Annotated in this window: 55 protein-coding genes, 1 other RNA gene and 1 pseudogene; 28 read left to right on the top strand and 29 right to left on the bottom strand. The window is 60.1% G+C overall.

The features are described 5' to 3' along the window. Positions 1 to 97: 97 nt before the first annotated feature. The gene (fnrL, locus tag ACTCHC_RS01525; protein WP_463020683.1) at positions 98 to 841 is read right to left on the bottom strand and encodes a transcriptional regulator FnrL; all 744 of its coding nucleotides are present in this window, start codon (positions 839 to 841) and stop codon (positions 98 to 100) included. A gap of 63 nt (positions 842 to 904) precedes the next feature. On the opposite strand from fnrL, the gene hemN reads away from it, so the two are divergent. After that, positions 905 to 2260 (top strand): oxygen-independent coproporphyrinogen III oxidase, encoded by a 1356-nt coding sequence (hemN, locus tag ACTCHC_RS01520; RefSeq protein WP_463020682.1) that lies wholly within the window; start codon positions 905 to 907, stop codon positions 2258 to 2260. Between the two features lie 82 nt (positions 2261 to 2342). Here the strand turns inward: hemN and ACTCHC_RS01515 are convergent. The 5 genes and pseudogenes from ACTCHC_RS01515 to ACTCHC_RS01495 form a co-directional block, all read right to left on the bottom strand. Next, positions 2343 to 3936: pseudogene (locus ACTCHC_RS01515) on the bottom strand (ABC transporter ATP-binding protein). Further along, complete coding sequence (locus ACTCHC_RS01510) at positions 3933 to 5048, bottom strand: ABC transporter permease (protein ID WP_463020681.1); 1116 nt, start codon at positions 5046 to 5048, stop codon at positions 3933 to 3935. Before ACTCHC_RS01510 ends, ACTCHC_RS01515 begins: the two are co-directional and overlap by 4 nt. Beyond that, positions 5045 to 6133: a microcin C ABC transporter permease YejB gene (locus ACTCHC_RS01505; protein WP_463020680.1), complete on the bottom strand. Its 1089-nt coding sequence runs from the start codon at positions 6131 to 6133 to the stop codon at positions 5045 to 5047. The genes ACTCHC_RS01510 and ACTCHC_RS01505 overlap by 4 nt, the downstream gene beginning before the upstream one ends. A 19-nt stretch (positions 6134 to 6152) precedes the next feature. Next, complete coding sequence (locus tag ACTCHC_RS01500) at positions 6153 to 8057, bottom strand: extracellular solute-binding protein (protein ID WP_463020679.1); 1905 nt, start codon at positions 8055 to 8057, stop codon at positions 6153 to 6155. Positions 8058 to 8198: 141 nt separating this feature from the next. Next, on the bottom strand, positions 8199 to 8714 hold the full coding sequence (locus ACTCHC_RS01495) for a c-type cytochrome (protein ID WP_463020678.1): 516 nt from the start codon (positions 8712 to 8714) through the stop codon (positions 8199 to 8201). A 120-nt stretch (positions 8715 to 8834) separates the two neighbouring features. Here ACTCHC_RS01495 and ACTCHC_RS01490 point away from each other — a divergent pair, with 120 nt between their 5' ends. After that, positions 8835 to 9668 (top strand): prephenate dehydratase, encoded by an 834-nt coding sequence (locus tag ACTCHC_RS01490; protein WP_463020677.1) that lies wholly within the window; start codon positions 8835 to 8837, stop codon positions 9666 to 9668. A gap of 17 nt (positions 9669 to 9685) precedes the next feature. Here ACTCHC_RS01490 and ACTCHC_RS01485 read toward each other — a convergent pair whose 3' ends face one another. Next, complete coding sequence (locus ACTCHC_RS01485; protein ID WP_463020676.1) at positions 9686 to 10162, bottom strand: SRPBCC family protein; 477 nt, start codon at positions 10160 to 10162, stop codon at positions 9686 to 9688. Between the two features lie 36 nt (positions 10163 to 10198). Beyond that, positions 10199 to 11161, bottom strand: coding sequence for an NAD(+) diphosphatase (gene nudC / locus ACTCHC_RS01480; RefSeq protein WP_463020675.1), 963 nt, complete (start codon positions 11159 to 11161; stop codon positions 10199 to 10201). Positions 11162 to 11355: 194 nt separating this feature from the next. Here nudC and ACTCHC_RS01475 point away from each other — a divergent pair, with 194 nt between their 5' ends. The 10 genes from ACTCHC_RS01475 to ACTCHC_RS01430 all read left to right on the top strand — a co-directional run bounded on the left by ACTCHC_RS01475 (position 11356) and on the right by ACTCHC_RS01430 (position 20263). Continuing rightward, on the top strand, positions 11356 to 13272 hold the full coding sequence (locus tag ACTCHC_RS01475) for a bifunctional 2',3'-cyclic-nucleotide 2'-phosphodiesterase/3'-nucleotidase (protein ID WP_463020674.1): 1917 nt from the start codon (positions 11356 to 11358) through the stop codon (positions 13270 to 13272). A gap of 188 nt (positions 13273 to 13460) precedes the next feature. After that, positions 13461 to 14465: an ABC transporter substrate-binding protein gene (locus ACTCHC_RS01470; protein WP_463020673.1), complete on the top strand. Its 1005-nt coding sequence runs from the start codon at positions 13461 to 13463 to the stop codon at positions 14463 to 14465. Between the two features lie 79 nt (positions 14466 to 14544). Then, positions 14545 to 15342 carry an ABC transporter ATP-binding protein gene (locus tag ACTCHC_RS01465; RefSeq protein ID WP_463020672.1) on the top strand — a complete coding sequence of 266 codons (798 nt, stop codon included), beginning with the start codon at positions 14545 to 14547 and terminating at the stop codon, positions 15340 to 15342. Then, positions 15339 to 16106, top strand: a complete 768-nt coding sequence (locus ACTCHC_RS01460) for an ABC transporter permease (protein ID WP_463020671.1) — start codon at positions 15339 to 15341, stop codon at positions 16104 to 16106. Before ACTCHC_RS01465 ends, ACTCHC_RS01460 begins: the two co-directional genes overlap by 4 nt. 45 nt (positions 16107 to 16151) lie before the next feature. Next, an RNA gene (ffs, locus tag ACTCHC_RS01455) (signal recognition particle sRNA small type) lies at positions 16152 to 16248 on the top strand. Between the two features lie 84 nt (positions 16249 to 16332). Beyond that, a complete protein-coding gene (locus ACTCHC_RS01450) occupies positions 16333 to 18081 on the top strand; it encodes a DNA polymerase III subunit gamma/tau (RefSeq protein WP_463020670.1) in 1749 nt (582 codons plus the stop codon). Between the two features lie 10 nt (positions 18082 to 18091). Beyond that, positions 18092 to 18436, top strand: a complete 345-nt coding sequence (locus ACTCHC_RS01445; RefSeq protein ID WP_463020669.1) for a YbaB/EbfC family nucleoid-associated protein — start codon at positions 18092 to 18094, stop codon at positions 18434 to 18436. A gap of 80 nt (positions 18437 to 18516) precedes the next feature. Beyond that, positions 18517 to 19116 carry a recombination mediator RecR gene (gene recR, locus ACTCHC_RS01440; RefSeq protein ID WP_463020668.1) on the top strand — a complete coding sequence of 200 codons (600 nt, stop codon included), beginning with the start codon at positions 18517 to 18519 and terminating at the stop codon, positions 19114 to 19116. A gap of 54 nt (positions 19117 to 19170) precedes the next feature. Beyond that, positions 19171 to 19623 (top strand): Rrf2 family transcriptional regulator, encoded by a 453-nt coding sequence (locus tag ACTCHC_RS01435; protein ID WP_463020667.1) that lies wholly within the window; start codon positions 19171 to 19173, stop codon positions 19621 to 19623. Between the two features lie 52 nt (positions 19624 to 19675). Beyond that, positions 19676 to 20263 (top strand): flavodoxin family protein, encoded by a 588-nt coding sequence (locus tag ACTCHC_RS01430; protein ID WP_463020666.1) that lies wholly within the window; start codon positions 19676 to 19678, stop codon positions 20261 to 20263. A gap of 72 nt (positions 20264 to 20335) precedes the next feature. Here the strand turns inward: ACTCHC_RS01430 and ACTCHC_RS01425 are convergent, their stop codons facing one another. Further along, complete coding sequence (locus ACTCHC_RS01425; RefSeq protein ID WP_463020665.1) at positions 20336 to 21070, bottom strand: DUF1013 domain-containing protein; 735 nt, start codon at positions 21068 to 21070, stop codon at positions 20336 to 20338. A gap of 126 nt (positions 21071 to 21196) precedes the next feature. Here ACTCHC_RS01425 and ACTCHC_RS01420 point away from each other — a divergent pair, with 126 nt between their 5' ends. The 3 genes from ACTCHC_RS01420 to ACTCHC_RS01410 all read left to right on the top strand — a co-directional run bounded on the left by ACTCHC_RS01420 (position 21197) and on the right by ACTCHC_RS01410 (position 22552). Beyond that, the gene (locus ACTCHC_RS01420; protein ID WP_463020664.1) at positions 21197 to 21826 is read left to right on the top strand and encodes a ribonuclease T2 family protein; all 630 of its coding nucleotides are present in this window, start codon (positions 21197 to 21199) and stop codon (positions 21824 to 21826) included. Between the two features lie 222 nt (positions 21827 to 22048). Then, positions 22049 to 22267, top strand: a complete 219-nt coding sequence (locus ACTCHC_RS01415) for a hypothetical protein (RefSeq protein ID WP_463020663.1) — start codon at positions 22049 to 22051, stop codon at positions 22265 to 22267. Between the two features lie 42 nt (positions 22268 to 22309). Beyond that, positions 22310 to 22552, top strand: coding sequence for a hypothetical protein (locus tag ACTCHC_RS01410; RefSeq protein ID WP_463020662.1), 243 nt, complete (start codon positions 22310 to 22312; stop codon positions 22550 to 22552). An 18-nt stretch (positions 22553 to 22570) separates the two neighbouring features. Here ACTCHC_RS01410 and ACTCHC_RS01405 read toward each other — a convergent pair whose 3' ends face one another. Both ACTCHC_RS01405 and ACTCHC_RS01400 read right to left on the bottom strand, forming a co-directional pair. Then, the gene (locus ACTCHC_RS01405; protein WP_463020661.1) at positions 22571 to 23560 is read right to left on the bottom strand and encodes an NAD(P)H-quinone oxidoreductase; all 990 of its coding nucleotides are present in this window, start codon (positions 23558 to 23560) and stop codon (positions 22571 to 22573) included. Beyond that, the gene (locus ACTCHC_RS01400; protein WP_463020660.1) at positions 23557 to 24270 is read right to left on the bottom strand and encodes a COQ9 family protein; all 714 of its coding nucleotides are present in this window, start codon (positions 24268 to 24270) and stop codon (positions 23557 to 23559) included. Before ACTCHC_RS01400 ends, ACTCHC_RS01405 begins: the two co-directional genes overlap by 4 nt. A 114-nt stretch (positions 24271 to 24384) precedes the next feature. On the opposite strand from ACTCHC_RS01400, the gene rpsU reads away from it, so the two are divergent. The 7 genes from rpsU (at position 24385) to ACTCHC_RS01365 (ending at position 29931) form a co-directional block, all read left to right on the top strand. Continuing rightward, on the top strand, positions 24385 to 24591 hold the full coding sequence (rpsU, locus tag ACTCHC_RS01395; RefSeq protein WP_230799561.1) for a 30S ribosomal protein S21: 207 nt from the start codon (positions 24385 to 24387) through the stop codon (positions 24589 to 24591). A gap of 165 nt (positions 24592 to 24756) precedes the next feature. Beyond that, a complete protein-coding gene (locus ACTCHC_RS01390) occupies positions 24757 to 25482 on the top strand; it encodes a FadR/GntR family transcriptional regulator (RefSeq protein WP_463020659.1) in 726 nt (241 codons plus the stop codon). Between the two features lie 94 nt (positions 25483 to 25576). Then, a complete protein-coding gene (locus ACTCHC_RS01385) occupies positions 25577 to 25906 on the top strand; it encodes a hypothetical protein (protein WP_463020658.1) in 330 nt (109 codons plus the stop codon). Positions 25907 to 25956: 50 nt separating this feature from the next. Further along, positions 25957 to 27279 carry a Rieske 2Fe-2S domain-containing protein gene (locus ACTCHC_RS01380; RefSeq protein ID WP_463020657.1) on the top strand — a complete coding sequence of 441 codons (1323 nt, stop codon included), beginning with the start codon at positions 25957 to 25959 and terminating at the stop codon, positions 27277 to 27279. A gap of 60 nt (positions 27280 to 27339) precedes the next feature. Further along, the gene (locus ACTCHC_RS01375) at positions 27340 to 28296 is read left to right on the top strand and encodes a PDR/VanB family oxidoreductase (protein ID WP_463020656.1); all 957 of its coding nucleotides are present in this window, start codon (positions 27340 to 27342) and stop codon (positions 28294 to 28296) included. Positions 28297 to 28410: 114 nt separating this feature from the next. Next, positions 28411 to 29082: a nitroreductase gene (locus ACTCHC_RS01370; RefSeq protein WP_463020655.1), complete on the top strand. Its 672-nt coding sequence runs from the start codon at positions 28411 to 28413 to the stop codon at positions 29080 to 29082. Between the two features lie 12 nt (positions 29083 to 29094). After that, a complete protein-coding gene (locus ACTCHC_RS01365; RefSeq protein ID WP_463020654.1) occupies positions 29095 to 29931 on the top strand; it encodes an HTD2 family dehydratase in 837 nt (278 codons plus the stop codon). A gap of 4 nt (positions 29932 to 29935) precedes the next feature. Here the strand turns inward: ACTCHC_RS01365 and ACTCHC_RS01360 are convergent, their stop codons facing one another. From ACTCHC_RS01360 to ACTCHC_RS01295, 14 genes are all read right to left on the bottom strand, one after another. Continuing rightward, complete coding sequence (locus ACTCHC_RS01360; protein WP_463020653.1) at positions 29936 to 30754, bottom strand: MBL fold metallo-hydrolase; 819 nt, start codon at positions 30752 to 30754, stop codon at positions 29936 to 29938. Between the two features lie 35 nt (positions 30755 to 30789). Continuing rightward, positions 30790 to 31617 (bottom strand): IclR family transcriptional regulator, encoded by an 828-nt coding sequence (locus ACTCHC_RS01355; RefSeq protein ID WP_463020652.1) that lies wholly within the window; start codon positions 31615 to 31617, stop codon positions 30790 to 30792. A 74-nt stretch (positions 31618 to 31691) separates the two neighbouring features. Beyond that, positions 31692 to 33239, bottom strand: a complete 1548-nt coding sequence (locus ACTCHC_RS01350; protein WP_463020651.1) for a hypothetical protein — start codon at positions 33237 to 33239, stop codon at positions 31692 to 31694. A 20-nt stretch (positions 33240 to 33259) separates the two neighbouring features. Beyond that, the gene (locus ACTCHC_RS01345) at positions 33260 to 34438 is read right to left on the bottom strand and encodes an acyl-CoA dehydrogenase family protein (RefSeq protein ID WP_463020650.1); all 1179 of its coding nucleotides are present in this window, start codon (positions 34436 to 34438) and stop codon (positions 33260 to 33262) included. After that, entirely contained in the window at positions 34435 to 35547 is a 1113-nt protein-coding gene (locus ACTCHC_RS01340; protein WP_463020649.1) for an acyl-CoA dehydrogenase family protein, read from the bottom strand. The genes ACTCHC_RS01345 and ACTCHC_RS01340 overlap by 4 nt, the downstream gene beginning before the upstream one ends. 24 nt (positions 35548 to 35571) lie before the next feature. Beyond that, positions 35572 to 36360, bottom strand: coding sequence for an enoyl-CoA hydratase-related protein (locus ACTCHC_RS01335; protein ID WP_463020648.1), 789 nt, complete (start codon positions 36358 to 36360; stop codon positions 35572 to 35574). 36 nt (positions 36361 to 36396) lie between these two features. Beyond that, complete coding sequence (locus tag ACTCHC_RS01330; protein ID WP_463020647.1) at positions 36397 to 38502, bottom strand: acetate--CoA ligase family protein; 2106 nt, start codon at positions 38500 to 38502, stop codon at positions 36397 to 36399. Between the two features lie 33 nt (positions 38503 to 38535). Beyond that, the gene (locus tag ACTCHC_RS01325) at positions 38536 to 39660 is read right to left on the bottom strand and encodes a nitronate monooxygenase (protein WP_463020646.1); all 1125 of its coding nucleotides are present in this window, start codon (positions 39658 to 39660) and stop codon (positions 38536 to 38538) included. A 164-nt stretch (positions 39661 to 39824) separates the two neighbouring features. Beyond that, complete coding sequence (locus ACTCHC_RS01320) at positions 39825 to 40817, bottom strand: branched-chain amino acid ABC transporter permease (protein ID WP_463020645.1); 993 nt, start codon at positions 40815 to 40817, stop codon at positions 39825 to 39827. A gap of 1 nt (position 40818) precedes the next feature. Continuing rightward, positions 40819 to 41697 carry a branched-chain amino acid ABC transporter permease gene (locus ACTCHC_RS01315; RefSeq protein ID WP_463020644.1) on the bottom strand — a complete coding sequence of 293 codons (879 nt, stop codon included), beginning with the start codon at positions 41695 to 41697 and terminating at the stop codon, positions 40819 to 40821. A gap of 9 nt (positions 41698 to 41706) precedes the next feature. Beyond that, a complete protein-coding gene (locus ACTCHC_RS01310) occupies positions 41707 to 42399 on the bottom strand; it encodes an ABC transporter ATP-binding protein (RefSeq protein ID WP_463020643.1) in 693 nt (230 codons plus the stop codon). Further along, positions 42392 to 43144 (bottom strand): ABC transporter ATP-binding protein, encoded by a 753-nt coding sequence (locus ACTCHC_RS01305; protein WP_463020642.1) that lies wholly within the window; start codon positions 43142 to 43144, stop codon positions 42392 to 42394. The genes ACTCHC_RS01310 and ACTCHC_RS01305 overlap by 8 nt, the downstream gene beginning before the upstream one ends. Before the next feature lie 111 nt (positions 43145 to 43255). Further along, positions 43256 to 44455, bottom strand: a complete 1200-nt coding sequence (locus tag ACTCHC_RS01300) for an ABC transporter substrate-binding protein (protein WP_463020641.1) — start codon at positions 44453 to 44455, stop codon at positions 43256 to 43258. Positions 44456 to 44579: 124 nt separating this feature from the next. Continuing rightward, positions 44580 to 45662 (bottom strand): NAD-dependent epimerase/dehydratase family protein, encoded by a 1083-nt coding sequence (locus ACTCHC_RS01295; protein WP_463020640.1) that lies wholly within the window; start codon positions 45660 to 45662, stop codon positions 44580 to 44582. Positions 45663 to 45823: 161 nt separating this feature from the next. On the opposite strand from ACTCHC_RS01295, the gene ACTCHC_RS01290 reads away from it, so the two are divergent. Beyond that, positions 45824 to 46801 carry a phosphotriesterase family protein gene (locus ACTCHC_RS01290; RefSeq protein WP_463020639.1) on the top strand — a complete coding sequence of 326 codons (978 nt, stop codon included), beginning with the start codon at positions 45824 to 45826 and terminating at the stop codon, positions 46799 to 46801. A 28-nt stretch (positions 46802 to 46829) separates the two neighbouring features. Here ACTCHC_RS01290 and ACTCHC_RS01285 read toward each other — a convergent pair whose 3' ends face one another. Next, positions 46830 to 48236, bottom strand: coding sequence for a hypothetical protein (locus ACTCHC_RS01285; RefSeq protein ID WP_463020638.1), 1407 nt, complete (start codon positions 48234 to 48236; stop codon positions 46830 to 46832). A 441-nt stretch (positions 48237 to 48677) separates the two neighbouring features. Between ACTCHC_RS01285 and ACTCHC_RS01280 the strand changes: the two genes are divergently transcribed. From ACTCHC_RS01280 to ACTCHC_RS01260, 5 genes are all read left to right on the top strand, one after another. Further along, complete coding sequence (locus tag ACTCHC_RS01280; protein WP_463020637.1) at positions 48678 to 49820, top strand: acyl-CoA dehydrogenase family protein; 1143 nt, start codon at positions 48678 to 48680, stop codon at positions 49818 to 49820. Between the two features lie 93 nt (positions 49821 to 49913). After that, entirely contained in the window at positions 49914 to 50663 is a 750-nt protein-coding gene (locus ACTCHC_RS01275) for an SDR family NAD(P)-dependent oxidoreductase (RefSeq protein ID WP_463020636.1), read from the top strand. Positions 50664 to 50741: 78 nt separating this feature from the next. Then, positions 50742 to 51884: a CaiB/BaiF CoA transferase family protein gene (locus tag ACTCHC_RS01270; RefSeq protein WP_463020635.1), complete on the top strand. Its 1143-nt coding sequence runs from the start codon at positions 50742 to 50744 to the stop codon at positions 51882 to 51884. 28 nt (positions 51885 to 51912) lie between these two features. Then, entirely contained in the window at positions 51913 to 53052 is a 1140-nt protein-coding gene (locus tag ACTCHC_RS01265) for a CaiB/BaiF CoA transferase family protein (protein ID WP_463020634.1), read from the top strand. Positions 53053 to 53054: 2 nt separating this feature from the next. Then, the gene (locus ACTCHC_RS01260; protein ID WP_463020633.1) at positions 53055 to 54221 is read left to right on the top strand and encodes a PrpF domain-containing protein; all 1167 of its coding nucleotides are present in this window, start codon (positions 53055 to 53057) and stop codon (positions 54219 to 54221) included. A gap of 15 nt (positions 54222 to 54236) precedes the next feature. Here ACTCHC_RS01260 and ACTCHC_RS01255 read toward each other — a convergent pair whose 3' ends face one another. From ACTCHC_RS01255 to ACTCHC_RS01245, 3 genes are all read right to left on the bottom strand, one after another. Further along, positions 54237 to 55124, bottom strand: coding sequence for a fumarylacetoacetate hydrolase family protein (locus ACTCHC_RS01255; protein WP_463020632.1), 888 nt, complete (start codon positions 55122 to 55124; stop codon positions 54237 to 54239). 15 nt (positions 55125 to 55139) lie between these two features. Next, positions 55140 to 56186: a cupin domain-containing protein gene (locus ACTCHC_RS01250; RefSeq protein ID WP_463020631.1), complete on the bottom strand. Its 1047-nt coding sequence runs from the start codon at positions 56184 to 56186 to the stop codon at positions 55140 to 55142. Between the two features lie 44 nt (positions 56187 to 56230). Further along, positions 56231 to 56732, bottom strand: a 502-nt coding sequence (locus tag ACTCHC_RS01245) for an isocitrate lyase/phosphoenolpyruvate mutase family protein (protein ID WP_463020630.1), incomplete at its 5' end; no start/stop codon positions are given.

Below are 56732 nucleotides of genomic sequence, written 5' to 3'. Positions count from 1 at the left end.
TGTTGGTTACGGAAGATATCACGCGATGGGGTGCAGAACACGAAAACTGCGCCCCGCCCAGGGAATCAGGGGGGCGTTTCCGCCTGCCCGTTGCCCGCTAATAGACACCGCCATCGGTGTCGTCCCCGGTTTCGTCCATCAGGCGTTCCATATCCGGAACGACGATGCGGCGCTTGCCTTCAAGGATGATGACCCCTTCACGCTTCAGCACGGATATCTGGCGGCTGACGGTTTCCAGCGTCAGCCCCAGATAATCGGCCATCGCCTCACGCGTCAGCGGCAGATCGAAGGCAACCGAAGTTCCCCCTCCCGATGTCATCAACTCGGCATCCCTGCGGGCAAAGATCGCCAGCAGGCTGGCAATCTTTTCACGCGCTGTCTTGCGGCCCAGCAACAGCATCCATTCGCGCGCTGAATCCAGTTCATCCAAGGTCATTTCAAGCAGGCGCTGCGCGATATGCGGTGTCCGCGCCATCAGGGCCTCGAACGGCTTTTTGCGAAAACAGCACATCGTCAATGGCGTGGCCGCCACCAAACTGTAAACCGCGCGATCGCGCCCCGGCCGGCCCACGAAATCAGACGGCAGCAACAGCCCCACCATTTGCGTGCGGCCATCCTCCATCGTCTGCGACAAGGTGGCGATGCCTGTCACCACCGACGCCACGAAATCCATCTTGTCACCCGACCAGATCAAGGTCTGCCCGGCGGCATAGCTGCGATAATATTTGATGTCTTCCAGCTGCTGCAATTCGTCCCCGTCGCAACGCGCGCAAACGGCGCGGTGGCGAATAGGGCAATCTGCACAATCCAGATGCATCAAAGCAGGTTCCATGATCGCCATGTTGCACCTCATTCTTGACTTCGATCAAAGCGCCTACGGACACGATCATACAAATCTAACCCGATGAGCATGGAATCACAACTTTCGCGCTTAGGTTTATTTGACGCGCGGGTGCCACGGTATACCAGTTATCCCACGGCACCACATTTTTCTGCGTCAACGGACCAGCGGCATTTTATCCGGTGGGTCGAGGCGATCCCGCCCCGCTCACGTATTTCGCTGTATATTCATATACCTTTTTGCCGACGGTTGTGCTGGTTTTGTGCCTGTCGCACCCAGGGCACCCGAACCGATGCGCCGCTGCGCGGCTATCTTGACCGGCTGAAACAGGAACTCGCGCTGCTCGCCAGCCATCTGCCCGATGGAATCACCCTGTCACGGCTGCATTGGGGCGGGGGCACCCCGACCCTGCTGCCACCCGACATGATGCAGGAATTGTCAGACGCGATCTATCGCGTCGCCCCGCTGGATAGATTCGGCGAATTTTCGGTCGAAATCGACCCCAATCAGATCGACGCGGCACGGCTTGATGTTCTCAAATCCGCCGGAATGAATCGCGCCTCGATCGGGATACAGGATTTCGACCCCGAAATTCAGTCTGCCATTGGCCGCATCCAAAGCTATGACATCACGCGCGCCGCCGTCGACATGCTGCGTGCGCGAGGCATTTCCAGCCTGAACGCCGATATCCTGTTCGGCCTGCCATACCAGTCGCGCGAACGCATTGCCGAAAGTGTGCAGAAACTGCTGTCGCTGGCCCCCGACCGGGTCGCGCTTTATGGCTATGCCCATGTGCCGTGGATGGCCAAACGTCAGCAGCTTATCGCCTCCGATGCCCTGCCCACCCCCGAAGAGCGGCTGGCCCTGTTTGAAACCGCGCGCCGCCTGTTCCTGTGGGATGATTACCGCGAGATCGGCATCGACCATTTCGCTCGGCCCGGCGACGGGCTGGAACTGGCCCGCCGCAACAAAAAGCTGCATCGCAATTTCCAGGGCTATACAGATGACACCGCGCCGGTTCTGATCGGACTGGGGGCTTCGGCGATTTCACGCTTTCCGCAGGGTTATGCGCAAAACGCCTCATCCACCTCGGATTATGCCCGCCGCATCGAAAGTGGCCAGTTCGCAACCGCACGCGGCCATATCTTCAGCGCCGATGATCTGCTGCGCGGCCGGATGATCGAAGCGTTGATGTGCGACTTTCGCATCGACGCCGCCGAGATGATCCAGACATTCGGCATCAGCCCGGACAGCTTGCAGGCCATGTTCGCGCAAGTCGCCGCCGCATTTCCCGGAACGGTCACGCTGGGCCAGGCCGGGTTCGACATCAACAAGGACGCCCGCCCCCTGACCCGCCTGATCGCCCGCGGTTTCGACACCTATGATCTGTCAAAAGCCGGTCACAGCCCGGCTATCTGATAGCCATACCCGATCTTCCTGGCCTGAATACTCATCTTCCAAGCCGCGCAAATGGCCCGACGCCGCAGGCGTTCTATCTGAATCAGGCAGGCTTCAGATCAAAGGCTGCCTGCATCAGCGCCCGGGTATAGTCGGTTTGCGGCGCGTTGAAGACTGCATAACTGTCGCCGGATTCGACGACATCGCCCTGTTTCATCACGATCACCTTGTGGGCCATCGCACGCACCACCTTCAGGTCATGGCTGATAAACAGATAGGCCAACTGATATTTCTGCTGCAACCGGCGCAGCAGATCGACAATCTGCACCTGCACCGTCATATCCAGCGCCGAGGTGGGTTCGTCCAGCACCAACAGGCGCGGGCGCAGGATCATCGCGCGGGCAATGGCGATGCGCTGGCGCTGTCCGCCGGAAAATTCATGCGGATAGCGCTGCATCATTCCGGCATTCAGCCCGACCTCGTTCAGGGTTTCGGCGACCAGATCGCGCCGCGCGCGGCCTGTCTCGTGCCCGTGAACGCCCAAACCTTCGGCCACGATCTGCTCAACGGTCATACGTGGTGACAGCGACCCAAAGGGATCCTGAAACACGATCTGCATGTCACGCCGCAGCGGGCGCATCTGCGCGGATTTCAACCCGCTTATGTCGCGCCCATCGAACTGGATAGACCCTTGCGACGAAATCAGCCGCAATATGGCCAGCGCCAGCGTGGTCTTGCCCGATCCGCTTTCGCCGACCACGCCCAGCGTTTCCCCCGCCCGCACCGATATCGTGGCGTCATTCACAGCCTTGACATGCCCCACAGTGCGCCGCATCAACCCGCGTTGAATCGGGAACCACACCCGCAAGCCATCGGTGCGCAGCACCTCGGCGGCGGCGGGCGGCACCGGCACCGGCAGGCCTTTCGCCTCGGCCGCCAGCAATTTGCGGGTATAGGGATGTTGCGGGTCGGCGAATATCTGGCCTGTGGGACCGGTTTCAACGATCTGACCGTCCTTCATCACGCAAACCCGGTCGGCAATGCGGCGCACGATGCCCAGATCATGGGTGATGAACAGCAGGCTCATGTCTTCCGTGCGTTTCAGATCGGCCAGCAATTCAAGAATTTGCGCCTGTATGGTCACATCCAGCGCCGTCGTGGGTTCATCCGATCAGCAGATCGGGGCCGTTGGCCAGCGCCATCGCGATCATCACCCGCTGACGCTGCCCGCCCGACAGTTGATGCGGATAGGCACCCAGGCGCGTTTCAGGGTCGCGAATGCCAACCTTGTTCAGCAATTCGATGATCCGCGCCCGCACAGCGCCGCCCGTCAGCCCCTGATGCAGCCGGATGCTTTCGGCCAGTTGCTTTTCCAGCGTGTGCAGCGGGTTCAGCGATGTCATGGGTTCCTGAAAGATGAAACTGATGTCATTGCCGCGCACCTTGTGCAGGCGGGCCGCGCTGGCCCCGACCATCTGATCGCCATTATAGGTGATCGACCCCGTGACCGTCGCACTTTCAGGCAGCAACGATACCGTTGAAAGCGCTGTGACCGATTTTCCCGAACCGCTTTCGCCCACCAGCGCCACGGTTTCACCGCGCCCGACCTCGAACGACACGTTGCGCACTGCGGGGTGGTCCTGCCCGTCCTGCCGGAAGCTGACCGACAGGTTATTGACCGTCAGAACGCCGCTCATTGAAAGGTCTTTCTGGGATCGAAGGCATCGCGCACGCCTTCAAAGATGAAAACCAGCAGCGACAACATCACCGCGAAGGTGAAAAACGACGTAAAGGCCAGCCATGGCGCCTGAAGGTTCTGCTTGGCCTGCAAGGTCAATTCCCCCAGCGACGGGGCCGAAGACGGCAGCCCGAAACCCAGGAAATCAAGGCTGGCCAGCGTGCCGATCGTGCCGGTGATGATAAAGGGCAGCAGGGTCAGCGTCGCGACCATCGCATTTGGCAGCATATGACGGAACATGATCGTGCGGTTGCCCACCCCCAGCGCCCGGGCCGCCCGCACATATTCGAAATTGCGCGCTCGCAGGAATTCGGCCCGCACCACCCCCACCAGCGCAGGCCAGCCGAACAGCGCCGTCAGCGCCACCAGCAGCCAGAAACTCCGCCCCAATATCGCGAAAAGAATGATGATGATGTACAGTTGCGGGGTAGAGGTCCATATCTCGATGACCCGCTGAAAGATCAGATCGGTCCAGCCACCAAAGAACCCCTGAACCGCCCCGGCCGTGATCCCGATCACCGCCGCAATACCGGTGACGATCAGGGTGAACAGGATCGACAACCGAAAGCCATAGATCACCCGCGCCAGAACATCGCGCGCCGTGTCATCCGTGCCCAGAAGATGGGTCCAGTCCGGCGCCGAGGGCGCCTGACCGCCCACGTCATTCACCGTATCGTAACTGAACGGGATCGGTGGCCACAGGATGAACCCCTGGCGTATCGGTTCGCCGTCCATTATCCCGTCGCGCGCATCCTCGATCAGGGTTTCCGGCTCATCCCAGCAATCGACGCGCCCACCGGTGATGATCAGGCATTGAACCTCGATATCGCGATAAATCGCCTCGGTGCGCAGATCGCCGCCAAAGGTGGTTTCGGGATAGAAGTTATAGACCGGGAAATAGGTCTGTCCCTGGTAACGCACGAAAATCGGTTTGTCGTTCGCGATGACCTCGGCGAACAGCGACAGGCCGAACAGAACCGAAAAGATCAGCAACGACCAATAGGCGCGCCGGTTGCGCCGGAAATTCCGCCAGCGCCGCTGGTTCAATGCAGAAATCGCAGGCAACATCATGTTTCACGGCTTTCGAAGTCAATACGCGGATCGACCAGAACATAAGTCATGTCCGACAACAGGTTGACCAGCAGCCCGATCAGGCCAAAGGCATACAGGGTGCCAAACACGATGGGATAATCGCGCGCCACGGCGGCCTCGAACCCAAGACGGCCCAGGCCATCCAGCGAAAAGATTGTCTCGATGATGATCGACGCGCCAAAGAACACGCTGATGAACAGCCCCGGAAACCCCGCGATCACGATCAGCATCGCGTTGCGGAACACGTGGCCATACAATACCCGTCGGTCGGTCAGCCCCTTGGCGCGGGCGGTGATCACATATTGCTTCTTTATTTCATCCAGAAAGGAATTCTTTGTCAGCAGCGTCAGTGTCGCAAAGCTGGAAATGGTCGATGCGATAACAGGCAAGGTGATGTGCCAGAAATAATCGGCGATCTTGTGGCCCAGCGTAAAGTTCTCCCAGCCGTCCGATGTCAGCCCGCGCAACGGGAACCAGCTGAAATATGACCCGCCCGCGAAGACGACCAACAACAGAACCGCAAAAAGAAAGCCTGGAATGGCATAGCCCAGAATGATCGCGCCCGATGTCCAGGTGTCGAACGCACTGCCATCCTTGACCGCCTTGCGGATACCCAGCGGGATTGAGATCACATAAGCCAGCAATGTGGACCACAGCCCCAGCGTGATCGACACCGGCAGCTTTTCGATGATCAGGTCCACAACCGATATCGACCTGAAATAGCTTTCGCCGAAATCGAAGGTCAGATAACCGCCCATCATTTTCAGGAACCGCTCCAACGGCGGTTTGTCGAACCCGAATTCCTTTTCAAGCTGTTCAATGAATTCCGGCGGCAGCCCGCGCGAGCCCAGATATTTTTCATCCCCCGACGCGATCGAAGAGGTTCCGGCATCATTTCCACCGCCGGCAAACCCGCCGAAAACATCGCCGCGCCCTTCGATCTGGGCGATGATCTGTTCGATGGGGCCACCCGGCACGAACTGGGTCAGCGCGAAATTCACGATCATGATGCCCAGCAAGGTGGGAATGATCAGCAGCAACCGCCGAAGAATATAGGCGCCCATGTGGTGCGTTCTGCCCTTGTTATCGGAAGGCCCCGGCGGCCTTCAGCTTTTCGCCCTTTTCGGCGTTATACCACCAGACATCCAGATAGCCCAAGTCATAAGGCGGCAACACGTCGGGATGTTCATACTGGTCGAAATAGGCAACCCATGAATTGGATTTATACCATGTCGGGATCACGAACAGTTTCGCCCGCATCAGCCGATCCAGCGCGCGCGTCGCCACCTTGAATTCATCGCGCGACCTGGCCGCCACCAGCTTGTCGATCAGAATATCTGCGGCCGGATCGGCAAAACTGGCTGGGTTGAAATGGCTGGCCACGGCATCGGCCGATCCGAACCGCTGTTGCATGCCCAGGCCTGGCACCAGATTGGTGTAATAGCTGGCGGCGATCATGTCGTAATCCTTGCCGCGGATCAGATTGGTGTATTGCGACGGATCGACCCGGTTCAGCACCGCCTTGATGCCAAGCACTCTCAGATTGTCGATGAACGGGCTGACAATGCGCTCGATATCGGTGTCATCGGTCAGAAACTCCAGGGACAGAACCGTGCCACTGTCGTTGACCCGAACGCCATCCGAACCCGCCCGCCAACCGGCCTCGTTCAGCAATGCGTCGGCCTTGGCCAGATTTCCCCGGTCCAACTGGCGCTTGCCAGATGTCGGGGCCATCACCACCGGATCGGTCAGCAAAGCCGGATCTATCAGATCACCCAAGGATTTCAGCAGTTCCAGTTCGGCGCCCTCGGGCACGCCCGTCGCCCCCAGATCGCTATTTTCCCAGAACGAATTACGATGCTCGAACAGACCGTATTGCAGGGTCTCATTGGTCCATTCGAAATTATACATCAATGCGATGGCCTGACGGACGCGAATATCCTGAAACTTGTCGCGCAGCAGGTTGAAGACGAATCCGGATGCCTCGGGCAGATTGCCATCGGGCAATTCGGCCTTCTTGACGAAACCCTTGGAGACCTGCGGAAAATCATACCCCGTGGCCCATATTTTGGAACTACCCTCTTCGCGGAACGTATATTCCCCGCGCTGAAAGCCCAGCAGGGCGGGGGTGTTGTCGGAATAATACTGCACCCGGATGGTATCGAAATTGAACCGGCCCTTGTTGATCGGCAGATCCTTTCCCCAATAATCGGGGTTGCGTCGATAAACGATCTGCCGGTTGATGTCATAGCTGTCCAGCAGATACGGGCCGGTGCCCATGATCGGCGTCAGACTGGCCTCATCCAGCCGCGCGCCGGTCTTTTCGAACCACGCCTTTGACATCACCGGGTTCGATCCCATCTGCGAAATCAGCCCGTCGCGCGGCACGTCAGGGCGAAATGTGAACTTTACCCGGTGCGGACCCAGCACCTCGGCGGATTCGACCAGTTTGCTGATCGCAACGCGGTAATCGATATAGGCCTGCTCCATCAACAGATCGAAGGTGAATTTCACGTCTTCGGCTGTTACCGGGGTGCCGTCGGAAAACCGCGCCTCGGGGCGCAGGTTGAATATGACCCAATCCTGACTTTCTGGATATTCCAGCGATTCAGCGATCAGCCCGTAATCGGCGCCGGCCTCGTCCGAGGTGCTGGTCATCAGCCGTTCGACCATCAAGGTCAGCGCCAATGCGCCCGAGCGCCCCTTGCGCGAAATCGGGGTGAAATTGTCAAAAGTGCCTTCGGCCCAGATCGACATGTCACCGCCTTTGGGCGCATCGGGATTGACGTAATCAAGATGCTTGAAATCCGCAGGGTATTTCAGCTCTCCAAAGGTGGAATACCCGTGCGATTTGATGATCTTTTCATCCGATTGCTGGGCGTGGCCCGGCATGGCCAGCAACAGCATGGCCACCAGCACCAGAAAAAGCCCCGTCAGCGGGGCGCTGTGGTCTACTCTGCGGGAAATCATGCATACCTTGGGCTTCATCAGCGTCCTCCGTCATTCTGACCCAAGCTATGACCCGGCGGACGTCAAGTTCAAGTTGAGTTTCCGTGAGCCGGAGCAATCAGACATGAAAAAGGGCCGCTCCGCCAGGAACAGCCCCCAATTCAAGCGCGGCAAAGCCGATTACTGCGCAACCGATGCCAGATAGGCGATCACATCGGCGCGGTCTTCGACCTTGGGCAGACCGGCGAATGTCATCGTGGTTCCCGGCGCAAAGCCCTTGGGATTGGTCAGAAAATGGTTCAGGTTCTCAGGCGTCCAGACATCAGCGACTTTTTCAAGCGCCCCGGAATAGGAATATCCCTCGGCTGTATCAACGGCACGACCGACGACACCATACAGATACGGACCCGTGGAATTGGCGCCCTGCTCCAGCTTGTGACAGGCCTTGCACTTGCCAAAAACCCTTTCACCCTTGCCGATATCTGCGGATGCCAGAACCTCGGCGAAAGGCACTTCGACCTCGTTGCTTTCGCTTTCGGTAGCGCCAGTGTCGATCACATAGGCCTGCGCTGTTTCATCGCCATGCCCGCCGCCCATATGATACAGGCTTTCTGCTGCCCAGTTGCCCAGCAGGAAGATCAGCAGGGCGCCGCAGAAACCACCGACGATTTTGGTAAGGGTCATTGTGTCGAACATGTCGCTTTCCTGTTCACTCCCGATTTGGGGCGTATCTATCCGCTTCCCTAGCTGCGATGCAAGGTGTAGTTACCGCGACCAATCGCCCGAGGGCAGGTAAAATTCACGAAACGGGGTCACATGACAGGACGTATCGCCTTTCAGGGAGAGCCAGGCGCCTATTCACATCAGGCCTGCGCCGAAGCGCGGCCCAGGCTGGAGGCCCTGCCCTGCAAGACATTCGAAGACACGATCGACGCGGTGCGCCGGGGCGATGCCGATCTGGCGATGCTACCGGTTGAAAACTCGACCTATGGCCGGGTCGCCGATATCCACCGCATCTTGCCAGAATCGGGATTGCATATCGTGGACGAGGCCTTTGTGCGCGTTCATATCAATCTGCTGGGGGTGCCGGGCGCAAAATTGACCGATGTGCGCCACGCCATGAGCCATACCGTCTTGCTGGGCCAGTGCCGCGATTTCCTGCGCCAGAACCAGATTGATCCGATGACCGGTGCCGATACGGCCGGATCGGCACGGATCGTGGCGCGCGATGGCGACAGGTCGATCGGTGCGCTGGCCTCTGAACTTGCAGGCGAAATATATGGGCTCGATGTCCTGGCGCGTCATATCGAAGATCACGATACCAACACGACGCGGTTTCTGCTGATGGCGCGCGACCCCGACCTGCGGCGGCGCGGACCGGCGGGCATGATGACCAGCTTCGTGTTTCGCGTGCGAAATATCCCGGCGGCGCTCTACAAGGCGCTGGGGGGCTTTGCCACCAATGGCGTGAACATGACCAAGCTGGAAAGCTATATGGTCGGCGCAGAATTCACCGCAACGCAATTCTATGCCGATATCGAAGGCCATCCCGACGACCGCAACGTGCAGCTTGCGATGGAAGAGCTGGATTACTTCACCACGCACATGACATTGCTGGGTGTCTATCCCGCCGACCCCAAGCGACGCTGACGCCGCGCGGCCTGCGATCAGGCCCGTGGCGCGGTTTCGTTCAGGCGCATTTCAACGCGCCGCGCAAAGCCGTGGATTTCCTGTTTGAACCGCCGCGTCAGATTTGCCTTGGCCAGACGCAGCGATTGCAGGAACAGGCGGGCGGCCATCGTGCGCGGCTTGATGTCCAGCTCGATCATAAGCCGGGTCTGACGCGGCGACAGCTGCAACAGCTCGACATGCAGCGTTCCGTCAAAGCCGCTGCTTTGCGAAAGCACGCTCAACAGCTCCGGGCGCTCATAGCGCACCATTTCGGCAGTCAGTTCACGCATCTTGCCGCGATAACGCATCCGCGTCTTCCAGGACATCCCAACACCAGGTCTGGTCAACCTGTCGGTGCGTGAGACCTCGGCGCCGCGCCGCAGAATTGCGCGCTCGAACAGATCGAAATCCGTCACAGCGGCAAAGACCTGATCCACCGATCCTGCGATATCTTCACGTGTCGAAAATTTCATGCCACCTGCCAACCGTTCCCTGCATCAGTCTTTGCGTTAATCCAGCCTGTCCGCAAGCCAGTTCGACAGCAGGAATTCAGCAATGGCCCCCTTGCGGGGTGCGCGGATCATGGGGTGTTCGCCTGCGAAAACCGTCAGCATGTCTTCGCGACTGACCCATATCGCATCTTCAAGCTCGACCGGATCCACCGATATCTTGTCGTCCAGCGCGATGCCACGACACCCGAACATCAGCGATGACGGAAACGGCCAGGGCTGCGAAGACAAGTAATCCACCGCGCCCACACGAATACCGGCCTCTTCAAACACTTCGCGCCGCACCGCGGCCTCGATCGTTTCACCGGGCTCGATAAAGCCCGCCAGCAACGAATACATGCCCTGCGCCCAACCGGGAGAACGGCCCATCAGAACCGAATTACCTTTCAGGATCAGCATGATAACAACAGGATCGGTTCGCGGGAAATGCAGTGCCTTGCAGGCCGTGCAACCGCTTTGCCAGCCGGCCATTGACAGGGCATTGCGCCCGCCACAGCGCGCACAAAACCCATGGGTCTGGTGCCAGCCCAATATCGCCTTTGCCGTCGCCGACAATTCTGCATCTCGCGGTGTCAGCGCCCCCATCACCTGGCGCAGATCGGCAAATACGACCGTTTCGGGCAACCCCGGATAGTGCTGCTGCGAGTTGTCATGGAAACTGTCCAGTGCCTCGGGCAGCACCGGCGGTTGCCAACTGGATACATCCAGCGCAAAGCATCCCTCACCCTGCTGCAGCCCCAGGAATACCGCGTCGGCCTCTCGCTCGGCGCAAAGCTCGTGCCTTGTGGTCAGAAAGGCCAATCCGTTCGTCGCCATGTTCATCAGGATCTTGCCACGCCAGACCATCAGAACATGGGCGCCCGGTTCCGACCAAAGCCGTTTCAGCGCGCCCGCGTCGCCACGCAGATGCGCGGCCCTGTCCAGGCCCGATCCACCGAATGTCACTTCCTCTGCATGCCGCATCCGCCCCACCTCCGCTTTCCTGTTGACTGCCACGACTGCAAGGCGAGAGCAATCTTGATTAAATTCCCGTTAAACGGGAAAATGACATGTCCCTATGCGAATCAATGTTTTCATAAGGGGCTGGTGGCGTTGCGATTGCACTGGGTGAGATTCGGAAAGCCGGGCGTTATACCGGCGCAATCGCAGGGGTGGACGTGATCAAGACATTGCAGTCATCAGACGCCAGCACGTTGCCCGGCCAGGTGCATCTGCGGATCATGGCCACAACCGACCTGCACATGCATATCTATCCCTACGACTACTATGCAGACCGCCCCATAGACACGGCCGGCCTTGCGCGTGTTGCCAGCCACATCGCCACGATCCGCGCGCAAACCCCCAATACGCTGCTGGTCGACAATGGGGACTTTCTGCAGGGCAATCCGATGGGTGATTACATCGCCTTTGAACGCGGCATGAAGGAAGGCGACCTGCATCCGATCATCGCCGCCATGAATCTGCTGGAATTTGACGCCGCGACACTTGGCAACCACGATTTCAATTTCGGCCTTGGTTTTCTGATGAAAACCCTGGCTTGCGCCCGGTTTCCGGTGGTCTCGGCCAACGTAATCACCCGGCTTGGCGCAGCCCCGCGCGGCGACAAGACCCTGTTGCCCCCCTATACGATTTTGAACCGCTGCCTGAGGGATGGCACAGGCGCCGAATATCCGATCAAGATCGGGCTGATCGGCTTTGTCCCGCCACAGATCACCGGCTGGGATCACGAACATCTGCACGGCAGGGTCTGGTCGCGCGATATCATTGAAACCGCCCGCGCGTATATTCCCCGGATGCAGGAACAGGGGGCAGATATAATCGTTGCCCTGTCTCATTCCGGCATAGGCGCCATCCGGCATATCGACGGGATGGAAAATGCCTCTGTCCCTCTGGCGGCGATTGACGGCGTCGATGCCATTGTCGCGGGGCACAGCCATCTTGTTTTTCCCGCACCTCTTTATCCCGAAAACGATGTCGTGGATCCATCGCGCGGCACCCTGCATGGCAAGCCGGCGACAGTGGGCGGCTTCTGGGGATCGCATCTTGGCCTGATCGACATGATATTGCACCGCGACGCCAATCGCTGGCAGATCGTGACCACGGCATCGCAGGTTCGACCGATTGCGCGGCAAATCCGTGGGGGCCTTGTGCGCCCGCTGGTCGGCAACAATCTTGATGTGGCCGCGACGGCCAGGGCCGATCATATCGGCACGCTGACCTATATCCGCCGCCGCGTCGGCAAGACCTCGGCCCCGATCCACTCTTATTTCGCGCTGCTGGGTGAAGATCCATCAGTTCAGATCGTCGCGCAGGCCCAGGCCGATTTCATTGCTGACGCGATCAGGGGCACCGCGGATGAGGGCCTGCCCATCCTGTCCGTTGCGGCACCCTTCAAGGCGGGCGGCCGGGGCGGGCCGGAAAACTATACCCATATCCCTCCCGGCGATCTGAGCCTCAAGAATGTCGCCGACCTTTACCCCTATCCAAATGCCATACGGGCGCTACGCCTGACGGGGGCGCAGATCAAAAACTGGCTGGAGCACAGCGCGGGCATATTCAATCGCATCCTGCCCGGGAAGCTGGATCAACCCCTGCTGAATCCGGAGTTTCCCGGCTATAATTTCGACGTTTTCAGCGGCGTGACTTATCAGATCGACCTGTCGCGGCCTTGCCACGACGATCCCGATGTCGAAACGCCGCAAAGGTCGGCGGCTGGTCGTATCGTCAATCTGTCTTTTCGCGGCGCGCCGCTGGACCCGCTGGCGGAATTCATCGTTGCAACCAACAGCTATCGCGCCGCAGGCGGAGGCAACTTTCCCGGTGCGGATGGCAGCACGATCATTGCCCAGCCCCCTGATCTGATCCGCGATCTGATCATACGTCACATCGCGGATTGCGAAACATTGGCCCCCACGTCCGGTCGCAACTGGTCCTTCGTGGCGATGCCCGGCACCAGCGTTCTGTTCGATACAGGGCCAGGTGCCGCGCGCCATGCCGATGGCGTTTGCAACGGTGCCATTTCCCCCATTGGGCGCACCCCCGAAGGTTTCATGCGATTCCGCATCTTGCTTTGATCGAAATACAGTCAACTGTGCTAAGAAATGGGCATGCTCTACGCCAGAATCGCCCTAAAGAAAGCGCAAAGGACGGACGAGCGCCCATAATTTGTGCAAGTGCTGATCCGCAGAAGGCCGCGGCATCTCTGCACTCGCACTTGGCGCAGGCGGCGGGCAGGGTCGTAACACAAGAATGGGAGCCAAGCATGTTCACAAAAGTTCTGAGTACATTTGCCGCGCTGGCTGTATCGGCCAGTGCCGCCATCGCCGAAACGAATATCTCTTTCGCGCTGGACTGGAAATTCGAAGGCCCCGCCGCAGCCTATTTCGCCGCGATTGACAACGGTCATTTTGCAAAGGCGGGTCTGGATGTTGAAATCTCGGCCGGTCAGGGATCGCTGGACGCAATCCCCAAGGTCGCCACGGGGGCCTTTCCGGTTGGCTTCGCCGATATAAATTCGCTGATCAAGTTTCTGGATCAAAACCCCGGCGCCCCCGTGATCGCCGCCATGATGATCTATGACAAACCGCCTTTTGCCGTGGTGGGGCGCAAATCGCTGGGCATTACCGAGCCAAAGGATCTGGAAGGCAAGGTTCTGGGCGCGCCGCCGCCCGATGGGGCATGGGCACAGTTCAAACCCTTTGCCACCGCCAACGGGCTGGACATGGCCAAGATCACGGTTGAACCGGTCGGATTCCCGACACGCGAACCGATGCTGGCCGAAGGCAAGGTTGCCGCCATCACCGGATTTTCGTTTTCATCCTATCTGAACCTTGTCCGCCTTGGCGTGCCCGAGGATGACATCACCACCCTGCTGATGGCCGATCACGGACTGGCGCTGTATGGCAATGCGATCATCGTGAACACCGATTTCGCAACCGAGAACCCCGATGTGATAAAGGGTTTCCTGGCCGCCGTTGCCCAAGGCTGGGTTGATGTCATCGCCGACCCGGCCGCCGGTGCGGAAATGGTCATCAAGCGCAATCCGGCCGCCGATCTGGCGCTGGAAACACGCAGGCTTGAAATGTCGATCCGCGATAATGTGGCAACCGATTACACGATGGCCAACGGCATGGGCGGAATAGACCCTGCCCGCATGGCCAAGGCGCTGGAACAGCTTGGCGAAACCTTCACCTTTGCCACGACGCCCGACGCGACGCTTTATTTTACCGATGCCTATCTTCCGGACGGAAACTTTCCGCTCGAATAAGGCATCACACGCGCGGGCGGTGATTTCCTCCTCCTCCGCCCGCGCGCCGAACAACCCTCCACAGCCAAAGGGTGCGATCATGTCTGCCAGCCCGCTGATTGACCTGAAATCCGTCACCCATGCCTATCGCACGGCAAGCGGGCCATTGCCGGTTCTGAACAACCTGAACATCAGCGTGGCCGAGGGCGCGTTTTGCGCTGTGGTTGGCCCGTCGGGTTGCGGAAAATCCACCCTGACGCGGCTGATCGCCGGGCTGATGCGCCCCGATCAGGGCGAGGTGTGGCTGCATGGTGAGCGCGTGAAATCCCCGCGCAAGACGGTGGGCATGGCATTTCAGAACCCGGTTCTGCTGGAATGGCGCACAATATTGCAAAATGTCATTCTGCCGCTGGAAATCGTCGCGCCCAGCATGCCACGCGCCAGGCGTGTGGCCCGCGCCGAAGAATTGCTGGCGCTGGTCGGCCTGTCTGGCTTTGAAGACAAGCGCCCGTCCGAACTGTCCGGCGGCATGCGCCAGCGGGCATCCATGTGCCGGGCCATCGTGCATAAACCCGACGTGCTGATCATGGACGAACCCTTTGGTGCGCTGGATGCCTTTACCCGCGAAGACCTGTGGCAAACGATGCATGCCCTGCGCCGGCAAGAACCGTTCACATCGCTGCTGATCACCCACGACCTGCGCGAAAGCGTGTTTCTGGCCGACGAGGTGGTGGTGCTGTCGGGCCGGCCAGCCACAACGCAACACGTTCTGACGATCGATCTGCCGGGCGAGCGCAAGCTGGAAGATCTGTATCAACCGCGCGCCGTGGAATATCTGGCCACCCTGCGCCACCAGATCCAGATCGCACAGGGCCGTGTCGAAGGGGCCGCAGCATGAACAGCACCTGGGGCAAGATCGCGGTGCCACTGATCGCCATCGCGATCTTTTTGGGGCTTTGGGAATGGATCGTCTGGCTGAAAGGCTGGCCGAATTACAAAATGGCCAGCCCGTCCGATCTGGTCCCGGCATTCTGGAAATTCCGCTGGCTGTTTCTGGAATACGGCTGGCAGACGCTGTGGCGCACCATCGTGGGGCTGATGCTGGCCATCATCGTGGGCACGGGTCTGGGCATGGTGATGGGCTTTTCGCGACTGATGCGCGATGCGCTGTATCCCTTGCTGGTCGGGTTCAACGCGATCCCCAAGGCAACCGTGGTGCCGATTCTGGCGCTGATGCTGATCGGCCAGCACGACCTGAACACGGTGCTGATGGCTTTCATGATCTCGTTCTTTCCCATCGCCGTATCGGTCAGCATCGGGCTTTCGACGTTGGAGCCGGAATATCGCGACATCCTGCGCAGCCTTGGCGCATCGCGCCTGACGATCTTCTGGAAAATCGCCCTGCCCAAGACCCTGCCGGAATTTTTCGGCGCGCTGAAGGTTGCGGTCACATTGGCCTTTATCGGCACCAACCTTATGGAGATTGTCAGTCCTCATGGCCGGGGTCTCGGCGCGCTGTTCGATTCGGGAAAGATCAGCGCCGATTACCCGCTGATGTTCGCGGTGCTGCTGTCTTTGGCGTTTCTGGGGATCGTGCTGTATTACATCGTGGTGGCGCTGGAAAAAATATTCGCAGGTTGGGCCGAACGCCCACAGGGCTGATGCCGATGCTTGCCAAGCCGTTCCCCGGCACCTATGTATCACCCCGAGAGGTTGGCGCGGGCAGGCACCTCGCCAACCCGGTCAGGTCCGGAAGGAAGCAGCCGTAACGAGCCCCGCTTGGGTCGTTGTCCAGCCTCTCACCCTAGCCCCGACGCTGTTACCGGTGCTGGACGCGCGCCGCACCAGCGCATAACCTGCGCCCTGTTCCAGAATCCCATGGGGGCCCATGACCGACACGCCCGACACCGGCTATCAGGTGCTTGCCCGTAAATACCGCCCCGCGACCTTTGCCGATCTGATTGGCCAGGATGCAATGGTGCGCACGCTGAAAAACGCCTTTGCCGCCGATCGGATCGCGCAGGCCTTCATCATGACGGGTATTCGCGGCACCGGCAAAACCACCACCGCGCGGATCATCGCCAAGGGGCTGAACTGCGAAGGGCCGGACGGCACCGGCGGACCAACCACCGATCCGTGCGGGGTATGCGAACCGTGCCAGCGCATCGCCGAAGGCCGGTTCATCGACGTGCTGGAGATTGACGCGGCATCATCCACCGGCGTGGATTCCATCCGTGAAATCAACCGTATGGCGGCAGGCAAACCTACGGCCGGCCGGTTCAAGATCTTTATCATCGACGAAGTGCACATGCTGTCGACCAGTGCCTTCAACGCGATGCTGAAAACGCTGGAAGAACCCCAACCGCACACCAAATTCATTCTGGCCACGACCGAGATTCGCAAGGTTCCGGTCACGGTGCTGTCGCGGTGTCAGCGGTTCGATCTGCGCCGCATCGAACCCGAGGTGATGATCGCCCATCTGCGCGGCATCGCCACGCTTGAAAACGCTGCCATCGCCGATGATGCGCTGGCGCTGATCACCCGCGCCGCCGAAGGTTCGGTGCGCGACGCGATGAGCCTGCTGGATCAGGCGATCAGCCACGGCGCAGGCGAAACCACCGCCGATCAGGTGCGCGCGATGCTGGGGCTGGCCGATCGCGGCCGGGTGCTGGATCTGTTCAACATGATCATGCTGGGCGATGCGGCAGGCGCGCTGAACGAATTGTCGGCGCAATATGCCGATGGCGCCGATCCGATGGCCGTGCTGCGCGATCTGGCCGAGATCACCCACTGGATCAGCGTCATTCAGATCACGCCCGATGCCGCCGATGACCCCACAATCGGCCCCGATGAACGGGCGCGCGGCCAGCATATGGCCGAAAAACTGCCGATGCGGGTGCTGACGCGCACATGGCAGATGCTGCTCAAAGCCCTGGAAGAGGTCGCTGCCGCACCCAATGCGATGATGGCAGCCGAGATGGCGATCATCCGCCTGACCCATGTTTCGACCCTGCCCGCCCCCGAAGACCTGGTGCGCCTGTTGCAGGACACCCCGCCACCGACGGCACCCGGCCCCGGCACATCCGGTGGCCCCGCATCGGCCCCTTCAGGTGTGACCGCCTATAGCAGTCCGCGCGCGTCGGGCCCCACGGGCGGTGGCGGCGGCCCGGTCGCGGCCTTGGCGCAAGCCCCCGAATCCGCGCTGTCACAGTTCACGACCTTCCCTGCCGTCATTGCGCTGATCCGCACCAATCGCGATGTAAAACTGCTGGTCGAGGTCGAAACCTGCCTGCGGCTGGTCAGCTATGTGCCAGGCCGGATCGAATTTGAGCCCACCCCCGACGCGCCCGCCGATCTGGCCGCCCGGCTGGGCAGCCGGTTACAGGCTTGGACGGGCGCGCGCTGGGCGGTTTCTGTCACCGGCAAGGGCGGCGGCGCGACAATTGCCGAAACGCGCGACGCAGAACGCCTGAAACTGGAAGCCGAAGCCAAACAGCACCCCCTGGTTCAGGCTGTCATGACCGCCTTCCCCGGTGCGAGGATAACCGGGATCAAAACCCCCGAAGACCTGGCCCGGGACGCCGCCCAGGCGGCCCTGCCCGAGGTCGAAGATGAATGGGATCCGTTCGAGGAATAAGGAGAGAACTATGTTCAAAGGATTGGGCGGGCTTGGCGATATGGCCAAGATGATGAAGGCCGCACAAGACATGCAGGCCAAGATGCAAACCGTGCAGGAAGATCTGCACGCTATCCATGTAACCGGCGAAAGCGGGGCCGGTCTGGTGCGGGCTGTCTCTACGGCCAAGGGTGAATTGCTTAGCCTGGATATCGACCCGTCAATCTTTTCGGGCGATGACAAGGAAGTGGTCGAAGATCTTATTCTTGCCGCCATCAAGGACGCACAGACCAAGGCCAGCGACCGCGCCAAGGAAGAAATGATGAAAATAACCCAGGCCATGGGCCTGCCCGCCGATATGAAACTGCCGTTCTGACCACGCCGGACGGGGCACGCGTCACCCTCGGCGCGTTGCCCCATCCCTGCCAATCGTGCAGGATTTGCCATAGGCCTCCAATGTCCGATACCGATACAGATATTCAGACCCTGATCGACATGATGGCCCGCCTGCCCGGCCTTGGTCCGCGTTCGGCCCGGCGGGCGGTGTTGCACCTGATAAAAAAACGTGCGCCGCTGATGGCGCCGCTGGGCGCCGCGATGCAATCGGTGGCGGCGTCGGTGCGCGAATGCGCCAATTGCGGCAATATCTGCAGCAGCAATCTGTGCGAGATCTGCACCAGCAACAAACGTGCCAATGGCGAGATTTGCGTGGTTCAGGATGTGGCCGATCTGTGGGCAATGGAGCGCGGAAAGGCATTCAAGGGGCGCTATCACGTGCTGGGCGGCACTTTGTCGGCGCTGGATGCGATCGGCCCCGACGAATTGCGCATCCCCCGCCTGCTGGATCGCATTGGCGCGGAAGGTGTGACCGAGGTGATCCTGGCCCTGAATGCCACGGTCGAAGGCCAGACCACCGCCCATTACATCGCCGACCAGTTGGAAACTGCCGGGGTCAGGGTCACATCGCTGGCCCAAGGCGTGCCGATCGGCGGAGAGCTGGACTATCTGGACGACGGCACGATCAGCGCCGCTCTGAAGGCGCGCAAGTCTGTATGATGCAACCACAGATTAAGTGTTGCCATTACGAGCACACACAATTATACACGCGGTATGAAAACCAGCAGCCGCTTTCCCGTCGCCGTGCATATCCTGACTGCAATTGCCGTTCAGAACGGAACTCCTGTACCGTCTGACATGATTGCCGACAGCGTCAACAGCCACCCCACGGTCGTGCGCCGGTTGTTGACCTCGTTGAACAATGCCCGGATCACGCACGCCCGCATGGGCAGCGGAGGAGGTGCAGTTTTGGCGCGCGCCGCGAATAAGATAAGCCTTCTTGATATATATTCAGCAGTAGAAGAGCCTGGATTGTTCGAGTTTCATCGCAACGGCCCAAATCCGAACTGCATGATCGGGCGAAGCATCCTGCCGGTGCTCAACTGTCATCTGGATGCGGCCAAACAGGCATTCGAAAGCACGCTGCGCGCTACGACGCTGGATACGGTCGTCGCCGATGTCATGGCGCAGGGAAAGATATCCGGCGGGCATTTCATTCAACTGTGAGTTTTTTTAACCAGAACTGTGCTTGTCACAGCCACACAAAAGGAAAGTATCAATGCAGACCCCTAAAATCGCCATTGCCTATCACAGCGGGTATGGACATACCGCAAAACAGGCTCAGGCCGTCGCCGAGGGCGCCAGAACCACCGGGGCAGAGGTGACATTGTTCAGCGTCGATGCGGATTTCGCGGATTGGGATGCGCTGTCAGCCTGTGACGCCATCATCTTTGGCACGCCGACCTATATGGGCGGCCCGTCCGCACAGTTCAAAGCATTTATGGATGCCACATCCAACACAGTCTTCGCCGCGGGCGCATTGTGGAAAGACAAAATCGCTGCCGGGTTCACAAACTCGGCGTCGCGCGCGGGCGATAAATCCGCGACGTTTTCGCAGTTGCGGATATTTTCGGCGCAGCATGGCATGATCTGGGTCGGGCTGGGCTTACCGCCAGCCAATAACTCCACCACCGGGTCCGAGGACGACCTGAACCGTCTTGGCTTTTTCGAAGGGGCCGCTGCGCAATCAAATGCCGATCAGGGACCGGATGTTGCCCCGACCGCGGCCGATCTGCGCACCGCCACCTATCTGGGGACGCGCGTGGCCACAATGACCGCGACATTCCTGAACGGCAAAGCGGCCTGATCCTCGGCTGCAAAAAATAACCCGGCCGTCTGGGCCGGGTTATGCATCAATCAGGCCGCGCGATGCTCTGCATTATTCGTCGTCGTCCTCATCCGCATCGGGCAGGTTGAAAAAGCTGTCGGCATCCGGCAGTGCCTTTTCTTTTTCATCGTCACGCGAGTCTGACAGCGTGAAGGTTTCCAGCCCCGAAATCGCCGACGGCATCTTGGTCTCGCTGACGCCGAGCGACTGTTCGGTCGAGACCAGCTTGCGCCGCTCGTCATCTGTCATCACGGTGCCGCCTTCAGTTTTCTTCGCTGCTTTCTGCACCATCGCATCCAGTTCGAACTGCTTGCACAGGCCCAGCGCGACCGGGTCGATCGGCTGAATATTCGCGATGTTCCAATGCGTGCGTTCACGGATGGCCTGAATGGTCGGCTTGGTGGTTCCGACCAGTTTGGAGATCTGACCATCCGACAACTCGGGATGAAACTTGACCAGCCACAAGATCGAGGCCGGGCGATCCTGCCGTTTTGACAGCGGCGTATAACGCGGGCCACGGCGCTTTTCCTCGCCCACGGCGGCGGCGTTGAACTTCAGCTTCAGATTGCGGGTCGGGTCGGCCTCGGCCTTTTCGATTTCTTCCTGCGTCAGCTGGTTATTGGCGATCGGATCGAAACCCTTCACACCTGCCGCCACATCGCCATCGGCGATACCTTGCACTTCCAGCTCGTGAAAGCCGCAGAATTCGGCGATCTGCCGGAACGACAGCGTGGTATTGTCCACCAGCCATACTGCGGTGGCTTTTGCCATGATCGGTTTGTCCATCGGACCACTCCTTTACACAAATCTCTCCCGTGCCGGGAAAACGGCTCGTCCGGCTGGACGCGATCCTCGTTTTCGGGGAGGTTTGGACCCGTATATAATCACCCGTTGCGACAAGGCAAAGAGAAAATGCGCTGGCTGCTATTGCTGCTTGTATCGGTTCGCCTGGCCCATGCCGATGACCGGCCGGCGGGAGATTTCGATTATTACGTGCTGTCCCTGTCGTGGTCGCCCAATTGGTGCCTGCTGCAAGGGGATGCCCAAGACGCCCCCCAATGCGATCAGCCGCTGGGATGGGTGCTGCATGGGCTGTGGCCGCAATACGAAATCGGCTGGCCCGACTACTGCCACAACCGATATGCCATTCCGACCAAAGCCCAGACCGCCGCGATGGCCGATATCATGGGCGCATCCGGCGCAGCTTGGTATCAGTGGCGCAAACATGGCGCATGCAGTGGATTGCCACCGGACAAATACTATGACCTTGCACGCGCTGCATTCCGAAAGATCGCAAAGCCGGATCTGCTGAACGACCTGCCCCGTGCCGTAACCCTGCCGGCCTCTCTGATCGAAGAGGCCTTCCTGAACGCAAATGCCGGGCTGCACCGGGACGCAATCACCATCACCTGCCGGGCGGATCATATTCAGGAGGCCCGCATCTGCCTGACGCGCGATCTGGAATTCCGCCGATGCGGCCGGGACAGCATCACCGATTGCAGCGCAGAACGCGCCTATTTCGCGCCGATCCGCCAGAAATAGCCACGCAACACGCATTCTCGGCTTTCGGACGCTTCGCCCCGCAACCGCGAAAACATGCTGGTGGGCAATACCATTACGACAACAATATATAGAAAAAGCCCCCATATTTTGTGTTTAGCTCAAAATATGTGCGAAATTTGTTGACTGGGCGAAGTTTTGCTCACTTACTGAATTTCGCAGTGCGACGTTCTGTCGCGCGCGGCTAACTGAACGGGGACAAAAATGTTGGATAAAGCAAAAGCTACCATCAGATCACTTACCGATATCGGCATCGCGCTTCTGGCGCTTGCCATAGTTGCATCGCTTCTGGTCGGGTCATCGAACATGGCCTTTCTGGGCGATGTCGTGGGCAATATCACCGCGCTCGTCGCCAGCCTTGGCAGCGCAGGCCTTGCCGGTCTGATCTCGCTTGGCGTGGTTCTGTGGTTGCTCGACCGGTAAACCACAACTGAAAAGTTCTCTTCCAGCAGCAAGGGCGGCACTATGGAACTGGTAATGAATGTTCTGGGCACGATCCGAAACCTGTTCCTGCGCGGAACCGAGGTGATGGCGGTCCTGATTGCCTTTATCGTGCTTGTCTACATCCTGCTGGGAGAGGACGCAGGCCCCTATGTCATCGGGGTCGTTACCAATTTGTCACTGCTTATCAGCGCGATCACGCCACAGGCGCTGATCGCCGTGGCCCTGGTCATCTGCCTTTACATCGCCATGCGCATGCGACGCTGACGCCGGACGAACGCAACGTCAACCGATACGCAGAACGATCTTGCCGATATGGGCACTGCTCTCCATGCGCGCATGGGCTGCGGCCGCGTCCTCCAGCGCATATTCGGAATCCATCACGGGCGCGATCTGGCCGTCAGACAACAGCGGCCAGACATTGCGCGCCAGTTGTTCGGCAATCGCCGCCTTTGCCAGATCCGACTGCGGGCGCAACGTCGATCCGGTGATCGTCAAGCGCCGCACCATAACCTGTGCAAAGTTCAGTTCGGCCTTGGGCCCTTCCAGAAACGCGATCTGGACCAGCCGCCCATCATCGGCCAAGGCGCGCACATTGCGCGGGATATAGCTGCCGCCGACCATATCCAGAATAACATCAGCGCCACCCGCAGCGCGCAGAATTTCCACGAAATCCTCATCGCGATAGTTGATCGCCCGATCTGCCCCCAGCCCTGCGCAGGCCGCGCATTTTTCAGCGGATCCGGCGGTGGCGAACACTTTCGCGCCAAACAGCTTGGCCAGCTGAATTGCGGTGGTGCCGATCCCGGACGATCCCCCATGCACCAGGAATCGTTCCCCCGAGGCCAGCCCTCCGCGCATGAAGACATTCGACCAGACTGTAAAAAAGGTTTCGGGCAGGCAAGCCGCCGCCCGCAGGTCCATCCCCTTGGGCACGGGCAACGCATGGGCGGCGGGGGTCGCCACATATTCCGCATAGCCCCCCCCGGGCAACAACGCGCAGGCCTGATCGCCAATGGCCCATTCTGTTACGCCTTTGCCCAGTGCCACCACCTCACCCGCGCCCTCGAGCCCGGGCAGGTCAGACGCGCCGGGCGGTGGCGCATAATTACCGGCGCGCTGCAACGTATCGGGCCGATTGACGCCGGCATAAGCCAGACGGATCACAATCTCGCCCTCAGCCGGGCGGGGCACCGGGCGGTTGGCGGGCCGCAAGACCTCGGGGCCACCATAGGATGAAATTTCCACGGCGCGCATTGTATCGGGAAGGGTCATGTCGGATCCTGTGTGGAAGGGGTATATCGGCCCGGCAAGTCAGATCGCCGCCCGGCGGGCGCACGCACTTGGCACAACAGCCGATCCGGCACGGCCAAAAGCGGTTTCAACAGCGGATTTTCCCTGACCCGGGATTTGAGCTTTTCAAACTGCATAACGTTTTCGATGCGTCGATCGAGAAACTCCCATGTGCTGGCATGGTCGGCACTGTCATCGCCAAGCCAGTACAGCAGCGTTGCCCCATAGACGCCCGACAGGCTGGCGCGCTTGGTATACCAGTTTACATCATCCGCCGTATCGCCCAGCGCGGTCCAGACCAGATCGGCGGTGCCCCACAGCGCCCGCGCCCCTTCGGCCGCATGCTGTGGCAGGGCAAACATCGTCGTTGCCCGGCGCGCGGCCTCTTTATCCGGGATCATCGACAGACGATACCGGATGGCCGCCGCCACCCGGTCACGAAACCGCATCGCCGTCAGATCCTGCCCGGCCAGCCAATCCACCATCATCCGGTCGCCGCGCTGGTGCAGATGCACCGCAAGATCAACCGCCCCATGCGGGCAGACGGCACGGGCCAGCGCCGGATCGGCGCCGATATCGCGCAAGGCCGCCGCGAAGGTCGCGGATGTCCAGCCATCAAAGGCCACATGTGGCAAGGCTGCATCCAGCAGCCGGTCTTTCAGGTCATCCATCCCGATGAAATCGGTTGTCATGGCAGGCTCCTGTTCAGGTCGGGCTTCACTGTAGACAACATAAGCCGGGTTTGCTATACGGCCACTTCCTGCAAACCAACCGAAACTCCAGACTAGAAAGGTGGTGAAAACCACATGCAGGTCAGTGTTCGTGACAACAATGTCGATCAGGCGCTTCGTGCCCTGAAGAAGAAACTTCAGCGTGAGGGTGTCTTTCGCGAAATGAAGCTCAAGCAGCATTTCGAGAAACCTTCGGTCAAGAAAGCGCGCGAAAAGGCAGAGGCGATTCGTCGTGCCCGCAAGCTCGCCCGGAAAAAGGCCCAGCGCGAAGGCGGTCTGTAAGGCCGTTCACGACATGCGAACCGGGGCTTTGCCCCGAAACGACGACCCCCGCGGCATCGCCCGGGGGTTTGTTGTTTTCAGCCTCCGCTCAGACCATTGCCGGACTTGGCGCAACGCACTGGCCATGCTAATAATGCACCAATAGTCAGACCAATGGGGTTTGCCATGAACAATCAACCCGCCAAAGCCTTTGCGCCCGTAAAGACCAAGCGCGCCTTCGAAGAGGTCTGCATACAGATCAGAAACGAGATTCAGGCCGGAAATCTGGGCGTAGGCGACAAACTGCCCGCAGAACGGGAACTGGCCGAGCAGTTTCAGGTCAGTCGATCGACAGTGCGCGAGGCCCTGCGCACCCTGGAAATCGGGGGTGTCGTGTCGCTGCACAAGGGTGCCCATGGTGGTGCAGTGGTCCAAAGCGGCGATATTCGCCCTATCACCCAGACATTGCAGGACCAGTTGTCGCTGGGCAGCATATCCCTGCAGGATTTCACCGAGGCCCGCGTCAGCCTGCAGCGCGAGATCATTCGCCTGGCCTGCGATCGCGCCACCGAAGACGATTTCGCCGCCCTGGCGGAAAACGTGGCCCGCACACGCGAAACCACTGCCGCTGAAAACATGGATGAACGCACAAGGTTGAACGTCGAGTTTTACAGCCTTCTTGCCAGCGCCACCAAGAACAAGGCGATGAGCGTTCTGATGAGCGCCATCACCGAACCTCTCAGCTTTTATATCCGGCAGATAGGCCATGACCGCAGTTGGGACGTGGCAGCATCGCGCGAAAAATTCTTGACCCACCTTCGCGCCCGTGATGCCGAAGCGGCAATCGCCGAAATGGTCGACCACATGGAACGCCTGCACAGCTTCCTGTTGACCCGGCTAAACGCTGCGTGAGCGGATGGAAGTTTATATTGCGCCAATGGTCAGGCCATTGTAATAATCCCGCGATTACCGGAATCAGCGATCCCGTCAGCCAAAAGGAAGGCCCATGAAAGTCAGCGACTATCTGTCGATCCCCTACATGATCGAAGCAGAGGCGGTTGAGGGCGACGATGGCGAATGGTGCCGCCGGCTCAGCTATCCCGAACTGGCAGATTTCAAGGTCGATACGCTGGACGTGGAAACCGGCCTGCGTCAGTTGGAGGTTCTGCGCATCCGCGAAATCATCCGTCAATTGCGCAGCGGAACCAAACCGCCCATGCCGCGCCCGCCCTTGCGCAACAGCGATCCCGAATGGCTGGCCCGCAATCTGGGCATCTGGGACGAAATAAGCGGCGTCCTTGACCTGACCGAAGACCAATTGGCCCGCATGCACTGAAATTTCAGGCAGCCGCCCCCAACAACGCAGACATCAGAGAGGAGCCAGAAATGCTGACACATGAAGAGAACGAGACGCTGGTCCGGGTTGGCCCGGGCACGGCCATGGGCAACCTGTTCCGCCTTTACTGGATCCCGTTCCTGCCCGGCAAGGACATCGTCGCCGATGGCCAGCCGCAACGCGTGCGCCTTCTTGGCGAAGATCTGGTGGCCTTCCGCGGCACCGATGGCAAGGTTGGCCTGGTCGATCACCAATGCCCGCATCGCGGCGCGCCCATGGTCTATGCCCGCAACGAAGATTGCGGCCTGCGCTGCGTCTATCACGGCTGGAAATTCAATGCCGATGGCGGCGTTGACGACATGCCCGCCGAACCCGTCCGCAGCCGCCTGAAAGAGCGCGTCAAGATCAAGTCCTATCCGGTGCAGGAACGCAACGGCATGCTGTGGGCCTATATGGGCCCCGAGGACGAGGCAAACCGACCGCCGCTGCCGCATCTGGAATGGAACATGGTTCCCGAAGAAAACGCGGTGGTCACCGTGCGCGTGCAGGAATGCAACTGGCTGCAGGCGCTGGAGGGCGAAATTGATTCAGCCCATGCCCCGATCCTGCATGGACGCATCGACGATGGCGGGTCGATCAACCAATGGGTGGCCAAACGCGATCTGCGACCGACCTTCGAATGCATCCGCCAGGATTTCGGCATGAGCATCGCCTCGCGCCGCGTGCTGGACGATGACAAGCTGTACTGGCGCGTCAATCAGTTCGTGATGCCCTTCTATTCGATGGTGCCGCCGCAGGCGAAATATTCCGAACTGAGCGGCCATGCCTGGGTTCCCATCGACGATGAACACACGCTGTGCATCATGTTCTCTTACGTGCCGCACCATGAAATGTATGCCAGAACCCGTGAATTGTTCATCAATGGTCACCAGGGCCGCGAAACCGGGCATGCCAGCAAGGAAGCCTATGTGAAAATGCCGCCCATCACCCCCTATGCCAATTACTGGACAAAATATAACCGGGCCAACGGTTATCAGTTCGACTTTGCATCGCAGCAAACGACTTATTTCTCGGGTTTGCCGGGGCTTTGGGTTCAGGATGCGGCCTGCCAGTCGGGCGAACAGGCAGTCTATGACAGGACCAAGGAAAACCTGTGCACCAGCGATACCGGCATCGCCATGACCCGCCGGGTATTGCTGGAACATGCCGGCGCACTGCGCGACGAAGGCGTCAAGCCGACCCGCCAGGACGACCCCGAACTGTATATGGTGCGGGCGGTTTCCCTGACCCTGCCCAAGGACGAGGTCTGGAGCGAGGCCGGCGCAGAACACATGACGGCTGTGCTGGGCAAGGATTTCGGCTACGCATTGTGACACCATCCGGCATGACGGCCGCGCGCCGTCATGCCGCCACATTGAATTCCTGGGGGCCTTATGACCGCAGATATGAGCGTGCGCATCCAGCAGATGCGCTATGAATCCGAAACCGTAATGTCTGTTCAGCTGGCGCCGGTCGAACCAGGCAAGACCTTTCCGAAATTCGGGGCTGGCGCCCATATCGACATGCAGTTCAGCCCAACCCTGCGGCGCAGCTATTCGCTGTGCGATCTGTCCGATGGCAGCACGCTTACCGTCGCGATTCACCGCGATCCCAACAGCCGCGGCGGATCGGAATATGTGCATGAAAAACTGCGTGTCGGTGACATCATCACGATCTCACCGCCCAAGAACAATTTCCGCCTGCACGAAGACGCCGAAGAAACGATCCTGTTCGCCGGCGGGATCGGTATCACCCCGATCCTGTGCATGATCCGCAAGCTGCAGCAAAATGGCCAGAACTGGACATTGCATTATGCCGCCCGCAACCGCAACGTGGCGGCCTTTACGGCTGAATTGACCAGGCTGGATGGCGGGGCCGGGCGGGTGCATTTCCATTTCGACGATGAACAGAACGGTGCCCTTCTGGATATCGCGGGCATCGTGAAGACGGCGCATATCGACACGCATTTCTATTGCTGCGGCCCGGTGCCCATGCTGAACGCCTTTGAACAGGCCACCGCCAAGGTCGATCCAAAATGCGTGCATCTTGAATATTTTTCGGCACAGGAAGAAGCCGCACGTGAAGGCGGGTTCGAAGTGGTGCTGGCGCGCAGCAAGAAATCGTTCCACATCCCGCCAGGCAAAACCATTCTGGATGTGTTCATCCACGAAAAGGTCAACGTTCCGTTTTCCTGTTCCGATGGCGTGTGCGGCACCTGCGAAACGCGGGTGATCGAAGGCATACCCGACCATCGCGATTCCTTCCTGACCGATGATGAAAAGGAAGGAAACGCCACCATCATGGTTTGCTGTTCCGGATCGAAAACCGCAAAACTTGTGCTGGATTTATAAACCGCCCCAAAGTCTGATAAATTGCGACTTTTGTGCGGTCTGACCATTGGCAAACTCGATACCGCGGTGCAAACTGTGTTTTGAATAAGGGTTCCAATACAAGGTCACACATCAATGAACGTCGCCGAAGCCGTAGACAAGCGCATGTCTGTCCGTCAGTTCCTGGACAAGCCCGTACCGCGCGAAATGATCGAGAAAATTCTGGAGCTGGCAGCGCGCGCGCCCTCGGGCGGCAATCTGCAACCCTGGCACGTCTGGGTGGTCGGGGGCGATGATCTGAAGACATTCACCGCCGACATCACGGAACGCCGCAAAACCAAACCGCGCGGCGAAGGCGCGGAATACATGATCTATCCCAAGGACTTGAAAGAACCCTATCTGGCGCGGCGCTTTCAAAATGGCGAAGAACTGTATTCCACCATCGGCATCCCGCGCGAAGACAAGCCGGCGCGGTTGAAACAGTTCGCCAAGAACTTTGAACTGTTCGGCGCCCCTGTCGGCATCTTCTTTGCGATCGACCGCCAGATGGGGCCGGGACAATTCGCCGATATCGGAATGTATATGCAAACGATCATGCTGCTGGCCGTGGAACACGGCCTTGGCACCTGCGCACAAGAGGCCTGGGCCAACTGGAACCAGGCGCTGACCGATTTTCTGGAAATGCCACAGGATCTGATCATCTTTGCGGGCATCGCCATCGGATATCCCGACGAAAACCACCCGATCAACGCGCTGCGTACGTCACGCGCCGATACGTCGGAATATGTCACCTACAAGGGGCTCTAGAAGCCGATGGATATGGGCGATATCCAGAAATGGGTCGGAAACAGCATCACCACCGAAGAACATATTGCCCCGAACTTGATACCTAACTTTCGGGCAACCCTTGAACAGAATGCCTTTGATGGTGATGCGGATATTGCCCCGCTGGGGCTGCATTGGTGTCTGGGCGGGCCTTGGGTGCCGATATCGCAGCTGGCCCCTGACGGTCTGCCGCTTCGCGATCCCCTGCGCCCGGCGGTGCCGCTGCCGCTGCGCATGGCAGCCGGAGGTGATATCACCTTTCACGGCGATCTGCCGGTGCAGGGAAAGGTCATGTGCCGCTCGCGGATTGAATCAATCGAACTCAAAGAGGGCCGGTCGGGACAGCTGTGCTTTATGACGATTTCCGACAGCTATGAAACCGGCCAAGGCCTGGCCCTGGTCGAAAACCGGGTCGTGGTGTATCGCGACAATCCCAAACCCGGCACCCCCACAAGCCCGCCACCCCCCAAACCGGCCACCAAAGCCTCGCGCACATGGGACGTCACACCCAGCACTGTGTTGCTGTTCCGCTTTTCGGCGCTGACCGGCAATGCGCACCTGATTCACTATGACGAACCCTATGCGCGCACTGCCGAAGGGTATGACGGGCTTCTGGTGCATGGCCCCTTGCAGGCCACGCTTCTGCTGAACTTTGCGGCACAGGCCGGTGGCCGCCGTCCCGACCGGTTCAGCTATCGCGCCATGTCACCGATGATTGCCCGTGGGCAGGTGCGGTTCTGCGCCGGTGAGAACACAGATGGCACGATCACGCTGTGGTCAGAAGATGCCGATGGCAAACCCTGCATGTCGGCAAAGGCAAGCTGGACCTGAACGCCTAGATCGCGCGCCAGACATCACCGTCTGCCCGAACAAGCCCGGCGCGTTCCAGCTTGGCCAGATGCGCCTCGACATTGCGTTCGGCGGCCCACATCAGCTTCTCATCCGGCTTGTGATACAATTCAGCCGCGATTTCAGGCGCTGTCGCGGGGGCCATCCGGACGCGCGCCAGAATTTCCGTTTCGCGCTTTACGCGGTGTGCCAATAATTGCCGCACATAAGGCGCGGGGTCGGCCAACGCCGGGCCATGCCCCGGCAGAAACAACCTGTCGCCTCTTTCGACAAATCGCTCCAGTTGCACGACATAATCCCCCATATCGCCATTGGGCCGCATGATCATGCTGCTGGACCAGGTCATGATATGATCCCCGGTGAACACTGTTCCGTCACTTGTCGCCAGGCAGATGTGATCGACAGCATGTCCAGGCGTGTAAAGGACCGTCAATCCGGCAAAGGTGTGGCCATCGCGCAAGGCGACATCGGGCTGAAAGGTATCATCGGCAAAACGGTCAGAGGCATAGACCGCCAGCCCGGTCGCCGCCTTGATGCGCGGCACCAGCCCGAAATGGTCGGAATGGTTATGAGTCACGATAATACCCGCCGCCCCATCGATCTGCCCCATCAGGAAATCGAAATGCGGCTCGTCCGAGGCCGGACCGGGGTCGATCACGAATAGACCCATATCGGTATCAACCAGATAGGTATTCGTGCCGTGATACGTCATTCCACTGGGGTTGTTGGCGACCACGCGGCGGATACCGGGGGCCACTTCGACAGCAGTTGCGCGCTGGGGTTCGGGTTCTGTGAAAAAGGCCAAAGCATCACCTGTATTGCGGGCGCCCGGCCCTTGTTTCAATCCGCCACGAAGGATTTTGCTCTGGCGCTGCTGCGCACGCCAGCAAAGAAGGCCGACCCGTGGCTTGCCAATGCCAGCTCGGTTGCCGCTGCCTGCAGAAACGGCTTCAGCGTCTCCATCCGCTCTGGCGTCATCCGTACCGAGGGCCCCGCCAGCGACAACGTGCCAATCGCCTGCTGGCTTTTGCCCAGCATTACGGGCACCGCCATGGCGGCGATTCCATCGACATAGGTATCCACCGCAATGGCATAGCCGCGCTGACGGGCATCATCCAGGCGCTGCACGAATTCCTGCGGTGTCTTGGGGGTATTCTTGTGCGGGCTTTGGTTGCGCAATTTCGCGTTATGCTGTGCAAGAACGGCCAGCGCCTCGTCATCGGACATCGTGGATAGCCAGGCGATGCCATTCGCTGCTGCGGCCAGGTTCGTGATCACGCCCTGATCCCAGACCGGATCATAGCGAAGCCCCCCCGGCGCGCCCTGTGCGCTGGTCACCCAGATCAATTGCCCGTCTTCCACGATGCTCAGCCTGACCAGTTCCTGACACTGCTTGGACAGGTTATCCAGAATCGGGAATGCCAGATCGGTCACGCCGCTTTGTTCCAGAAACGTCATGCCCAGCGAAGAAATCTTCATCGTCAGGCAATATTCGCCATGCTGCCGGGTCTGGCGGACATAGCCTTCCTCCAGCAAGGTGGTCAGCAGGCGATGCGCGGCACTGGCTGGAATGTCCAGCCGTTCCGCGATGGTGCTGACGGGCACACCTTCGGGCTGATTGGCCAGAAATTCAAAAATCGCGAGCGAGCGTTTCAGGGCGTTGCTCATCACTACCTCATCCTGTGGTGCAGGCGCATATAATCACAGGCTCTGCACTGCTGCCATATCCAAGCGCGACTGCGTCAGAAGACGGGAACGAATTCATTGGTTTTACCATTGTGGGTTACATGCCCCTTCATTCCGATTTCGCCCTTTTCTTCCAGCATCGAAAGGGTGGCCGGATCGGTCGGGGTATTGGCCACAAACCGGCGGCCGCTTTCAGTCAGGCGCCCGATGATGATCCCGCGTTCCGGCCCACTGCGGCCATGCACCGTGGTAAAGGTTTCAACCACGCCTTCGCCTGCAGGATCGGCCAGCAATTCGACCTTGGGCCCCGATGCGGCGTCAACTTCGGCCTGAATGCGGGCATCATCCGCATGTTTCCACGGCATGCGTGGCGGCACGGCGGAATAAAGACCGGCCGCCTGTTTCGTCAACAACCCGCCATTGGCCGTGACCAACCCATAGCTGCCCGACCGGGCCCGCACCCGCGAAACGGTTTCGGCGATGGCATGGGTGACATAGTTGTTGCCCGGCCCGCCAAAGAAAGGCAGCCCCCCCGTCACCGTCAAACCGCGCGGGTCGTCGATGGACAGGCCCAATTCCTCAGCCGCGATTTCAATGGCCGAGGCGAAACAACTGTAAAGATCGAAAAACGACACATCACCGATGCCGATGCCCGCACGGCCCAGAACATCGCGCGCAACATGGCCGATGGCGGGAGCCCTGTCAAAATGGTTGCGTTCGGACACGAACCATTCGTCATGGGCATGGGCGCTAGCGTGCAGATAAACCCGCTTATCCTGCGGCACGTTCCACGCATCGGCCTGCGCCTGCGAACATATCAGAACCGCCGCCGCCTGATCGACATACATATTGGCCACCATCAGGCGGGTATAGGGGAACCCGGCATAGCGGTTGCTGGACGAAACCGTGCGGATTTCATCCGCGGTATAACCTTCATTACGGGTGGCATAGGGATTTGCGTGCGCCACATCGGCAAAACCCTTGAACAGGTTGCCAAGTTCAACATTGCGCTGGGCCAGTGTCAGCCCCTTGCGTGCGCGCAGCGCCTGTTCGAACAGCGCATACATCGCCACCGCCGACCGCATGCCGTGGTCTTCTTCGGTTTGCAGATACATCCGCCCAAGACCCGCCAATTGATCGGGCGCGCAGGGCGCATCGGCCGACCAATCCAGCGTCAGCCCCGCGCGCACCGCGTTGCGTTCGGTGCGCAGGGCCTCGGCCCCGACGACCAGCGCCGATGAAACCTCGCCCGCGGCGATCTTGTCAAAGGCGCGCTCGACCATCAATTGCGGCGTGTCGCCCCCCTGCTGCGGATAGACCATATCGCGCGGATTGGCGCCCAGATCCTGACCCACTGACCATGGCGCATTCACCATATCGCCGAAGGGCGACTTCATCGCAGGGATCGTATCGGAAAAGCTGCGGATGACGGTGATCGATTCCAGCGCCGACAAATTCCCCTGCGCCACACCGGCATCGTCTGCCGCCAGCCGCGATGCCGCCGCCATCAGCTGCAAGGGCGAACGCCCCGCCGCCGCATCCGATGTCGTATCGGTAATCTGCGATACTCCAATGATGACCGGAGTTTTTTGGGGGTCGTTCATGTCATCAGTCCTTTTGCCGGTTACCGGGGCAGCCCAAGCCCGCGCAGGGCGATCAGCGTGCGCTGAATTTCATTCGTGCCGCCACCGATCGTATACAGCAGTGAATCGCGGATACCGTATTCGACCTTGCCCTTGAGGATCGTCGATTCAACCGTGGGCGACAGCGTCGCGCCGGGCCCAAGGATGTTCAGCGCCTCGCCGGTCAGGCGCTCCATCAACTCACTGGAATAGACCTTGACCATCGCGCCTTCGGCCACGGGCACCTTGCCCGCCTCGATCGCCTTGGCGGTCTTGATCGCCAGCAGCCGCGCGCCTTCGATCTGGGCGGCCAGATCGGCCAGCCGGTCGCGCAGCGCCGGATCGCGCGCCATCTGGCCGGTTGCGTTCACATATTCGACCAGCCGGTCAAAATAGCCCCGCGCCCGCGCCCCGATGGCCCCCAGCGCAACCCGTTCATAGGCCAGCGCGGCGGTGATGATCTCCCATCCGCCATTAACCTCGCCCACCAGCGCGTCATGGGGCAACAGCACGTCATCATAGAAGATCGTATAGGTATCATGCCCGTTCAGCCCGACGCTGGGCTGTTTGGTCAGGCCCGGTGTGCCGCGCAGGGGCACGATGAATACGCTGATGCCGCCCGCGCGCGGGTTGTTGGGATCGGTCCGCGCCGCCAACCAGCAATATTCGGCAAACCCGGCGGTCGAGGTATAGATTTTCTGCCCCCGGATCAGCCAGCCCTTGTCGGTGCGGGTGGCCGTGGTGCGTATGCCCGACAGATCCGACCCATTGGCCGGTTCGCTGTAACCCAGCGAAAACGCCAGATCGCCGCGCCCGATGGCGCCCACGTATTTTTCGCGCTGCGCGTCAGTACCATAATGGATCAGCGTCGGCGCGATCATCCCGGCCGAGGTATTGTGCCAGCCGACAGGCGCATCGGCATAGGCCAGCTCTTCGTCGAAAACCAGCCGTTCGGTCGCGGTGCGTTCCTGCCCGCCCCAGGCCTTGGGCCAGTCCAGCGCCAGCCAGCCCTGCGCCGCCAGTTTGCGGCTGAAGTCCTGATCGGCGCGGATGTGGTTCACCGGGCGCGGATCGTCAGTGGCGATGATCTTTTCGGCGTTGTTGTCTTTCAACCAGTCGCGCACTTCCAGCCGAAAGCGGTTGGCGCGTTCGCCCAGGTCGATATCCGGCAGGTTTGTCATGCGGTGGTCCTTTCCTGGGTCAGGGGGCCAAACAGGAATTCGGCAATCTCGCGGCGCGCGGCATAAACGCCGCCCAGCCGGGTCAGATCGCTGTGGATCATACGAAAATGCCGGGGCAACTCATGTTCGTTCCAGAACGATATGCCGCCAAACCCATGGTGCAGTTCCATAAGGACATTACGCAGGGTCTGCGCGGCCAACGCCGTGGCCGCCGACATCGCATAGCCCTGCTCATCAGGCGTGCCCGACCCGCACCCCGCCCGCAACATCGCCAGTTTGCAGGTCTCGACCCCGATCAGGCAATTGACCAGCTTGTGCTGGATCGCCTGAAACTGGCCGATCTTCTTGCCGAACTGTTCACGCTCCTGAACGTAATCTGTCAGCAACTCCAGCCCGCGCGTGGCCGCGCCCAGGGCGCGGGTGGTCAGAAACAGCCGCGCCAGCCGGATCAGATGATCGGGCGTGCAGCACAGCGTGGCCACAATCACAGGGCTGGCCCCGGCAAATGTCACGTCCCACAGCGGCGCCGTGGACAGGCCCGGTGTGGCGGTAAAAGTGACACCGCCACCCTGCACCGGCACAATCGCGGCCTGCGCCCCCTGCCCGGTCAACACGATCACATGCGTGGCGATGCCCGCATTTTCGACATAGGCCGCCTTGCCCGTCAGGGTCATGGCATCGCCCGTGCCCGAAGCCCTGAAAGACGCGCCGCCCGCCTCGCCACTGTCTGGTCCGAAGACCCAAGCGGGAATGACCTCACCGGCGGCGATACCGTCCAGAAACGCGCGCAGGCCAGATGTGTTATCCGCCTGCGCGGCAAAGGCGAACTGGGCCAGCATGGCGCCGGCCAGCGGCGCGGGGCAAGAGGCGCGACCGCATTCTTCGGCCAGACACAGCCCAAGCAACAGCCCCTGTTCATCCACATCCAGATCCAGCTCAGCCCAGCCAGCGGCACAGATATCGGCCCAGATTGTGCGCAATGCACCGTCATCACGCGACCGCGTCACCGCCCTTTCCGGGGGCCAGGCCCGCGAAAACAAGCCACGCGCGGAATCGCGCAGCATCGCCATGTCTTCGGTATCTGCAACGACTATTCCCGAACCATCCATACCTGATTTTCCTGTTCTGACCGTTCAGCTGTTCTGCCAGACCGGCTTGCGTTTTTCGGCAAAGGCGCGCGGGCCTTCGATCACATCATTGCTGCCGCGCATGGCGGCCACCGCCGGGGTATCCGTGCCGAACAATGCCTTGAAGTCATCGGTGAACAGGGTCATCCGCGCGACTTCCTTGGTGGCGCGCAGAGACATCGGTGAACATTCCAGCATCTGATCGGCCCATTTGCGGGCCTCGGCCAGCGCCTGCCCCGCCGGGGTAACCGTATTGACGAAGCCCAGTTCCTGCCCTTCCTGCGCCGAAACACGACGGCCGGTCAGCAAGATGCCCATCGCCCGCTGCATCCCGATGGCAACGGACAGATACTGAATGCCCCCCGCCAAGGCCGCCAGCCCCACCCGGGGTTCTGGCAGTGCGAACACCGCAGTTTCGGACGCCACAACGATATCGCAGGACAGCGCCAGTTCGAACCCGCCGCCCATCGCCATACCGTTGACGGCGGCAATCACCGGCTTGGTCAGGCTGAACCGTTTGGTCAGACCGGCCAGACCGCCATCAGGAAATTCACGCCGGTGGCCGCCTGCCTTGGCATGGGCCTTCAGATCGTTCCCGGCGCAGAACGCGCGATCACCGGCGCCTGTCACGATGCCGATCCACTGATCGGGGTCATTTTCAAAATCGTCCCAGACGGCCTGCAATTCCAGATCGGCCTCGTAATGAACGGCATTCATGACTTCTGGGCGATTGATGGTGACGATGGTGATATGGCCGTCACGCTCGACCTTGCAGAATTTATAACCGTCAGACATTTTCAGAACTCTCCCAAATGAAACGGGCCTGCGCCCTTATGATTTTGCGATGATCAGGGCATCCAATGCCTCGATCCGGCTGCCATTCGCCAACAGCGGGTTGACCTCCAGCGTGTCCAGCTGATCGCCGGCGGCCACGGCGGCCGCGCTGATCTGTGTGATCACCTTGGCCAGCGCGGGAATATCCACAGGCGGGGTATTGCGATAACCCGACAGCATCTTTGCCCCGCGCAATTCGCCCAGCATTTCGGTCACGTCCGCCTCGGTCACCGGCAAAAGGCGCAGACTGGTGTCTTGCAGAATCTCGACGAATACACCGCCCAGACCCACGGCCAGCACCAGCCCCCATTGCGGATCGCGGGCGATCCCCACCAACAACTCTACCCCGCCCGACCGCATGGCCGAAACCAGAACACCGTCGATGCGGGCATCAGGCACATGCTTTCGGGCCGAGGCCACAACCTCATCGAAAACCTTGGCCGCGTCGGCGGCACCGACATTCAACCGCACACCGCCCACGTCACTTTTGTGGGCGATGTCTTCAGACGCGATCTTGATCACGATCGGTTCACCGATCTTGCGCGCGGCGTCTGCGGCCTCGGCTGCGGTGGCACACAGAACGGATGGCACAACCGGCACGCCATGCGACGCCAGAAACTGCTGGGCCTCATATTCCGTTTTCGGCAATGGCCCCGATGCCGCTGCTGCGGCGATGGCCGGCACCGCTGCCGCTGCCATGGGTGCGCGGGTGCGCAATTCCAGCGTCTTGGCCAAGGCCGGCAATCCCAGTTCAAGCCCGCCCGAAACATAGGGCACACCTGTTTGCGCGATGATGTCGCGGCTAAGATCGCCAACCGGCTTCATCGTATAGGGAAACACGACCCCCGGCTTGTCGATCTGCGCCAGCGCGCGCCCGATACGCTCCAGCGACGGGACGGCGAACACTGTCTTGTCCTCTTCGTCGCGGGGCACCTCGAAGATATACAGCAAGGCGTCAACCTCCGGGGCGGCGCCCAGTGTCGCGATGGTCTTGTCAATCAGATCCAAATCGGTCGTTGCCGTACCTGTCAAATCCAGCGGGTTGTTCACCGTCGCGATAGGCGGCAGAAACGCACGCAGGCTGGCCTTGGTATCTTCGGCGATTTCCACCAGTTCGATCCCCTCATCCCCGGCGATATCGGCGCTGATTTCGCTGATACCGCCCGAAATCGACACGATGGCCAGACGCTTGCCCTTGGCAACAGGTATCTTGGACATGGTTGCCGCAGTCACGAACATCTGGTCCAGCGACCGCACGCGGACCACGCCATATTGGCGGCAGACCGCATCAAACACCTTGTCATCGCCCACAAAGGCACCCGTATGGGCCTGCGCGGCCTTGGCAGTGATCTCGCTGCGGCCCACCTTCAGGATGACGATGGGCTTTCCCAGTGCGCGCGCCTTGCGCGCGACACGAAGAAAGGCCTGTGGATCGCGCGTAGTTTCGGCAAAGATACAGACAACCTGCGTGGCGGGGTCATCCAGCAGGTAATCGACGGCATCCTCCATACGAACGTTCAGCTCGTTCCCGGTGCCGATCATCGCGCTCAGGCCGATGCCCATCTGCGCGCAGAAATGATGCGCCGAAAGCGATACCTGCCCGCTTTGGGCCACAATACCGATACTGCCCGCCAGCGGAGGCAACCGCATGGTGCCCGCAAAAATTGGCGCCGCACCGGCAAAGTTCACAAACCCCGTCGTATTCGGCCCAAGAACATTGATGTTCAGCTCTTCGGCGCGCTTGCGAATCACCTCTTGAAAGGCGGCGCCTTCTTCGCCCAGTTCGGCAAATCCGGCAGACAGGATCACAGCGTTGCGAATATTGGCCGCGTCCAGATCATCGAAGGCCGCCAACAGCGCTGAGGCCGGGATCAACAGCAACGCCGCATCTACCGGCTCGCCTATTTCGGCGCAACTGGCATGGGCCTTCTGCCCCAGGGCCTCTCCGCCGCTGCGATTGACCATGAAAACCTTACCGGTGAAACCGACGCCATCAATGTTGCGCTTGGCCATCAGCGCCCAGCGCGACCGGTCACTGGCGCCGACAATGGCAACGGATTTGGGGTGAAACAACCCGTTCAGACGATGCGGCGTATTGGTCAACTTGAACTCCTGTCGGTTTGGATGCGGTGCGCCTCAGGCGGGCATGACGGTTTGCAGCCGCTCGGCCGCATCCGCATATTCGGTCAGCAGCCGCAGCATCACGTCGCGCACGGATGTTTCATGCGTCAGCGTGCCCGCGACCTGGCCGGCGGGCGACGAATAATAATCGCCGCGCTGTGCACGGTCGATACGGGCGCGGGCCTCAAGAAACAGCAGGCCTTGCAGCGGCGGTTTCAGATAGGCTGGCGCGTCGGGGCCTTCCCAGGCATCCGAAAACTTGCTGCGCAGAAGGCGCACGCTTTTGCCGCTTAGCACCTTGCTTTGCACGGCATCTTCGGCGGCGGCCTTATATAACACTTCGCGTTCGAACGGGGTCAGTTCACTTTCGACTGTGCCCAGCCAGACGGTGCCCATCCAGACGCCATCGGCGCCCATCGCCTGCGAGGCCAGAATCTGGCCGCCGCTGCTGATGCCCCCTGCGGCCAGAACGGCCATCTCGCCCTTGGCGGCGGCGACCACCTGGGGCACCAGAACCATGGTGGACACCTTGCCGGTATGCCCGCCGGCCTCGGTCCCTTGGGCGATCAGCACGTCAGTGCCCGCCGCACGGTGGCGTTCCACATGCGAGGCCTTGCCGCATAGCGCGCCCACCACGATATCACGGCTGTGCAATTCGCGCACCAGATCGGCGGGCATCGGCCCCAGCCCGCTGACGAACATCTTGATCTGCGGATGGCGCAGCGCCACCTCGACCAATTGTCGCGCACCGGCGGGGGTGCCGTTCTTTTCGCGCGCCTTGATATGGGCGTTCAGAATGTCGGCCTGATCCTTGGGCAGCGGCGGTATGCCCGCCTCTGTCAGCACGCGGTCAACAAAATCGCGATGCCCCTGCGGGATCAGCGTTTGCAGCGGCGCCGAGGTCTGTTCGGCTTCGGAATCATAGGTGACTGGCAGCAGCATATCGACGCCGTAGGGCCGCCCATCGACATGGCTGTCGATCCAGGCCAGTTCCTCTTCCAGCTTTTCGGGGGGAAACATCACCGCGCCAAGAACGCCAAACCCGCCCGCCCGCGTCACTTCAACCACGACATCGCGGCAATGCGAAAAGGCGAATATCGGCACATCCAAGCCAAATTTCTTTTGCAAATCTACTTTCACCTGCGTCCCCCTTGTTCGCACATAATTCATGGTCGGCGCCAAGCCGACCATGAATATCTATGAAGGGATAACGCCCTCGAGTCAATATTTTTGGAATGTCATTCCAAAAATATAAAGCCATGCTGAACAGTTTTGCGCCTAAGCACGGGTTCAGCGTGGCTTCCTTACAGCTTGACCTTAAAGATGCGCTGCAATTCACCCACAATGCCGCGCCGGAACACAAGCACGAACAGAACAAACACGATGCCCTGCGCGATGAACACGAACGATCCGAACGGCGCCAGGAAATGCTCAACCGACAAGATCGTGAATCCGCCGACAACCGGCCCGAAAATGGTGCCGAATCCGCCCACCAGGCCAATCAGCACAACCTCGTTCGAGGCAACCAGCGACACGTCGGTCAACGTGGCGATCTGGAAAACGATCGACTTCAGCCCTCCCGCGAAACCAGACAACCCCGCCGACAGGGCAAAAGCCACCAGCTTGTATCGCGATACGTTATAACCCAGCGAAATCGCGCGCGGCTCGTGCTCTCGGATCGCCTTCAGCACCTGCCCATAGGGCGAATGCACGATCCGGTTGACCGCGATCAGCACCAGCAGAACGATCGCCGAGACGACCCAATACAGGGTCTGGTCCGAACTCAGGTCAATCACCCCCAGCAAAGTGCCGCGCGGCACGCGTTGGATCCCGTTCTCGCCGCCGGTAAATGGCGCTTGCAGGCAGACGAAATAGATCATCTGCGCCAGGGCAAGGGTGATCATGGCAAAATAAAGCCCCTTGCGCTTGATCGCCAGCGCCCCGAACAACAGGCCCAGCACCACCCCCGTCAGCGCGCCGCAAAGCAGGGACAGATCCGTCGGCAACCCCAGATTGACCGCGACCCAGGATGTCACATAGGCGCCCATGCCAAAAAAGGCCGCATGGCCAAAGCTCATCAGCCCCGTATAGCCCAACAACAGGTTATAACCACAGGCGAAGATGATGAACGTATACACCTTCATCAGGAAGATCGTGTACATGAACTGCGGCGCGACGATTACAAACACCACGAACAACAGAAATGCGACGATCCGCGCATCGGTGAAGCCAAGAAAAGAACGCTGTCGCTTGGCATTGCGATCTGTTTTCGGCAGAGACGTTTCTGAATGGGCCATGTTATGCAGACTTTCCGAACAGACCCGCAGGCCGTGTCAGCAGGACGATCACCATCACCAGGAAGATGACGGTCGACGAGGCTTCGGGGAAGACGGCCTTGGTAAAGCCCTCGATCACGCCCAGGCCAATCCCTGTAACGATCGACCCCAGCAAAGATCCCATGCCGCCGATGACGACCACGGCGAAAACCACGATCACGATGTTGGTCCCCATGAATGGATCCACCGAATAGATCGGGGCGGCCAGCACCCCCCCAAGGGCGGCCAGCGCCACGCCGGCACCATAGGTAAGCGTCAGCATGACCGGCACGTTGATCCCGAAGGATTGCACCATTGGCGCATTTTCAGTGGCGGCACGTAACTTGGCACCCAGTGGTGTCAGTTCGATCACCGCCCAGGTCAGCAGACAGACAACCAACCCGAACACGACGACCCAGGCCCGATAGATCGGCAGATACATGAAGCCCAGATTGATCGCGCCCTTCAGGACATCGGGAATATTATAAGGCAAGCCCTGCGGCCCGAAGATCGCGCGCATCGTGCCTTCGGCAATCAAGGCAAGGCCCAGCGTCAGCAACAGGCCGAACAGGTGATCCAGCTTGTATAGAAACCGGATGAAGACCACCTCGATCACCAGCCCCAGCGCCCCGACAATCAGTGGCGCGATCACCAACGCCGGCCAATAGCCGATTCCAAGGTAATTCAGCAATATCCAGGCCACGAAGGCCCCCAGCATGTAAAAGGCGCCATGGGCAAAGTTGATAACCCCCAGCAGGCCAAAGATCACCGACAAGCCCAGTGACAAAAGCGCATAGAAGACACCGTTGACCAGCCCCAGAACGGCCTGACCCAGCACCAGATTGATTGGTATGTCGAACATATCGCCCCCTCAAAGCCCCAGCAGCTTGTTCACTTTATGAATCTGACCGCCGAATTCGTTCGCCTGCAGCATATCCACCACCTGACCATTTTCGATCAGGTAATGCGTGTCGGCCACGTCCTGCACAAAATGCGGGTTCTGTTCGACCAGCAGAATGGTAAAGCCCGCCTCTTTGATCTCTTTGATCGTGCGCGCGATCTGCTGAACGATAACGGGGGCCAGGCCCTCGGTCGGCTCGTCGAACAGAAAAAACCGCGCGCCTGTCCGCAAGATGCGGCCTATGGCCAGCATCTGCTGCTCACCGCCCGACAGTTGCCGCCCACGGCTTGATGCGCGCAGCTTCAGATTCGGGAACAGATCATAGATATGATCAATCGACATGCCCCCCGGCGCGATCACCGGTGGCAGCATCAGGTTTTCCGTCACCGACAACGTTCCGAAGACACCGCGATCTTCGGGGCAAATCGCGATGCCACGCCGCGCGATCTGATCGGTGCGCAGCGTCGATATATCCTCGCCGCCATAGGTGATCGTGCCGGTGCGTTTGGGCATCAGCCCCATGATCGCGCGCAACGTCGTGGTCTTGCCCGCACCGTTGCGGCCCAGCAATGACACGACAGACCCTTCAGCGACTTGCAGATCAATGCCGTGCAACACGTGGCTTTCGCCATACCAGGCATTCAGGTTCTTGACGTCAAGCATGTGCTGTTCCCAGATAGGCCGAAATCACTTCGCTGTCCTTTGAAACATGGTCGTAATCGCCCTCGGCGATGACCGATCCGCGGGCCAGCACGGTTACGTGGTCGCACAGACCCTCGACCACCGACAGGTTATGTTCCACCATCAGAATGGTGCGCCCCTTGCGGATACGGTGGATGATATCCACCACGCGGCTTACATCTTCACGCCCCATCCCCGAAGTGGGTTCGTCCAGCAGCAAGACCTTTGGGTCCAGCGCCAGCGTTGTCGCGATTTCAAGCGCGCGCTTGCGACCATAGGACAGATCGGCGGCGCGAGTGTCGGCCACATCTGTCAGCCCCAACATATCAAGCAGGTCAAAGGCCCGATCATCAAATTCGGACAATGCCGCTTCCGATCGCCAGAAATCGAAATTGTTCTTTCGCTTTTTTTGCAACGCAAAACGCACATTGTTCAGCGCGGTGAATTCCGGGAACACGGCCGATATCTGGAAACTGCGCACCATACCGGCACGCGCAACGGCATCGGCGCTCATTCCGGTGATGTCCTTCCCGTCGAACCGGATCGTGCCACTGGTGACGGGAAGCGTTCCGGTCAAAAGGTTGAAACAGGTGGTCTTACCCGCGCCGTTCGGGCCGATCATTGCATGGATCGCGCCCTCATTGACCCTGATAGATACATCATCGACCGCTAAAAAGCCGCCAAAACGCTTCGTCAAACCCCGCGTTTCCAGGATTACATTGCTCATTCGGTTCCCCGCGCTTCCGAAAGAAGTCTGGCCGATGCTTTGCTTGCAGCAAGGACCAAGACGTGATCGGGGCGGCGATATATCCCATCGCCGCCCCAAGGCTGCATTGTCCTACTTCTTGATCAGCGGGCATTCGCTTTCGCTGAGCGGGAAGTTGATTTCTTCCTTGTCGGCTGTGGCGATGATTTCCATCACATCGCCCGGCTCTTTGGTTTCAGCAACCGACTTGACGCGGAAGGAATACATGTCGCGCATCACCCGGCCATCTTCGCGGATATAGGCCGATGTATCGGTCGCATCGTTGATCGGCATTTCACGCATTTTTGCCGCGACCAGTTCCGGATCTTTCGACCCTGCCGCTTCAACAGCCTGCAGATAGTGCGTTACGGCACTGTAATGCTGGGCATGTGCAAATGTGGGCAGAACGCCATACTTATCTTTATAATGCATGGCCCAGGCACGGGTCGCTTCGTTGCGGTTCCAATAGAACGGTGTCGCGCCTTGCACATTCTTCAGGTTGTCTTGACCGATCACGGCAATATCAACTTCGGACATATAGGCGGGCACCAGGGTGAAATCCATTCCGAATTCGTTCACCTGTTTGATGATATTCACCATGAACGACCCGAATGTCAGCATCCCCAACTGTTTGGCACCGCTGGATTTCGCCTCCAGCAGGAAGGATGAATAATCCGTGGTGCTGGGCGAATGGCGCACCTTGCCCAGAACCTTGCCGCCATTTTCTTCGACAGTCTTGATTGCGACGCCTTCTAGCGAATGCCCGAATGCGTAATCAACAGTCAGGAAGAACCAGTCCGTGCCGCCGCTTTTGACAACTGGCAGCACGATAGAGCGGATAAGGCTGGTGCTGTCCGGGATCCACTGTGACGTGTAAGGGTTGCAGGCCTTGCCGACCATGTCGGTCGTCGAGCCGCCGGCAAGGAAGATCTTCTTCTTCTCGCGGGTCAATTCGTTCACGGCCAGCGCCACGGCAGAGTTGTTCACATCGACGATGACGTCGACGTTTTCAGTATCCAGCCACTGTCGCGCGATCGACAGGCCCACATCGGGCTTGCCCAGGTGGTCGCCCGAAACAAGCTCGATCGGCTTACCCAGAACGGTGCCGCCGAAATCATCAATTGCCAGTTGGATCGCCTTGATCGACCCTTCACCGCTCAACGCCGAGGACGGACCACTGAGGTCGGTCAGCATGCCGATCTTCACGCCGTCCTGCGCATTTGCCGCAGATCCGAACGCCGCCAGTGCCGCCGCCAATGCCGCGGCCTGTATCTTTGCTAGTGTCATCTTCATTCTGCACTCCTCCCTGAGCCAGTCTTAAGAAACGAGGCCGCGCATGTGTGCAGCGCCCCGGCAGGTATTCGGTGATTCCCCCTGTGCAACTTCCTCGTTGCAGCAGAGTCACCCTAGGAACCGGTTATGGCATTGGCAATAGCTTTCGTTGTTGAAACAACCCAAACCATTTCCGGAACATTTCTTCAGTATCAATTTCCTCGCAGAATCCCGCCTTGTGCAATTTTACCGTCGATACCAATGATGTAGTCGGCTCGGCCATCCCATGGCGGAAGGTGTAATCGACCAACTGGAACGACTTGCCGACAAAGGTTTCCATATCAGGCGACAGCAATCCGTGACGCGCGCGCACCTTGTCCCATATCGCCGCTTTTGCCGGCATCGTTTCAGCCAGCGATGCAGGAACATGATCTCCAGGCTCTACCCCCAGCGCGGCACAGATGGCGGGCCAGACATTGGGCCAGGTAAAGACATCGCCATTGGCAATGTTGAATATCTGGTTTCGGGCGGCGTCAGACTGACCGGCCCAGATTATGGCGCGCGCCAGAATGTCTGAATCGATCGCCTGTGACACCCGTGGCGCACCACCTGGGAAATCCAGCTTGCGGCCTTCTTCCCTGGCGATCGCGGCATAGACGCCGATCGCGGTGATCGGGTTCAAGGCGCTGCCCATGGCCTCGCCAAAAATATGGGTCGGGCGGAAGATGGTCCAGGCCCAGTCCTTGCCACGCGCACTTTCCTTGAGGTGGTCTTCCTGCCGCCAATAGAAATTAGGCTGTTCGCGCATTTCCGAACGGTCTTCACGGGCTGGATTGGCCAGCGGCCTGACATGCACGCCATAAGCCTTGGTGCCCTGCAGGATCGTTACATGCCGCAACCCTGTTGCGCGGCGATCCAACGGGTCAAGGATATTGCGAAACATCTGGTCATTGGCTTCGATCTGCGCGTCATCCCGCCAGCCCGCGATCACAGAAGGCTGTTCCTGCACTGCGGCATAAACAAGATGTGTGATGCCAGGATTCGCCCGCACCAAATCGTCGCAGGCCGAACGATCGTGCAGATCTAGCGATTCTAACCGGGCGCCTAAGGTCCGGGCCGGACGACGCCGTGACAACGCGATGACATCATGCCCGGCCATGCCCGCATAGTTCTGAAAGGCGGCATAACCCACAAGTCCAGATGCGCCGGCAACAAGAACTTGCGCCATAGGCTTCCCCCCAATTCTCGCTTCGCGTCGATATTCAACCTGTTGATCCGGCGCGCGCGACCAATCTGTCGCAGCGCGGCCGCCTGCGTCAAGCAAAAATGGAATTGCATTCAGTTATTGTATAAGATTCCATCCGAAGAGGGATTCGGAGGAAAATCGAAATGAAAGTCATGACTGTTCTCGGCCCGGTTGACGCGGCCGATCTTGGCCGAACGCTGATCCACGAACATATTTTTTGTGTATGGCCTGGCTCGGAATACTTTCCCGAGCTGCATCTTGACCGGGATCTGGTGGTCAAACGCGCCATCGTTCGTCTGCGCGAACTGGCCGAAAAAGGCGTGCGCACCTTCGTCGATCCCTGCCCGCAGGAACTGGGCCGTGATGTGACCATTTTCCCCGAAGTATCGCGTGCGACTGGCATCAACATCATCTGCACGACCGGTTTTTATCACGAAGGCCCCGGCCTGCCGCTGATGCTGCGCAGCCTGACCGCCGAACAGATCGCGGACATGTATATAAACGAGATCGAGAACGGGGTCGGCGATACCGGCATCCGGCCCGGCGCGATCAAATGCGCCACCAGCGTGGTACCGACAGAAACCGAAAAGAAATTCCTTCAGGCTGCATCCATCGCCCATCGCAAGACCGGGGTGCCGATCATCACGCATACGACCGGCGGCCAGGGCGGCCCGGAACAACAGGCCACCTTTGCCGAACATGGCGCGCAGGCGCATTCCTGTCTGATCGGCCATTGCTGCGACAATCCCGATCCGGCCTATCACCGCCAGATCGTCGATGGCGGCAATTACATCGGGTTCGACCGGCTGGGCTTTCCCAATCCGACGCCGGCCGTCATGGCGGACAATATCGTGAAACTGGTGCGTGATGGTTTTGGCAAACAGGTGATGATGAGCCAGGACCGGGTTTGCCATTTTCAGGGCAGCAGCGCCAACCTGAAAAAGGCCGAAATACCAGCCGAACTGGTTGATGAACTGGGGACAGCCCCCTGGGGCCAACCCTATACCTATCTGTTTGATGAATTCATTCCGCTGCTGCGCGAACGCGGCCTGACGGATGAAGAGATCTTTCCAATCCTGGATGAAAATCCAGCCCGCTTTTTCGCGGGCAAACCGTTCTGAATCCTGCGGGGGCCTTGGCCCCCGCAACCTATTGAAGGTTCAGATAGGGGAACAGGAACAGACAGGCCAGGGTGAAGACAACGATAGAAATCAACACCAGCGGCCCGTTCCACCGCAGACCGACCTGACTGACTGGCCGCTCGATACAGGATGCCGCGATCGTCAGGGTCGCCGTTACCGGCGATATCAGCATCGACAATGTCCAGCCCAGCAGAACCGCCAGCACCAGCACCGAATTGGGCATCTCAGAAACGCCGGCCTGGCTGAAGGCCGCGAACACCAATGAGGCGGTGATCATCGGATTGACCCCCACCATCGACACCGCAGCAGTGGCCGCGGTGATGATCGCCGCCATGGTCCAGGGCGACAATGCGGTCTGGCTCAGAATATTGGGCAGCAGATCGGGCGGCAGCATCGCTGCCAGCAACAGCCCGACATAGCCCGACGCGAACAGGATACCGATCTCGTTGGAAAAGCGGTTGAGCTGATAAAATCCGGTCTGGGCAACAGTCCGGTGTGTTTCAACCGGCATCCGGCGCATCAGGCGCGACCCGATGTTCCAGCACAACGCATAGACCGGCAGCACCCCGATGACGGCCGCGCGAAACGCAATGCCCAGCACGGTTTCGACAATCAGCGCAACAATGATGATCGAGGCCAGATGTGCCACCAGCCGCACCAGCGCCAATGCCCCTTTTGGTTTTTCGGCGGGCACCGACCCCGGGCGCGGTCGTATCTCTCGCCGGTCCAACACCCAGCCGATGAACATGAATACCGCAGTGCCCGCCAGCGCGAGCGGCAGAAAGGCAACCCAGGTGAACCCCGCCAGGATCGCCACGCCCATATTCATGCCCGCCCCCAATGGCGACCACATGACCGATGCGCAAAATCCGCGCAGAACGCCGTTCGTGATCCGCCGCCCCTGAATTTCCAGCCTGTCGGCATTCGTACCGTCATCTTTGGCGCGCGATTGCAACGCGATGCTCAGCAACAGCAACAGCCCGCCAAGGTTCAGCAGCACCCCGAAGATGTTCCCCCCCAGCGCCAGCATCAGGTACCGCCGCCCCGGCGGCTGGTTCACGATGTAACGCCCCGCTTCCAGCACGATGGGCGAATCCAGCGCTGACAGGCGCAGAAAGGACATCAGTGCGATCAGGGATGGAATATACATCGACCGGCTTGCCGAAAGGCCCAGAACGCTGCCCGCGTGATCGCGCGTCAGGATGAAGCCGGTGGCCAGCACCCCCGCCCCGATCAAGAAGATCGCGTTCGACTTGAGCGATTTCCAGCAGATCAGCAGATAGGTGGCGACAAGAACCAGCGCCAGCAGCCCCATCATATACCCGCCGGTCACCAGATCATAAAAGGTGACGACAATCGCCGTCAGCATACAGGCCGATGCGAACAGGAACAGCGGCCCGGGATTGACCGGCATCGACGTCTGGATTGAGCCGGGCTGCGGCGGAGACATTTCGGCTGGGCTCAATTCAACACCTGATCGGTCCAATGTTACGGGAAGGTCCGCTGTGCCAGGGCCGGGTGTCCGCTCTGGGTAAGGCGGAAAATCCCGCGCCAGATACTGGCGCATCATGCAGCCCAGGCCTGTCGCGACCCTTGTCGTCATCTCTTCACTAGCCCAGCCGCAGGGCCGGGGCAACAGGCCGATCTGGCCCGCGCACCCCCGAAATCCGGTTTTGCGCGGCGGTTAGAGGCGCCCGATATCACAGCACCGGGCAATATGTATTAGACAGTCGCGGCGCAGGCAGGTCTATCAGATGAATGAATTGTCAAGATCGGTGCGCTCCGGCATTGCCACGCTGTGCAAGGCCCGACCGTGCAACCGACAGATATGGCATATGCAAACGGGAGGCCCGACATGGCATTTACAGAAGAACAACTCGCGTTCCGCGAGTCGATCCGGAAGATCGTCGATAAGGAAATCGCGCCTATCGCATCGAAGATCGACCAAAGCGATGACTTCCCGCACGAACTGGCAATGCGCTTTGGCGAGCTTGGCCTGCTGCAACTTTGGGTGCCCGAGGAATATGGCGGCCCCGGCGGTGATCTGACAACCGTTTGCATCGCCAAGGAAGAGATCGGTCGCGTGTCGCTGACGGCCTCGGCGCTGTGTGCCAATAACTCGATGGGGCTTATCCTGCCCGTCCTGAATTTCGGCACTCAAGAGCAGAAAGAAAAATACCTGCGGATCTCGGCCGAAGGGAAATCCGTTTGCGCTGTCGCGATCACCGAACCCCAGACAGGTTCTGACGTGCGTTCGATGCGCACCAAGGCGCGCCGCCAATCCGATGGCACCTATATCCTGAACGGGCAGAAAAACTGGATCACCTGGGGCGGTGTGGCCCAATATATTATGGTCTTTGCGAAAACGTCCGATTCTGCCGGCCCGGAATCGATCAGCGCATTTCTGGTGGATACATCGCTGCCCGGCTTCAAACTGGGGCGTCAGGAAATGAAGATGGGCCGCAATGGAGCGCCGAACCATGAACTGTTCTTCGAAGACATGGTTCTGCCACCCGACAGCCTGATCGGCGAGGAAGGAACCGGCTTCTTGTCCTGCATGAAAATTCTTGACCTGAACCGTCCGACCGTGGCGGCATCATCGCTGGGCCTGGCACAGGGCGCGCTGGACACGGCAATTGAATACACCAAGGGTCGGCGTCAGTTCGGCCGTGCGGTTTCAGAGTTTCAGGGCATGCAGTTCAAGCTGGCCGATATGGCCATGAAAACCGAAGCCTCGCGCGCGCTGCTGTATTCGGTATGCGAACGCATCGACGCCGGCGACCACACCGATCTGGCCAAGATGGCCTCGATGACCAAATGCTTTGTCACCGACATGGCGATGGAGGTCACGACCGAAGCCGTTCAGGCCATGGGCGCCTATGGGTATTCCAAGGATTTCCCGGTCGAACGCATGATGCGCGATGCCAAGCTGAACCAGATTCTGGAAGGCACGAACGAGATCCACAGAATGATCATCGGGCGCGCGCTCGTGAAATAAGACCATGCGCGCGAAGATGAACGCGCAGGAAACCTTGATCTGCAAGGGCGTCATGGCGATGCCCTTGCAGACGGAAATACAGCGGAACAGATCATGGCTTTGACAGGTAAGATAGCGGTCGTAACCGGTGCCGGGCGCGGCATCGGGCAGGGCATCGCATGCGGGTTGGCCAAAGAAGGGGCTTTTGTCATCTGCATTGATCTGGTGCAGGATCGGATCGACGAAACCCTTGCGCTGATCGTCGCAGATGGCGGGACCGGTGCGGGGATCAAGGCCGATATCAGCCAGCGTGCCATCGTGCATGACTTGATCGAAGGCATCGTTGCCGGCCATGGCGGGCTGGACATCGTCGTGAACAACGCCGCCTGGATCCGGTATCAGCCGCTGGCGGATGTTGACGATACCGTGCTGGACCGGATGCTGACGGTTGGCGTCAAGTCGATGATATGGATGGCACAGGCCGCCGCGCCGCATCTGGCAGGGCGCGACGGCGCCATCGTGAATATCTGTTCCACCGTCATGGTGCGTGCAACGCCGGATTCCGCCGCCTATGCGGCGGTCAAGGGCGCGGTGGCCGCGCTGACCCGTCAGTTGGCCGTTGATCTGGGCCCGCAAGGCACGCGGGTGAATGCCGTCGCGCCGGGTTTTATCGAAACCGAGGCCGCAGTGCGCAACATCGGCGCAGACGGCATCGCACGGCGATTGGCCGTGACGCCGCTGGGCCGCTCTGGCCGGCCTCAGGATATCGCCGATGCGGTGGCGTTTCTGGCCTCGGATAAAAGCCGATACATCACCGGCGAGGTCATCCTTGTTGATGGTGGCCGGGCCAACGCATCGCTTTAAGTCTCACAAACTGCGACAATTTCTTTGATTGGCCACTAGGTTCGTGTTTAGGTGTCGCAAAATCGAACGGAGGAAACCATGGGACCACTTAGCGGATTGAAGATTGTCGAATTCGGCGGCATTGGCCCCGGCCCGTTCTGCGCGATGCTGCTGGCCGATCTGGGCGCCGATGTTGTCAGAATCGACCGGCTGACACCCAGCGGCCTTGGCATCAAGAAAGAACTGAAATACGACGTCACCCTGCGCAGCCGCCCCATCATTGCGCTGGATATCAAATCACCTGCCGGGCGTGACGCGGCGCTGCGGCTGGTTGCCAAGGCCGACGCCGTGATGGAGGGTTTTCGCCCCGGCGTGATGGAACGGCTGGGCCTTGGACCAGACGATTGCCTGAAGGTCAATCCGCGCGTCGTCTATGGCCGTATGACCGGCTGGGGGCAGGATGGCCCGATGGCGCAGGCCGTGGGCCATGATGTGAATTATCTGGCGCTGACCGGCGCGCTGGCGGCGATGGGGTCGAAACAGGCCGGCCCGGCAATCCCGCTGAACCTGGTTGCCGACATGGGCGGCGGCGCCATGTATCTGGCCTTTGGAATGCTGGCCGCGATGATGGAAGCCCAGCGATCGGGCAAGGGTCAGGTCGTGGATGCCGCGATGGTGGATGGTATTTCATCGTTGCTGAGCGGGTTTTACGGCTATGTCTCGTCCGGCCAGTGGACGGAAGAGCTGGAAAGCAACTTCGTCGATGGCGGCGCGCCGTGGTATTCGGTTTATGAAACCAAGGACGGCAAATATATCTCGGTCGGCGCGGTCGAGGCCAAATTTTATGCCGTGCTTCTGGATTGCCTGGGGCTGGACGCTGATCTGGTCAAAAAGCAGATGGACAAATCCACATGGCCGGAATTGCGCCAGGTCTTTGCCGACCGGGTGCGCACCAAAACGCGCGATGAATGGGACGCGGTTTTCGAAGGTAAAGAGGCTTGCTATGCCCCTGTCCTGACCATGACCGAGGCCGCAAAACACCCGCATATGGTCGCGCGGAAAATTCATGCGCCGCTGGACGGTGTCCTGCAGCCAATGCCCGCCCCACGCTTCAGCCGCACGCCGGCCGCCACCCCGGTGCCACCGCAAAAGATGACGGCCACGACCCGTGAAACCCTTGCCGCCTGGGGCTGGGACAATGCCGAGATCGAGGCCCTGCTTGGCGCGGGCGCAGCCGCCTGAGACCCAGCCGGATATTGGAAAGAACAACATGACAAACACTGACAAAAAACGGCCCCTGGCCAATATCCGCGTTGTGGATTTCACCACGATGATGGCAGGCCCCTATGCCACCCGTTATCTGGCCGATCTGGGGGCCGAGGTCATCAAGATCGAAACCGCCGAAGGCGATTATCTGCGCTCGCAAGCCCCCCTGCGCGATGGGCAAAGCACCTATTTCGCCCATCTGAACGCCGGCAAGAAAAGCGTGGTTCTGAACCTCAAGAACCCCGATGATATCAAACAGGTCAAGGCGCTGATCGCCACCGCCGATCTGGTCGTTGAAAACTTCCGCCCCGGCGTGATGCGGCGTTTTGGGCTGGATGCCGACACATTGCGCGCCGACAATCCCCGCCTGATCTTTTGCGCGATCTCGGGCTATGGCCAGACCGGCCCCGGCGCGGATGTGCCTGCCTATGCCCAGACGGTGCATGCCTCGTCGGGCTATGATCTGGCCAATCTGGGGTATCAGGATGAACTGACCCGCCCGGCGGCCAGCGTATTTTTCTATGCCGATGTTCTGGCCGCGATCTTTGCATTGGGGGCGATCAACGCCGCGCTGTATCAGCGTGAAGTTACCGGCGAAGGGCAGTTGATTGATCTGTCATTGATGGAAAGCGCCATCAACATGATGCCCTATGAGGTGCAAGAGGCGCAGTTTCCCGCCAAAACCTCGCGCCCGATCTACAAGCCGCTGCGCACCAGCGACGGGTTCATCATCGCCATCCCCAACACCCAACGCAATTTTGAACTGCTGGCCGGCGCGATGGGCCACAACGAATGGATCACGGATGACCGGTTCAAGGATCTGAAATCGCGCTATCACAACTATCCCGCGCTTCTGGAAACCCTGGAAACCTGGACCAGCGTGCGCACCGCCGAAGAATGCGTGAATATTCTTACCGCCGCCTCGGTGCCCTGCGCGCGCTATCGCACCGTGCGCGAGGCGATGGAAGACCCGCAACTGAAGGACCGCAGCGCCTTTGCGACGGTTGAAGATACCGCCGGGGCGTTCCTGATCCCCAATCTGCCGTTCAAGATGTCGCTGGGGGAAACCACGGTTGTAAACGCCGTTCCCGCGCTTGGCGAAAACACGATCGAGGAATTCCTGAACCGCAAACCGGGGGCCTGATCATGACACACCGGGCGCGCTGCGCCATCCCTGTGGCGTTCTATCGTGGGGGGACCAGCAAGGCGCTGATCTTTCACCACGATGATCTGCCGCCCTGCGCGGCACCCGGTGACTTTTCCGCCTGGACGCCCGTGTTTCTGGGCGCGATGGGCAGCCCCGATCCGTCGGGGCGGCAGCTGAACGGCATGGGCGGCGGGCTGTCATCGCTGTCCAAGGTCGCGGTGATCCGCAAATCGGATCGCGCGGATGCCGATATCGACTATACGTTCGGGCAAGTCATGGTGGACAAGGCCGAGGTTGGGTATCGCGGCAACTGCGGTAATATATCATCCGCGGTCGGGCCCTTCGCCGTGGCCGAGGGGCTGATACCCGTAACAGGCGACAGCGCCGAGATACGTATTTTCAACACCAATACCCAAAAGATCATCGTGTCGCGTTTTGCCGTGGGCGGCGGCCAACCCGTTGAACATGGCGATTTCACGATTGATGGCGTGTCGGGCAGCGGCGCGCCCATTCGCCTGTCCTTCATGTATCCCGGCGGCGCATCGACGGGCCAATTGCTGCCCACTGGCAATGCCCGCGATGAACTGGCCCTGTCGGGGGGGCGCACCATCACGGCATCACTGGTCGATGCCGCCAATCCGGTGGTTTTCGTCACCGGCGCGGATGTTGGAATGTCCGATTACAACCCCACCGACGGGCGCGCCAACAGCCCCGACATGCTGGCATTGTTCGAGGATATCCGCGTGGCCGCCGCCGTGGCGATGGGGATGGCAGATGAACCCACCGCCCGCCAGACATTGCTGAACCTGCCGCTGGTGGGGATTGTCTATCCGCCCGCGCCCTATGCCACGCTTTCGGGGCGGCGGATGACGGCGGCTGATGGCGATATCTGCGTTCAGTTCATATCGGCGGGCCAACCGCACAAGGCATCGCCCATCACCGGGGGGCTGTGCATGGCGGTGGCAAACCGCATCGCGGGATCGGTGGTGCAGGACGTCGCCCGCCCGCCCCGCCCCGGCAGCGATGATTTCTGCATCGCCAATCCATCGGGCAGCCTGACGGTTTCGGCAAGTGTTGCCATGGAAGACGGGGAGCCTCGCGCGCTGGAGGCCGCCGTTTTGCGCACCGCGCGCCGTCTGATGGACGGGCGTGTCTATTACGATTGACCTGTCCGCCCTGACCTAACCTGCGGGTTTGTCCCAGACCGGATGCATACCAACATCGCCGGCCACCACATCCAGCGTCATTTCGCCCACGTTCTGAATCTTGATGTGAACCTTGTTCCCCGGCGCGATCGGCCCCACCCCGGCGGGTGTGCCGCTGGCAATGATATCGCCCGGATACAGCGTCATCACGGCCGAGGCCATCACGATCATTTCGGGAATATCGACGATCATGTTGCGGGTGTTGGCCTGCTGTTTGATCACGCCATCCACGCTCAGCTCCAGATCAATCGCCTCGGTCGGGCCAACCTCATCCGCGGTCACGATATAGGGGCCCAGCGGGCAGAAGGTGTCATAGGATTTGCGCATCACACGCTCTTCCTTGCCGCGCACAACCACGTCGATCAGGCAGGCATAGCCAAAGACATGGTTCAACGCATCCGCCCGGCTGATATTGCGCCCGCCCTCGCCGATGATGATCGCCAGTTCGCTTTCATGATGAATCTCACGCCCTGGAATGGGCGGCACGACAATCGGGTCTGCCGGCCCGCTGAGGCTGGAATTCGACTTGAGGAAAAACCCCTGTCCGCTGGCGCGAAACGGGGAAATCAGGCCGGTGCCGGTTTTCATTTCCTCGATATGCGCATCATAATTGGCCGGGATCGCAATCACCTTGTTGGGCCATTGCACCGGGCATTCCAGCCGCACCTGATCCAGCGCCTTTGACGGGCGGGTTTCGACGGCTTTGACCACCTGCGGGCGCAGCTTGTCGAACGCGTCGATGAACCGGACCATGCCCACCGGCGGCCACATGCCCGGGTTCGGATCGGCCAGATCGGTGATGTCGGTGATCCTGTCGCCGGTGATCACCCCGATCCGGCTGCCGTCGAAGCTCGCTATTTTCATTGGTCTTGTCTTTCCTCAACCTTCATCGGTGCGATACAGGCCGAACGCCTTGAGCGCCGGAATATCGTTCACCTGAAACATCACCGCATCGTCACTGTTTGACCGGTTGGCATGTTCATGCGCGACCCAGGGCGGCAGCGACATGAAATCGCCCTTGCCCCAGTCGTATTTCTGATCGCCCATGATTGTGGTGCCTTCGCCGCGCACGACATAGTAAACCACGCTGCCGGTATGGCGATGGGCGCGTCCCTTGAACCCCGGGCGCAGGCGCTGCAATGCGGTGCCGATGCTGGGCAGGGCCGGGCCGCCCGTCAGCGGATTCTGATATTCCAGCAATGTGTCGTCATAGGGGTCCGGGTCCAGCCCGGCAGCCATCTGAATGGCCTCTTCCGACATCGCGCGGGTATAGGCCAGCACGCGGCTGGGCCCGCTGTGCTGTTGCGCATCCATGGGGCGCATCAACCCGCTGCCGAATTCGCGGAACGACCGGTTGGGGATGTTCGACACATCCTGGCGCGGCTTGTCGGACCCTTCAAAAAAGGTGGCATGCAACGAACGCACCAGTGAAATGTCCAGCACATCCAGCCATATCATCGGCTCTGCACCCTTGTGTTCATGGTCATGCCATGTCCAGCTGGGCGTAAGCACCAGATCACCTTCGTTGATTTCGTACTGTTCACCGTCCACGGTGGTATCGGCGCCCTTGCCCTGCATGATGAACCGCAGCGCGGTGGCCGTGTGGCGATGGGCATCGGCGATTTCGCCCGGATTGATATACTGGATCGAGGCCCAGAATGTTGGCGTGGTGCCGTAATCCAGCCCCGGATTGGACAGCCGGATGGTGCGGCGCGTGCCGCCGCGCTCCAGCTTGATGACCTGCCCGATCTGATCCAGCAGGCGCGACAGATCGGCGGCCTTCCAGTGGCAGGGCTGCATCGTCGAATTCGGCGTCTTGGTGAACAAGGGCGGATCATCGGGCTGGGCGATCCGGCATTCGTATTTGTTTAATTCATCGACCAGCTTCACGCGTTCGGCTGCGTCGGTCATTGTGGTCATTGCCATTGCATCCTCCTGACTTTGTCGTCGTGCAATCTTCGTTTGCGCGTTCAGCGCATGGCGTCGGTGATGACGGTCTGTGCCAGACTGTCATCCATGGCTTCATGATCCGAATAGCGGATCAGGTCATACAGTTCGGCGCGGGTCTGCATGTCGCCCAGCATCGCGCGGGTTTCGCCATGCTGGGCGATATGGGCATACAGACGTTCCTGAACCTTGTTCGCAAGCCGCAGTGAACTGACCGGCCAGATCACCATCTTGTATCCCAGCGCCTCGAATTCCTTGGCCGTCATATAGGGCGTCTTGCCGAATTCCGTCATATTGGCCAGCAGCGGCGCATCCACACGGTCGGCGAATTCCTCGAACATCTCGACCGTGGTCAGGGCTTCGGGGAAAATCGCGTCGGCCCCGGCATCAAGATAGCGTTTGGCCCGGTCAACCGCGCCGTCGATCCCTTCGCTGGCGGCGGCATCGGTGCGCGCGACAATACACAGATGGCTGCGCGCCCGGGCGGCGGCGGCGACCTTGGCCGCCATTTCCTGCGGGCTGACC

The sequence above is a fragment of the Actibacterium sp. genome, assembly GCF_055134745.1.
The sequence above is the reverse complement of the archived record's forward strand: the minus strand, read 5'-3'. Positions and strand labels throughout refer to the sequence as shown.

Excerpts from the sequence above, each read along its gene's own strand:
- fnrL (WP_463020683.1), bottom strand. The coding sequence starts at position 841 with ATGGCGATCATGGAACCTGCTTTGATGCATCTGGATTGTGCAGATTGC.
- hemN (WP_463020682.1), top strand. The coding sequence starts at position 905 with ATGAGCATGGAATCACAACTTTCGCGCTTAGGTTTATTTGACGCGCGG.
- ACTCHC_RS01510 (WP_463020681.1), bottom strand. The coding sequence starts at position 5,048 with ATGATGTTGCCTGCGATTTCTGCATTGAACCAGCGGCGCTGGCGGAAT.
- ACTCHC_RS01505 (WP_463020680.1), bottom strand. The coding sequence starts at position 6,133 with ATGGGCGCCTATATTCTTCGGCGGTTGCTGCTGATCATTCCCACCTTG.
- ACTCHC_RS01500 (WP_463020679.1), bottom strand. The coding sequence starts at position 8,057 with ATGAAGCCCAAGGTATGCATGATTTCCCGCAGAGTAGACCACAGCGCC.
- ACTCHC_RS01495 (WP_463020678.1), bottom strand. The coding sequence starts at position 8,714 with ATGTTCGACACAATGACCCTTACCAAAATCGTCGGTGGTTTCTGCGGC.
- ACTCHC_RS01490 (WP_463020677.1), top strand. The coding sequence starts at position 8,835 with ATGACAGGACGTATCGCCTTTCAGGGAGAGCCAGGCGCCTATTCACAT.
- ACTCHC_RS01485 (WP_463020676.1), bottom strand. The coding sequence starts at position 10,162 with ATGAAATTTTCGACACGTGAAGATATCGCAGGATCGGTGGATCAGGTC.
- nudC (WP_463020675.1), bottom strand. The coding sequence starts at position 11,161 with ATGCGGCATGCAGAGGAAGTGACATTCGGTGGATCGGGCCTGGACAGG.
- ACTCHC_RS01470 (WP_463020673.1), top strand. The coding sequence starts at position 13,461 with ATGTTCACAAAAGTTCTGAGTACATTTGCCGCGCTGGCTGTATCGGCC.
- ACTCHC_RS01465 (WP_463020672.1), top strand. The coding sequence starts at position 14,545 with ATGTCTGCCAGCCCGCTGATTGACCTGAAATCCGTCACCCATGCCTAT.
- ACTCHC_RS01460 (WP_463020671.1), top strand. The coding sequence starts at position 15,339 with ATGAACAGCACCTGGGGCAAGATCGCGGTGCCACTGATCGCCATCGCG.
- ACTCHC_RS01450 (WP_463020670.1), top strand. The coding sequence starts at position 16,333 with ATGACCGACACGCCCGACACCGGCTATCAGGTGCTTGCCCGTAAATAC.
- ACTCHC_RS01445 (WP_463020669.1), top strand. The coding sequence starts at position 18,092 with ATGTTCAAAGGATTGGGCGGGCTTGGCGATATGGCCAAGATGATGAAG.
- recR (WP_463020668.1), top strand. The coding sequence starts at position 18,517 with ATGTCCGATACCGATACAGATATTCAGACCCTGATCGACATGATGGCC.
- ACTCHC_RS01435 (WP_463020667.1), top strand. The coding sequence starts at position 19,171 with ATGAAAACCAGCAGCCGCTTTCCCGTCGCCGTGCATATCCTGACTGCA.
- ACTCHC_RS01430 (WP_463020666.1), top strand. The coding sequence starts at position 19,676 with ATGCAGACCCCTAAAATCGCCATTGCCTATCACAGCGGGTATGGACAT.
- ACTCHC_RS01425 (WP_463020665.1), bottom strand. The coding sequence starts at position 21,070 with ATGGACAAACCGATCATGGCAAAAGCCACCGCAGTATGGCTGGTGGAC.
- ACTCHC_RS01420 (WP_463020664.1), top strand. The coding sequence starts at position 21,197 with ATGCGCTGGCTGCTATTGCTGCTTGTATCGGTTCGCCTGGCCCATGCC.
- ACTCHC_RS01415 (WP_463020663.1), top strand. The coding sequence starts at position 22,049 with ATGTTGGATAAAGCAAAAGCTACCATCAGATCACTTACCGATATCGGC.
- ACTCHC_RS01410 (WP_463020662.1), top strand. The coding sequence starts at position 22,310 with ATGGAACTGGTAATGAATGTTCTGGGCACGATCCGAAACCTGTTCCTG.
- ACTCHC_RS01405 (WP_463020661.1), bottom strand. The coding sequence starts at position 23,560 with ATGACCCTTCCCGATACAATGCGCGCCGTGGAAATTTCATCCTATGGT.
- ACTCHC_RS01400 (WP_463020660.1), bottom strand. The coding sequence starts at position 24,270 with ATGACAACCGATTTCATCGGGATGGATGACCTGAAAGACCGGCTGCTG.
- rpsU (WP_230799561.1), top strand. The coding sequence starts at position 24,385 with ATGCAGGTCAGTGTTCGTGACAACAATGTCGATCAGGCGCTTCGTGCC.
- ACTCHC_RS01390 (WP_463020659.1), top strand. The coding sequence starts at position 24,757 with ATGAACAATCAACCCGCCAAAGCCTTTGCGCCCGTAAAGACCAAGCGC.
- ACTCHC_RS01385 (WP_463020658.1), top strand. The coding sequence starts at position 25,577 with ATGAAAGTCAGCGACTATCTGTCGATCCCCTACATGATCGAAGCAGAG.
- ACTCHC_RS01380 (WP_463020657.1), top strand. The coding sequence starts at position 25,957 with ATGCTGACACATGAAGAGAACGAGACGCTGGTCCGGGTTGGCCCGGGC.
- ACTCHC_RS01375 (WP_463020656.1), top strand. The coding sequence starts at position 27,340 with ATGACCGCAGATATGAGCGTGCGCATCCAGCAGATGCGCTATGAATCC.
- ACTCHC_RS01370 (WP_463020655.1), top strand. The coding sequence starts at position 28,411 with ATGAACGTCGCCGAAGCCGTAGACAAGCGCATGTCTGTCCGTCAGTTC.
- ACTCHC_RS01365 (WP_463020654.1), top strand. The coding sequence starts at position 29,095 with ATGGGCGATATCCAGAAATGGGTCGGAAACAGCATCACCACCGAAGAA.
- ACTCHC_RS01355 (WP_463020652.1), bottom strand. The coding sequence starts at position 31,617 with ATGAGCAACGCCCTGAAACGCTCGCTCGCGATTTTTGAATTTCTGGCC.
- ACTCHC_RS01350 (WP_463020651.1), bottom strand. The coding sequence starts at position 33,239 with ATGAACGACCCCCAAAAAACTCCGGTCATCATTGGAGTATCGCAGATT.
- ACTCHC_RS01345 (WP_463020650.1), bottom strand. The coding sequence starts at position 34,438 with ATGACAAACCTGCCGGATATCGACCTGGGCGAACGCGCCAACCGCTTT.
- ACTCHC_RS01340 (WP_463020649.1), bottom strand. The coding sequence starts at position 35,547 with ATGGATGGTTCGGGAATAGTCGTTGCAGATACCGAAGACATGGCGATG.
- ACTCHC_RS01335 (WP_463020648.1), bottom strand. The coding sequence starts at position 36,360 with ATGTCTGACGGTTATAAATTCTGCAAGGTCGAGCGTGACGGCCATATC.
- ACTCHC_RS01320 (WP_463020645.1), bottom strand. The coding sequence starts at position 40,817 with ATGGCCCATTCAGAAACGTCTCTGCCGAAAACAGATCGCAATGCCAAG.
- ACTCHC_RS01315 (WP_463020644.1), bottom strand. The coding sequence starts at position 41,697 with ATGTTCGACATACCAATCAATCTGGTGCTGGGTCAGGCCGTTCTGGGG.
- ACTCHC_RS01310 (WP_463020643.1), bottom strand. The coding sequence starts at position 42,399 with ATGCTTGACGTCAAGAACCTGAATGCCTGGTATGGCGAAAGCCACGTG.
- ACTCHC_RS01305 (WP_463020642.1), bottom strand. The coding sequence starts at position 43,144 with ATGAGCAATGTAATCCTGGAAACGCGGGGTTTGACGAAGCGTTTTGGC.
- ACTCHC_RS01300 (WP_463020641.1), bottom strand. The coding sequence starts at position 44,455 with ATGAAGATGACACTAGCAAAGATACAGGCCGCGGCATTGGCGGCGGCA.
- ACTCHC_RS01295 (WP_463020640.1), bottom strand. The coding sequence starts at position 45,662 with ATGGCGCAAGTTCTTGTTGCCGGCGCATCTGGACTTGTGGGTTATGCC.
- ACTCHC_RS01290 (WP_463020639.1), top strand. The coding sequence starts at position 45,824 with ATGAAAGTCATGACTGTTCTCGGCCCGGTTGACGCGGCCGATCTTGGC.
- ACTCHC_RS01285 (WP_463020638.1), bottom strand. The coding sequence starts at position 48,236 with ATGCCGGTCAATCCCGGGCCGCTGTTCCTGTTCGCATCGGCCTGTATG.
- ACTCHC_RS01280 (WP_463020637.1), top strand. The coding sequence starts at position 48,678 with ATGGCATTTACAGAAGAACAACTCGCGTTCCGCGAGTCGATCCGGAAG.
- ACTCHC_RS01275 (WP_463020636.1), top strand. The coding sequence starts at position 49,914 with ATGGCTTTGACAGGTAAGATAGCGGTCGTAACCGGTGCCGGGCGCGGC.
- ACTCHC_RS01270 (WP_463020635.1), top strand. The coding sequence starts at position 50,742 with ATGGGACCACTTAGCGGATTGAAGATTGTCGAATTCGGCGGCATTGGC.
- ACTCHC_RS01265 (WP_463020634.1), top strand. The coding sequence starts at position 51,913 with ATGACAAACACTGACAAAAAACGGCCCCTGGCCAATATCCGCGTTGTG.
- ACTCHC_RS01260 (WP_463020633.1), top strand. The coding sequence starts at position 53,055 with ATGACACACCGGGCGCGCTGCGCCATCCCTGTGGCGTTCTATCGTGGG.
- ACTCHC_RS01255 (WP_463020632.1), bottom strand. The coding sequence starts at position 55,124 with ATGAAAATAGCGAGCTTCGACGGCAGCCGGATCGGGGTGATCACCGGC.
- ACTCHC_RS01250 (WP_463020631.1), bottom strand. The coding sequence starts at position 56,186 with ATGGCAATGACCACAATGACCGACGCAGCCGAACGCGTGAAGCTGGTC.